Genomic DNA, 57,265 nt, shown 5'->3' with positions numbered 1-57,265 from the left:
GCTGATGCCGTCGGCCGCTTTTTCGATCTGCCAGAAAATTTCAGGTTTTTCCGGGTTTCCGAAATTCAGATTATCCGTGACCGCAAGCGGTTCGGCGCCGGAGCATACGATGTTGCGCGCCGCTTCGGCAACGGCGATTTTTCCGCCTTCTTCTGGATCAAGATATAAATAACGGGCGTTACAATCCGTCGTCATCGCCAGCGCTTTTTTCGTGCCGCGGATTCTGAGCACTCCCGCGTCAGAGCCCGGAGCGACCACCGTATTTGTGCGCACCATGTAGTCATATTGATCGTACACCCACTCTTTGCTGGCGATTGTCGGCTGCTGCAGCAGGGCAAAAAGCGTCTCTGTCGCATCTTTTACTTCAGGCGCGGGAGCTTCCGTTTCCTGAAACTCGCGGTAGTACGCGGGTTCTGCTGACGGCTTGTGGTATACAGGTGCTTCTTCCGCCAGCGCGTCGACCGGAAGCTCGCAAACAACCTCTCCGTTATGGCGGAGGCGGAGCATTTTATCATCCGTAACATGACCTACGGAAACCGCTTCAAGATCATATTTATCAAAAATATCGACAATTTCCTGTTCACGTCCGCGTTCAATGACGAGAAGCATGCGTTCCTGAGACTCGGAAAGCATCATTTCGTAAGCGGTCATACCTGTTTCCCGCTGCGGAATGAGATCAAGGTTCATTTCAATGCCTGAGCCGGCTTTGCTTGCCATTTCAGCACTCGAACTTGTCAGACCTGCCGCCCCCATATCCTGAATGCCGACTAAGGCGTCGCATTGGATGACTTCAAGGCATGCTTCCAGGAGAAGTTTTTCCATGAAAGGATCGCCGACCTGCACCGCGGAACGTTTTTCTTCAGATGAATCTGACATTTCTTCTGATGCGAAAGTAGCGCCGTGTATGCCGTCGCGGCCCGTTTTAGCGCCGACGTACATGACCGTGTTGCCGACACCTTTCGCCTGGCCTTTTTTAATATCTTTATGATCAATTAAGCCGACGCACATTGCATTGACAAGCGGATTGCCCTCATAGCTTGCGTCAAACTGCACTTCTCCGCCGACCGTCGGAATGCCGATACAGTTTCCGTATCCCGCGATTCCCGCCACTACTTCTTCAAACAAGTACTTCACACGAGGTGAAGTGAGCTCACCAAATCGAAGAGAGTTTAATACAGCTATCGGACGGGCGCCCATTGAGAAAACGTCACGGATGATGCCGCCCACTCCCGTCGCAGCACCTTGGTATGGCTCAATCGCTGACGGATGGTTATGAGATTCAATTTTGAACACGACCGCCTGATTGTCACCGATGTCAACGATTCCCGCGCCTTCTCCGGGACCCTGCAGCACGCGTTCGCCGCTAGTCGGGAATTTGCGTAAAACCGGTTTTGAGTTTTTATAGCTGCAGTGCTCTGACCACATGACGGAAAAAATCCCGATTTCCGTGTAGTTCGGCAATCTTCCGATAATAGATTCAATGAGTGCGAACTCGTCATCACTGACACCCATTTGCTGATAGAGTTTCTCTTCTTTTATTTGTTCTTTACTTGGTTCAAGCAGTAGCGACATGAGTTTCCCTCCAATTTTTCACGATAGACCGGAACAATGTAAGACCGTCTGCGCTGCCGAGCAGTTCATCGACTGCGCGCTCAGGGTGAGGCATCATGCCTAATACGTTGCCTTTCTCATTCACGACGCCGGCAATGCCGCTGACGCTTCCGTTAATATCGCCGCCGTATGTGAAGGCGATTTGATTGTTTTCTTTTAATCTTTCAAGCGTTTCGTCATCACAGTAGAAATTGCCTTCGCCGTGGGCAACCGGAATCGTAATCGATTGTCCTTTTTCATAGGAAGATGTGAATAACGTGCCGCCGTTCTGCACGATTAATTCAACCGGGCGGCAGATGAACTTTAAATCTTTGTTGCGTCTCATCGCGCCGGGCAGAAGTCCGAGCTCCTGCAGAATCTGGAATCCGTTGCAGACGCCGAGAACCGGTTTTCCTTCGGCAGCCGCTTTTTTCACAGCCGGCATGATATTTGCGAATCTGGCGATGGCGCCGCATCTCAAGTAGTCGCCGTATGAAAACCCGCCGGGGATGAGCACGCCGTCAAATCCGTCAAGGCTTGTTTCCTCGTGCCAGACATACTCGACTTCTTCGCCGAGTTCGTCTTTTACGGCGTGGAACATATCAATATCACAGTTGGAGCCGGGTAACACAATCACCGCAAATTTCACTGTGCGACAACCTCCTCAACTTCATATCGGTAGTCTTCAATGACTGTATTGGCAAGGAGCTTTTCACACATTTCTTTCACGAGCGCGTCAAGATCGCGGTCAGATTTTTCAATCGTCAGCTCCATGTATTTTCCGATGCGCACATCCTGCACTTCATTGTAGGTCATGCTGTGCAATGCATGCTGCACCGCGCTTCCTTGAGGATCGAGCACACTTTCTTTTAAGCTGACATAAACTTTCACTTTATACATTATGAAATGCCTCCCAGTCTTTTGAAAATCTCTTCATATGCGTCGGTTAAGCTTCCCAGGTTCCGTCTGAACAAATCTTTATCGAGCTTTTCGTTTGTGTCTTTGTCCCACAGACGGCACGTGTCAGGAGAAATTTCATCCGCTAAAAGCACCCGTCCCTCTGCGTCTAAGCCGAATTCCAGCTTAAAATCTATTAATCTGACGCCGCAGTCTTCAAAAATATGCTGCAGCTCTTGATTCACCTGTTTTGTAATCGATTTGATCGTTTCCACCTGCTCAGGAGCCGCCGCTTTTAAAAGCCAGATATGATCTTCTGTGATGAGCGGATCGCCGAGTGCGTCATCTTTATAGTAAAATTCGATAATCGGCTGTGGAAGCTTAGTTCCTTCCGGGATGCCGAGACGTTTCGACATGCTTCCGGCGGCAATGTTTCTGACCACGACTTCAAGCGGAATGATGCTCACTTTTTTGATAAGCTGCTCTGATTCTGAAACACGCTCCACAAAGTGGTTGTCAATTCCTTTGGCGTGCAGATGTTTGAAAATCAGGCTTGAAATTTCATTGTTCAGACGGCCCTTTCCGCTGATCTCCGCTTTTTTCTCACCGTTAAAGGCTGTTGCGGAATCCTTGTAGACCACGCGGAGAATCTGTTCGTCTTCAGTTTGATAAATTCGTTTCGCTTTTCCTTCATAAAGAAGATTATTGTTCACAATATTCACGGAAGGCCTCCTAACCCGAATGTTGGGAATATTCAATCTATGGCGGCTGAAGAAGCCGCCTCCGGCTGGCTTCTTCTATAAACCTAAACGCTCAAAGATCAAGTCGACGTTTTTCAAATGATAATTGTAGTCAAAGCAATCGGCAATCTGTTCCGGTGTGAGACGGGACGTGATTTTTTCCTCCGCTTCGACAAGCTGGCGGAACGGCACTTGTTTTTCCCATGCTTCCATCGCTTTCGGCTGAACCGTGTCATATGCTTCTTCACGAGGCAGACCCGTGTCGATTAAAGCAAGCAGCACGCGTTGAGAATAGATCAAACCGAGTGTGCGGTCCATGTTGCGTTTCATATTTTCCGGGAATACCGTTAAGTTTTTGACGATATTGCTGAATCGGTTCAGCATGTAATTTAGCGCGATTGTCGCGTCAGGAAGAATGATGCGCTCAGCTGATGAATGAGAAATATCACGCTCATGCCATAACGGTACATTTTCGTATGCCGTCAGCATATACCCGCGGATCACGCGCGCCATGCCCGTCATATTTTCCGACCCGATCGGATTCCGCTTATGAGGCATAGCCGATGAGCCTTTTTGTCCTTTAGCAAAAAACTCTTCCACTTCACGTGTTTCACTCTTTTGCAGACCGCGGATTTCCACTGCGAATTTTTCAATGCTCGTCGCGATCAAAGCCAGTGCCGCCATGTAATCCGCATGACGGTCGCGCTGTAATGTCTGAGTGGAAATCGGCGCCGCTTTCAGGCCGAGTTTTTCACAGACATACTGTTCTACGAACGGATCAATATTCGCATATGTGCCGACCGCGCCGGAAAGCTTCCCGACTTCGATCCCTTCTTTTGCCTGCTTGAAACGTTCAAGGTTGCGTTTCATTTCTTCATGCCAAAGCGCGAGTTTCAGGCCGAATGTCGTCGGTTCCGCGTGTACGCCGTGCGTGCGGCCCATCATGACCGTGTATTTATGTTCTTTCGCTTTTTCTTTTATAATGTCAACAAATCTCTCAATGTCCTTGAGCAAGATCTCATTCGCCTGTTTTAATAGATAGGAAAGAGCGGTATCCACGACATCTGTTGACGTCAGGCCGTAGTGAACCCATTTTCTTTCTTCGCCTAATGATTCTGAAACCGCGCGGGTGAATGCAACGACGTCATGGCGCGTATCCTGCTCGATTTCCAAAATGCGGTTGATGTCGAAAGACGCGTTTTCACGCATGACTTTGACGTCTTCTTTCGGAATGACGCCAAGCTCAGCCCAGGCTTCACAGGCTAAAATCTCGACTTCCAGCCATGCCTGGTATCTGTTTTCGTCCGTCCAGATCGCGGACATTTCAGGTCTTGAATAACGTTCGATCATTATGCTCGTCCTCCGTCTCTTTTCATCCATATGTTCGTGATGTCCTGAATCCATGTTTCATCAGGCTTCCGCAAAAATGTCATATGCCCCATTTTGCGGCCTTTTTTAATCTCATGTTTTCCGTACAGGTACAGTTTGGCTTCCTTTAAAAGCTCCGTATGCTCCTCCGCAAGCTTCACTTCATCACCGAGCAGATTCACCATCATTCCCGGTTTGAGAAGATCGGTTCTGCCGAGAGGAAGTCCGCAGACCGCTCTGATGTGCTGTTCGAATTGGCTCGTTTCACAAAGGTCGAGCGTATAATGCCCGGAGTTGTGAGGACGCGGCGCCAGTTCATTAATCAAAAGGTCTCCGTCTTCCGTGACGAACATTTCCACCGCAAGCGGCCCGACAAGCTCCAATTTCTCCGCGAGCTGAACGGCAAGCGCCTCTGCCCGCTTCTGAACCGTTTCCTCCGCTCTCGCGGGCACGATGCTTTGGAACAGAATATTATTTTTGTGGATATTTTCAGCAGCCGGAAAGGTTGAAATCTCACCGTGCACCGATCTCGTCACGATAACGGAAAGCTCCATCCGGAACGATACCCAGCTTTCAAGTATGCACGTGCCGTTTTCTAACAGCGCAGCCGCTTCATCTGTCTGTCCTTCTTCCTTAATGACAAATTGGCCTTTGCCGTCATATCCGCCGCGGCATGTTTTCAGCACCGCCGGGAGCCCCAGTGCCTGAACGGCTTCCTCAAGCTCCCGTCCGCTGTTTACGATCCGATACGGCGCGACTTGACAGCCTGCTGATTGGATCGCCTTTTTTTCCGTTTCCCTGTTTTGGGTGATGAGCAGCAGCTCGCTTCCCTGGGGAAGATATGCATGTTCTTTGAGCCAGTTGAGCGCCTCGTAATCGATATTTTCAAATTCGTAGGTAATGATGTCACTGACTCCGGCCAATTTTTGAATCGCTTCACGGTCATTGTACTGGGCGGTAATCTCAATATCGGCGATCTGTCCGCATGGCGAGTCTTTCACGGGATCGACGACAGCGACTTTATAGCCCATCTGTTTTGCGGCGACAGCCATCATTTTTCCGAGCTGTCCGCCTCCGATAATGCCGATGACGGCGCCGGGAAAAATCGTTTTTTTATTAGACAAGCTGATCACTGCTTTCCAGCACCGTTTGTTTTGTCGCATTTCTTCTCGCCTCTAGTTTATCCGCAATGTCATCGTCAAATGCCGACAAAATTTGCGCGGCTAACAGACCCGCGTTCACTGCGCCCGCTTTCCCGATCGCCGTCGTCGCGACCGGCACGCCGCCGGGCATCTGTACGATAGACAGAAGAGAATCAAGCCCGTTAAGCGATTTCGTCTGAACCGGTACGCCGATCACCGGCAGCGTCGTTTTGGCCGCCGTCATTCCCGGCAGATGCGCCGCTCCTCCGGCTCCGGCAATAATGACTTTTAAACCCCTGTCTCTTGCGCTTTCTGCATATTCAAACATCAAATCAGGCGTCCGGTGCGCGGATACCACCTGTTTTTCATAAGGAATGTGAAGTTCGTCAAGTATGTCGCATGCATGTTTCATTGTCTCCCAATCGGAGGTGCTTCCCATGATGATTCCTGCTAGCGGCTGCATTCTGTTCCCACCTTCTCATGCTTTGTTTTTCAGAAAAAAAAGCCCGGCTTATATTGCAACTATGAGGAAGCAATACAAACCGGGCATGGCGCGCGTATCGTCAGTCGTTCGCTTCTGCGATATCCATGTCAGCTGTTTATCACTTTCCTGCATAGTCCGGCCGTTTACGGCAGCCGGGTAGAAACTTATGGGCCATATTCCCAAGATTATATGAGGTCGTGTTTTGATTTCATGTTTATCTTAACAACGGACTTGGATAATGTCAACGACATTATCGAACGATATAAAAATTCTTTCTTTTAATGTTCGTGTTTAGATCAATTTCCCTTCAAATACGATTTTTTTCCCGCAAGGAACGACTTGAATTGATCCATTTTCTTTCTTTTCTGTAAAGATCGGCTCTTCCATCCGCCGGACGGGCATATAGCCCTCTTCCTTCATTAAAGTGAGAATGGTATCGATCGTTTCATGTTCCGTTACTTCAAACCGTTTCTTTTTTGGCTTTGTCATTCCTTAATTCTCCTCTTCTTCACTGCTTTCACCCAGAATCCGCCATGGATCGTTTTCGGCTCAAAGGCGATCATAAACGCTTTTTCATCAAGCGTTTTAATCGTATCATAAAGCTGAAGCTCATATTTGCGCGGTGTCAGTATCTGCATGGCGGTCCGGTCTCCTTCAAGTCCGCCCGCAACCCAGCTTGTAACCCCGTATCCTTTTTCCCGGAGCTGTTTCGGCAGGTCCAGATCGAGCTCCTTCGTAATGACGTTGACTGTAATATAGCCGAGCGCCAGTTTTTCTTCAATTTTCATTCCCACTATGACGCCGAGGCCGTAGCCGAGTGCATAGGCAATGACGTTTTGAATTTGATTCAGATTGCCGAGCACGAGACTCAGGCCGGTCACATACACAAGGATTTCAATCGTACTGATGCCCGCGGCGAAATAGCGCTGTCCCTTTAATGTCAGAATCATCCTGATCGTAAAGAAAGAGACATATATAATGTTAATGATGAGAATAATGAGAACCATACCTATACTGTTGGATAAAATCGTCTGCATCATTGATTCCCCCTCCTCTGATAATTTGAAAAGCCAATCTTTCAATTAAGGATAGTTTACCCTCTTTTGATCATTTTCAAAAGAAAAAAAAGCCCGCCCCGCAAGGCAGACTTTCAAGCTCTTATCAGTGAAGCTCGGCTTTTTTCAATCGTTTGACGGCTTCATATTCCTTCTCAAGCTCACTCAGCGTGTATCCGGACAGTTCCTGAACATGGTTTTGGTAAAACCCTGAGCGGATCAGCTTTGTCCTCAGATGCTGTTTTTTCCGATTAATGGCTTCTCGCAACAACGGGGCCATCTTCATCATCCCTTTCCGAATCATAAAGAGTAGTGCCGCTTTCGAATTGCTGTTGCTCTCATCATATCTCGGCCGGGTCTTCAAAACAACACGCTTTATTAGAAAAATTTGTAAACATTGTGAAAGACAAATTTCGACTTATAAAGGGATCAGCGAAGCAGTAAAGTACTCTGAAATGAGCGGCCATGTCACAGCCGTAAAAATGAGCATGATGATGACCGCCGCGGAAATACAGTACATCACGTCAGCCGCAGGCTTTTCAGCCGATTTGTATAGAATCTGCACAAACTGCACCATCGCCGAGGCGGCCAGAAACAAGGTCAGCGCCGTAAATACCACGGTGATGACCGGCAGATTCAATATCGCGAAAATCATCCACACGATAGAGCAGGCGACAGCCGGAACCAAAAGCGATCCGACCCCCGCGGCCGCATCCCGCATCGTGATTTTCTGTTTCATCATATAGCGTGATACAAGCCAGACCGCGCCCGCCGCAGCGGCAAAAAAGACGAGCGTATACACGAGAACAACGGTAAAGCCGTCAAAAAACGTATGATGCCGCTCCCCGTATCCGAGAGGCCTTTGCTGGCTTGCCCTCAGCTGAAACCAATTTCCGATTGAGAAAAAGATACTGAATACAAGCATTGAAATAAGAGCATATTTAAAGCGGGAAAAGCCGTCTTCCCCAACGACCTTCACCGGTGATGTCAAAATGCGCAGCGCGAAACGGCAATAACGTTTGACCGCGGCCCATGCAGAAGCGAGTTTTTCCGTAAAAGCCGGAGCCGGGCGCCGTTCCTTATCTTTTTTCTTTTGCTTTTGATAACGTCCCGCATTTCTGGACATTCTCGACAGCGGTTCTTCATCAGTCCCCTGATGCTGTTTTTCTTCTTCCAACGTTTCTTTTCTTTCTTCCGTCATGTCAGCAACTCCTATCAAAAAAATACGGCGGAATTTGTTAAACAAGAAAATAAAACACTTATATAAGGTACCGAAGCGTCCTTAAACAGTCAAGCGGTTTTCTTCACCCGGACACCCACATGACGTTTTATAGTATGTATTGGTTTTACGGAATAGGACAAAAACAAAAAACCGGCTGTCCTCAGCCGGTTTTTCCGTTATTTCAAGAAGATGAAATACAGGATAAAGATGACGAACAGCCCGTACATAATCGGGTGAACGCTTTTTCCTTTTCCTTTGCAGATCATTGTAATCGGGTAGAATATAAAACCGATCGCAATCCCCGTCGCAATGCTGTACGTCAGCGGCATCATAATCATCGTTAAGAATGCCGGCACAGCCACCTCGAATTTATCCCAGGCGATCTTACCGAGCGGCGCCACCATCAGCGCGCCGACAATAATTAAAGCCGGAGCCGTCACATTCGTGGTGACAACTGACAGAAGCGGCGAGAAAAACATCGCCAGCAAAAAGAGAATGCCCGTCACAACAGCCGCGAAGCCGGAGCGCGCCCCCGCCGCAACGCCTGAGCTGGATTCAACATAAGAAGTCGTTGTGGACGTACCGAGTACGGCTCCGATAACGATTGATGTTGAATCCGCCAGAAGCGCTCTTCCCGCACGCGGAAGTTTGTTTTCCTTCATCAGCCCGGCCTGTGTCGCTACAGCCACCAGCGTTCCGGCCGTATCGAAAAACCCGACGAACAGGAACGTTAAAATGACAATCAGCATTTGGACGGAGAAGATATCCGGAAGATGCATCCACGCCTGTCCGAAAGTCGGCGCAAGACTCGGCACGCTGCCGACAATGTGCGTCGGAACCGGAATCAGTCCGCAGACCATGCCGGCAACCGCCGTCAGAAGCATTCCGATAAATACGCCGCCGTTTACGCGAAGCACCATCAGAATGACCGTCACAATAACACCGAAAACCGTCAGCAGCACAGGGCCGCTGTGAATATTGCCGATAGACACCAAAGTCGATGAGTTCGCTTCAATAATGCCCGAACCCTGCAAACCGACAAATGTGATAAACAAACCGATACCCGCGCCGACCGCCAATTTCAGCTCAGGCGGAATCGCATTAATGATTTTTTCCCGCAGTCCCGTCAGCGAAAGCGCCACGAAAATAATTCCGGAAATCAAGACGCCGGAAAGCGCAGCCTGCCATGAAATCCCCATGCCAAGTACGACAGAGAAAGCAAAAAACGCATTTAATCCCATACCCGGCGCAATCGCGATCGGATACTTTGCAATGAGCCCCATTAAAATACAGCCGGCCGCAGACGCCAAGGCTGTAGCGGTGAACACCGCGCCCTGATCAATTTTTAATGCTTCGGGAAATCCCTTCACACCGTTTAAAGACAATGTCAGCGGGTTGACGAACAGAATGTACGCCATTGACAAAAAGGTCGTTAAACCGCCGATGATTTCATTACGATAGCTTGTCCCCAGCTCATCAAACTGAAAAAATTGCTTCAAGCCAATTGCCTCCTTCATTCTCTCCCATTTATTCTGCCCGTTATCCGCCAAATAAAAAACGCCCCAAATACATTTGGGACGCTTGACTACATACGTTCAGTCTGAATAAATAAGAATGGATTATTTATATCAAACGATTGAGATTGATCCGTAGTCAAGCCATTTACGGTAGCTTGGTAGAAACTTGCGGGCCATATCCCCGCCATTATACGATATCTGCATATTTGATTTCTGAGTCTATTGTATCAATTCAATTTTGAAAACTCAATAAAAAAAACGAACAATCCCGTTAAAAAAATTTGGTTTATTCGTTAATTGACCAAAAATGGAAGACGGCAAAAGCCGCCTTCCTGACATCATTTTCCGTCTGCAGGCCGGACCGGCACCGAGAATGTAATCTTGCCGTCACCTGCTAAAGTGTTCATGAACGTTCGATTGACATACAAAGCGTATGAATCGAATGAGAAATCGCGCAATGAATATTCTTTATCGGATGAATCATCTAATTCAAAAACGGATTCCATTTCACCCGTTTTAAGGTTCGTGACTTTCGCCTTATTCCCTTTCAGATAATAGCCTTTTTCATACTCATTAAGCGATGGCCAGGTTTTCATTTTTTTCGTATTGCCGAGACCGATTGACTCACCGATATTCATCAGCTGATCTTCATCCGTTTTGCTTACATCAATTCCGCTGAATTGATAATCGACGATCACCCGTCTGCCTTGCTGTTTGATCTTTTTGATGGTAATGCCGACATGATGATGTTTCGTTTCATAACTGACAGGCAGTTTTGTTTTCAGAGGCACGATTTCTCCCGGCTCTGATTCTGTTTTTATATCGCCCGTTATGAAAAGTGTTTTCGCTTTCGGGTCTATCGGTTTGCTGAATTGAGTTTGGCCGCGTATTCTTTTCCCGCCGCCGGGAAGGTTCTTCCTGTTGCCAAGTTCAATAGCCGCTAACGTCATTTCATAATGGTTTCCTGCATCATCCGTTGCTTCGTCAATCGAGATGGCATCATTTTCAGCTGCATTTTGAAAGTCGACTGAATACAGGAGAGCCGATCCCGTCGTTCCGTTTTCCGCCCGGATATCGAAAAAGCGGTATAACCCGTTTACATTCACAGCTTTCGTTCCTTCAAGAGAAACGGACTTTTGTTTTTTAATCGGGAGTGTAAAGCGCCAGTTTCCGGGGATATCCTTAATTTTTGTAATGACAAGCGGAAGCTTATCACCGTCTTTCATCTTTGCGCCGTCCGTGAACAGGCGAACCTGCCCCGCGTACCGCCCGTCTTTCATTTTTTTCATGCCCTGACTGTCATAATCCAAAGATAATATATTCCGACTGTCTTTATAATCTACTTCAAAAGGAATATCCTCCTCATCAGATTTCAAATTGTCAACGGTAAAATTGTAAACGAGCTGTCCGCTGTCGTAATACACACTTTTCACTGTAACCGTAATCCCGCGCGATTCCGCTTTCTCGTTCAGTTTTGTCACCAAATTGCTTTTAAACAGCGCAGAACCTGCCTTATCCTGAAATACCCTGTAAATCTGCCCGGCAACAGGGATGTTTCCCATAGCCGTATTAACGGAGGGCATGAATAAGCCTGAGGACAGATACAGAATAAACAAAGCAGCAGCAACCGCAAGTCCGTTTATCACTTTTCGTCCCCATCTCCGTCTGACGGCGCCTTCTTTTCCGGCACGAACAGCGGCGCTGTGTATCACGTTTTTCAATTCAGCTTTCGGCACGTCAATGTCCTGATACAATTGCTTCATTTGATGCTTTTCCATATATGTTTATCCTCCTTTTCCAGCTCCTGCTTCAATGCTTTTCTCGCCCTGTGCAGATGCGTTTTTACAGTGCCTTCCGCCATACCGGTCTGTTCAGCGATCATAGCAATCGAGAAATCTTGAAAATAATAAAGCTGAATGGTCAGCTGTATATGTTCGTCAAGGGTTTCCAGGGCATTCCGAAGATCTATGTATTCTTCAATGTTCTTATTCTCCGCGCGTGTATCGTGTTGCGGCTCAAACGGGATGACGTCTCCGTGCTTTTTCCTCATCGCAAAAATCGTATGAAGCAAAATCCGGATCAGCCACGTTTTAAAATATTTCGGCTCCTTCAGCTGCGCGATATGAAGAAAAGCCTTGTAAGCCGTTTCCTGAACAGCGTCCAGTGTATCTTCCTTGTGATGCAAATAGAGATAAGCTGTTTTATATAAAGTCTCCTGATGAGCTGTGATCAGTTTTTCAAAGGCTGCGGCATCACCTTTTTTCGCCTTTTTGATCAATCGTTCTTCCTTCACCTTATCCACCTCCTATGCTGTTAGATATGAATCAGGGCAAAACGGTTTCAAAAAGATGAAAAAAAAACGCCTCTTTTTTAAAAGAGACGTTTTTTATTGATTTATTCCCACTCAATCGTTGCAGGCGGCTTGCTCGTAATGTCATACACGACGCGGTTGATGTGTTTCACTTCATTGACGATCCGTGTCGAAATCACTTCGAGCACATCCCAAGGGATACGCGCCCAGTCAGATGTCATGCCGTCAATTGATGTTACGGCACGGATACCGATTGTGTAATCATACGTTCTCGCATCTCCCATGACGCCGACGCTGCGGATGTCAGGAAGAACCGTGAAGTACTGCCAGATGTCGCGCTCAAGGCCGTGGTTCGCCACTTCTTCACGCAGAATCGCGTCTGATTCACGAACGATCTCAAGTTTTTCTTCCGTTACTTCGCCGAGTACGCGGATGCCAAGTCCAGGGCCCGGGAACGGCTGACGCCATACGATATCATCCGGAAGGCCGAGCTCTGTGCCAAGCGCGCGCACTTCGTCTTTGAAAAGGGTGTTCAGCGGCTCGATCAGTTCAAACTGCATATCTTCAGGAAGTCCGCCGACATTGTGATGCGATTTGATCGTTTGCGCCGTTGCAGTACCGCTCTCGATAATATCCGTGTAAAGCGTTCCTTGCGCAAGGTAATCGATGCCTTTCAGCTTGTCCGCTTCATCATCAAACACGTAAATGAATTCGTTGCCGATGATTTTGCGTTTTTGCTCTGGATCAGAAACACCTTTCAGCTTGTTTAAGAATCTGTCTTTCGCATCAACTTTAATGACATTCATATTAAAGCCTTCGCTGAACGTTTTCATGACGCCTTCCGCTTCGCCTTTACGAAGCAGGCCGTGATCGACGAAAATACAAGTCAGCTGGTCGCCGATGGCTTTATGAATTAAAGCAGCCACAACAGAGGAATCAACACCGCCGCTTAGCGCGCAAAGAACCTGCTTGTCTCCGACTGTTTCGCGGATTTTTTGCATTTCGATTTCGATAAAGTTTTCCATTGACCATTTGCCTTCACAATCGCAAACGCCGAATACAAAGTTTTTCAGAAGATCATTGCCGTATTCAGAGTGGCGCACTTCCGGGTGGAACTGAACGCCGTACCAATTCTTGTCCGCTTTGCTCATCGCTGAATTTGGGCAGTGATGGCTTGTTGCGTCAACAGTGAAGCCTTCAGGAACTTCTACAACCAAATCGCCGTGGCTCATCCACACAACCTGTTCTTCCGGAAGATCTTTGAACAAGTCAGGAGTTCCTTGAATCTGAATGTTCGCTTTTCCGTATTCGCGCTGGCTTGCCGCCTCGACTTTCCCTCCGAGGTAATGAGTCATCAGCTGCATGCCGTAGCAGATGCCTAATACAGGAATATCGAGTTCAAAGATTTTTTCATCACAGCGGAAAGATCCTTCATCATATACACTGTTCGGTCCGCCTGAAAGGATAATTCCTTTTGGATTCATTTCTTTGATTTCCTCAGCTGTCAACGTATGGGGGTGCAGCTCGCTATATACGCCAAATTCACGGATCCGGCGGGTAATCAGCTGGTTATACTGACTGCCGAAATCAAGAACAAGAATCATTTCATTCACTAACTTCGTCATGGTTGTCACCTAATCTCCTCTAAGTTTTTGACACAGAAAAAACGGAGGACAAACGTTCAGCCCTCTGTCGCGCAAGACTTGTACGGAAGCCCGGCTTTTTAACGCTCCCGGGCTCCCATTTAACATTCATTTATTCTAACAACAGGACGATATGCGGTCAAGACTATCTTGTTTTAATTATATTTTCCCACAACTGTCCCGATTCATTCCAAAGCTCCGCGGCATTATCCCTGCGGTATAAGGCCCGCTCATAGCGCAGCGTCAGCTCGGACATGTCGTTTGTATGGTGCGCCTCGTCAACCCTCGCGGCAAAATCGCGGAGCGTTTCTCCGTCTCCCCTGCTGTACCCTTTTCGTTTCAGCTGGCGGAGCAGCGCGGCATATGCGTCGAAAAAGACGTCTTCATCCGTACGCCGCTTCAATCTGGCTGCTGTAACGTGCGGAATCCAGCGCGCCCGGAGCAGCCAGGCGAGTGCCGCCGCGGCTGAAATCACGATGGCGATGGCTGCATACGGCCACAGGTGTGCCGCGGTTTTGTTGCGGATTACAGGCTGGGGTGCCGCGCTGTGATCCCGCTTTTTCGGCTTTTCCTCTTTTTCCGGCTTTGTTTCCTGACGCTGCTTGTCAGACGGTTCATCCGAATTTCCCGCTGAGCCTCCGCTGTCTTTTGCCGCGGTATGATTTTGCTCTGACGTAAACTCCGTCGGATTGGTGAAGCCTTTTGTCGGCTCAAACGTCACCCAGCCCTGATCGGGAAAATACACTTCTACCCACGAATGGGCGTTGTTGTTTGTGACTTCATAAATGTGGCCGTTATGGTCGCCTGCCCCTTTATATTCGCCGGATGTATAGCCCTTCACCCAACGGGCGGGAATTCCCGCAGAGCGGAGCAGCACAGCCATTGCCGATGAAAAGTTATCACAATATCCTCTTTTCGTTTCAAACAGAAATTGATCGACATAATCCTGATTGTGCTCCGGAACCGCAACATCCTGTGTATTATACGAAAATGCGGAAGATCCGAGATAATCCTCGATCGCCTTCGCTTTATCGAACATATTATGATAATCCCGCGTCAGTCTGTCCGCAAGCTGTCTCACTCTTTTCGGAAGGCTGTCGGGGACCTGTAAATACCGGTCATTGAATTGATTCTGCTCACGGTATCGTTTCACTTTCACTTTTCTGAGATCATTCAGCTTAAAGACGGGCGCCTGAAAAGTCACCGTGTACCGTCCCATATTGCGGATGTTGCCCACTTGTTCACTGACCGGCGTAATTTGCTCGGTGTTTCCGTTCATTTCAAGCTGAATCGAGTGCTTCGGTTTAATATTGGAGACGCCGATCGGATACATGACGTGATTATAGAGATAATTCTCATCAATGGACACCTGTGCCGTATACCGTCTCGTCTGCACACTCCGGTCAAACCATATATCTTCCACGTTGCCGCCGTTCAGTTTATAGGACATGCCCTGATCGGTCTCCACCCAGCCTTTCCCCGTGTATGTATCCTTCGTTTCCACCCGGAAGTACGCCCGTTCTTTTCCCTTCCATGTGAAAACCGGCGTATCATCCTGCTGAAAAGGGCCGCCCAATGTTTCATCATGATTGCCGTAGCCGATTTTGCTTTCGGCGGCGGGCACTTCTTTGTGGTTTGTTATTTTTTTAAGAAACGGCACGGGATCCGGCCAGTTCGGGTCTGATTTCGGAGCCGCCAGACCGAACACGACGGAAGCGCAGATAAACAGCATCAGCGGCAGAAACCATTTGAGTATCAATCTTTTTTTAAACGCTATGTGTTCCGTAAGCCGGATGCGCTCCATATACAAAAGCCCCATCATCAAAAAGCCGATAAAGACGATCCGGATGACGGCGTACGCGGCATCATAAGGAGTAAACGTATCAAGCACGGTGATATACGCCACCGTCATGATAAAAAAGAATAATATTTTCCGCTGATAGATCACCCAGTAATGCAGCAAATACACGAGCAGCCATAAAAGCACAAAAAACAGCAATGTGCGGAATGACGGATTCATGTCATTCCATCTTCCGGACCCGATGTGGCGGGCATTTTGCATCACGTCCCGCAAAAAAGAAACGAACCATTCCGGCTGAAAAACCGAACCTTTATAAAACAGGATGTGAATACTGATCAACGTAAACAGAATGCAGGACGGCACGGTGACGTACCACCTCATCCGGAAGAATGACAGCAGAAATGCCAAACCGATAAAAACGATGAAAAAACCGGTATGTTTTGTATCCGTAAAATTGTGCAGCGGCCTGAGCCATTCCCATAACAATAAAAAAGCGAGAAAATAAAACAGCAGCAGACTCAGCCTGCTTCCCTGGTTCTCGTCATGCGGCATGGCGCGCCACCTCTCTTTCTAAACAACATGGGACACCCGTTTGTCCCTGATCATTTGCACCTTAATATTTTTTTGAGCGAAGATGAGAGCGAGTTTCCGTTCTTTCTCCGAAAGCGCGGCATTCGTTTCTTTCGCCAAAAACACCGTCATGTCAGCACGGCCGGGCTCAGCCTGTTTGAGAAGGTCTTCTGTAAGACTGCCCGTCACGACGGCAATGGAAGCTTTGCGGACGCGCGGATCCGCCAGCTCTTTTCCTAAACGCCCGCCTGCATCGGCTTCTTCCGATTCTGAAGCTGATGCCAGGTAACGCAGCATCTTTCTGAAATGCCGGTCTCCCTCCCGGACGGGAAATACGGTCCGGTCGCTCCCCAATGAAATAAATCCTGCGGGAGAGCCCTTCACAAGCGCCGTGTAAAGCAGGGATGCCGAAGCTGATACCGCGGCTTCAAACGATGGGGACGGCCTGCAGTCCAAAAGGAGAATCATATTCACACTCTGCAGCGGGTCAAATTCCTTCGTCATCAGCTCATTTCGCCGCGCTGATGTTTTCCAGTCAAGTGCGGAAAACCGGTCGCCCGGCTGGTAATTTCTGACGCTCGCAGCCATTGCGGAGCGGTGTACCTGAAACGGAGCGCCGGCAGCCGTACCCTCTTCTCCGGATGCGGCCTGCGGCTTATAGTGAACAGACCCGTACGCCGGGAAAACCAGAACCGTATCCGTTACGGAAAACGACGCCGTCTTGTCCAAAAGCCCGAGAACATCTCCCGTGCGCACTCTTATCGTATGTAAATGATGCTCTCCGCGCGGCACCTGCGGCAGCTCATATTGTAACGTCAGCTTCCTTTGAAACCACGGAAACACGAGCTGTTTCGCACTGCGCCTCTCGCCAAGCGTTTCCGGCATCACATCTTCAATGACCATATATGTCAGCGGAAACGGCAGGCGCCTCGTCAGCCTGATGGTGACAGACAGCCTGTCGCCTGAGGTTAACTGGGCGGAGGACACGTCACGCGCCACCTGAAACGCCCGCAGCGGGTACACAGCGACCAGCCCGGCGTAAACGGTAAATGGCAAAAACGCATAAAATAAAAACCAGCTCACAAATCCGCCCTGAAACATGGCATAAGAAAAGACAGCCGCCGTCAGTACGGCCAACATAAGCAGCTTCCAGCCATATAGAAGCCAATGCATCTTCTTTCTCATTAGCGGACCGACATCCTTTGAACGGGCACTTTTTCCGTTTGCATGATGTCTTCTATAATCGCTTCCGGCGTCACATCGTTAAATTTCGCCTCGGCGGTCAGGATCATTCTGTGCGGCAGCGTATACGGAGCCAAATACTGGACGTCATCAGGAATGACGTAATCGCGGTCATGAAGCAGCGCGTACGCCTGCGCGGCTTTCATTAATGAGATTGAACCGCGCGGACTTACGCCCAGATGTACGGACGGATGCCGGCGGGTATGCTGAGTAATGCCGACGATATACGCTTTAATTCCATCATCCACCCGCACCTGCTCCAGTTTTTGCTGAAGGCTGATAAACTGTTCTTTAGAAATGACGGGCTCGATTGTTTCAAGCGGATTGCGCCCTTCCTGCAAAGACAGAACTTGAAGCTCTTCCTCGGCAGTCGGGTAGCCCATGCGCAGCTTAAATAAAAACCGGTCAAGCTGGGCTTCGGGAAGCGGATACGTTCCTTCATATTCAACCGGGTTTTGTGTGGCCATGACGAAAAACGGCTCAGCCAGCCGCATTGTCTTTCCGTCAATCGTGACATTCCCTTCCTCCATTGCCTCAAGCAGGGAAGACTGCGTTTTCGGAGAGGTTCTGTTAATTTCATCAGCCAGCACGATATTCCCCATGATCGGTCCCGGGCGGTATTCAAATTCCATCGTTTTCGTATTATAAATAGAGACTCCCGTCACATCTGACGGCAGAAGATCCGGCGTGAACTGAATCCTCTTAAAGTCAGCTCCGATCAGCTTGGCCAAAGCGCGGACCATCATCGTTTTTCCGACTCCCGGCACGTCTTCCAGCAGCACATGCCCTTTCGCGAGAATGGCGGCCAGACTGAGTATGGCGATATCCCGTTTTCCTATGATGATGTTTTCAATATGCTCAACGGCTTTCTCCAGCAGCGGATGCAGCTCTTCTTTATAAGCCATTCTTCTCCTCCTAGTCATCTCTCAAATTTCAATTATCGTAACCTAACTTTACCACAAAATATAAACAGTATAAAAAAACGTTTCCAGCGAATTGTTTCCAGTCTGAAAAAGGAAAAAGCTCCCTTTAGAAAGGAAGCTTTATTTCAGCTGGAGAGGCTCCATATGAACGTGTGAATGGTCAATGGCATGTTCCTCTTTCATCTTGCGTTCTACCTCATTTGCGATCTCATGACTCTCTTTAATGTTCAGATCTGACGGCACTTCAATGACGACATCAATATGAACGGAGCTGCCCAGATATCTCGCTTTAATATCTTTTAAACGGCTGACGCCCGCAATCTGTTCAATCGTCTTTTTATAATCAGAAATATGTTTGACATCAAAACCGTCAGTCAGCGAATGAGAGGATTCCTTAAAAATATCCCACGCGGTTTTGCATATGATCAACCCGATGATAAACGCGGTAACCGTATCAACCCAAGCCAAATGGAACTGTGAAGCAAAAATTCCGATAAACGTGCCGATACTGACGAGCGCATCTGATTTATTATCAGCTGCCGCAGCTGAAAGGGCCTGGCTGTTTACCTTTTTGGCAAGCCCTTTCGTATAGCGGTAGACCATCAGCATCACGACGGCGCTCCCCGCGGCCGTCCAGGCGGCTATCATATCCGGTGTTTCCTCTTTAACGGAAAAAATAGATTGCGCGGCGCTGAACAGCACTTGCATTCCGACAAGCATCATAATAATGGAAGCGATGAGTGACGCGACGGTCTCTGCCCGAAAATGGCCGTAAGGATGATCTTCGTCAGGAGGTTTCTGAGAGATGCGCAAACCGATGAAAACAGCCGCAGATGCCACGATATCAGTCGTATTATTTAAACCGTCGGCCTGAAGCGCTTCTGAGTGAAACAAATAACCGATCACAAGCTTCACAACCGACAATGCCGCATATGCGCCAATACTGACAATCGCTCCGGTTTCGCCTTTTTTCAATTCATGATATCTCTCCACTGAAAATCCTCCTTCCCGTTCAATTTTTCCTTCATTATCATACAAAGCGAAGACACAGTGGGTCTATAGAAACATGATTCACTTTCCACAGAAAAATAGTAAGCATAGAACATTTATGCACTCAGGAAACTTATTTTTATTCACGAAAACCCTCTCATCCCAATCGCACCAAGGCTTCTTGCCACCTTGTTTTCATGGAATTATTTTCAAACCCATTAAAACACAAAAATAACAGAAAATTATTTCTTTTCCTTCCGGCACCTTCTGCTGTACGGACGAGAAAAAATGTCATATTTTCTTACATCATTTTCAACTGCCTGTGGCATTTATGATAGAATAATACTTGTCGGAATATTCAGCATAAACAAACCAAAAGGAGGCAAAGAATGAATCAGCCTAACTCTTTATCAAAGGGATTAAAAACCCGGCATATGACTATGATTTCAATTGCCGGCGTGATCGGCGCCGGATTATTTGTCGGAAGCGGATCAGTCATTCATTCCACCGGACCCGGAGCGATTGTCTCCTACGCTTTAGCAGGATTATTAGTGATTTTTATTATGAGAATGCTGGGGGAAATGTCCTCCGTCAACCCGACAAGCGGTTCATTTTCACAGTACGCGCATGACGCCATCGGTCCTTGGGCCGGTTTTACGATCGGATGGCTGTATTGGTTTTTCTGGGTCATCGTCATTGCCATTGAAGCCATTGCAGGCGCCGGAATCATACAGTACTGGTTCCCGGGCATTCCGTTATGGCTGACGAGTCTGCTTCTGACCGTGCTGTTAACACTGACGAATATTTATTCAGTTAAATCGTTCGGCGAATTTGAATACTGGCTTTCCTTAGTGAAGGTAGCGACGATCGTTGTCTTCTTAATCGCGGGATTTGCGTTCATTTTCGGAATCGTCCCCGGCAGCAAACCGGTCGGGCTGGAAAATCTGGCGGGCAGCGGCGGATTTTTCCCTAAAGGTCCAAGTTCCGTTCTGCTCGGCATTGTCGTTGTCATTTTTTCTTTCATGGGATCTGAAATCGTCGCAATCGCAGCGGGAGAAACGTCAAATCCGGTCGAATCCGTCACAAAGGCGACCCGCTCAGTCGTTTGGCGGATCATTATTTTTTACGTCGGCTCCATTGCGGTTGTGGTCACACTGCTGCCGTGGGATTCAGCCAATATTTTGGAAAGCCCCTTCGTTGCCGTTTTGAGCCATATCGGGGTTCCCGCAGCCGCTCAAATCATGAATTTCATCGTCCTGACAGCCGTTCTGTCCTGCCTGAACTCCGGGCTTTATACGACGTCACGGATGCTGTATTCACTGGCAGAGCGAAATGAAGCGCCGCGGCGTTTTATGAAACTGAGTAAAAGAGGCGTACCGGTTCAAGCCATTATCGCCGGCACCTTTTTCTCCTATATTGCCGTTGTTATGAACTACTTTTCTCCCGACTCCGTATTTTTGTTCCTGGTCAATTCATCAGGGGCGATCGCACTGCTCGTCTATCTCGTCATCGCCGTCTCACATCTGAGAATGAGAAAGAAAATCGAACGGACAAACCCTGAATCTCTTAAAATCAAAATGTGGTTCTATCCGTACTTAACCTACCTGACGATCATCGCCATTTGCGCCATCTTGTTATCTATGCTGTTTATCAGTTCAATGCGGTCTGAATTTCTGCTGACAGGATTTATTACTCTGCTGGTACTTGCCTCATATGTATTCCGCAAAAAACAAAAACCGAAAGAGAGCGCTTCCGAAAGCCGGGTTGCGCAATAACCGTAAACACCCCCCTCAAAAAGGGCGGGTGTTTTTTTAACCAACCTGTTCCAGGCAGCATTAACTGTAGTACAGGATTTCAATAAATGATAAGGACAGGATGAAAAATGGCACTGGAAAAATTTGCAGATGAACTGCCGATTATCGAAACACTCCAGCCGCAGAAGAAATCAGACGGCAGCACGTATTATGAAGTCACCATGAAGGAATGCTTTCACAAGCTGCACCGCGATCTCCCGCCGACCCGGCTGTGGGGGTATAACGGTTTATTTCCCGGCCCGACGATCGACGTGAACAAAGATGAAAACGTCTATATTAAATGGATGAATGACCTGCCGGATAAGCATTTTCTGCCCGTAGATCATACCATTCACCATTCAGAAAGCGGCCATCAGGAACCCGATGTCAAAACCGTCGTCCATTTACACGGAGGAGCAACGCCGCCGGACAGCGACGGCTACCCGGAAGCATGGTTCACAAAGGATTTTAAGGAAACGGGTCCTTATTTTGAGAGAGAGGTATACCATTATCCAAACAAACAGCGCGGGGCTCTGTTATGGTATCACGATCACGCCATGGCGATTACGAGGCTCAATGTGTACGCCGGGCTTGCCGGGATGTATATCATTCGCGAGCGAAAAGAAAAGCAGCTGAAGCTTCCCTCCGGAGAGTATGACGTACCGCTTATGATTTTGGACCGCACATTAAATGACGACGGTTCCTTGTCTTATCCGAGCGGACCTGCTAACCCTTCCGAAACGCTGCCCGACCCTTCCATCGTCCCGTTTTTTTGCGGAAATACCATTCTCGTCAATGGTAAAGCGTGGCCGTATATGGAAGTTGAACCTCGGACATATCGTTTCCGCATCCTTAATGCCTCCAATACGAGAACATTTTCTCTCTCGCTCAATAACGGCGGGAAGTTTATCCAAATCGGTTCTGACGGCGGACTGCTTCCCCGCTCTGTCAAAACACAATCTATCAGCTTAGCCCCGGCAGAGCGGTATGATGTGCTCATCGATTTCTCCGCCTTTGACGGAGAACATATCATTTTAACGAACGGCACCGGCTGCGGGGGCGACGCCGATCCGGATACAGACGCCAATGTGATGCAATTCCGCGTCACAAAACCGCTGAAGGGAGCAGACACAAGCCGGAAGCCTAAATATCTTTCAACAATGCCTAATGTGACATCAAAGAGAATACACAATATCAGGATGCTTAAACTCACAAATACGCAAGACAAATACGGCCGGCCCGTTTTGACGCTGAATAACAAGCGATGGCATGATCCTGTGACAGAAGCGCCGAAGCTCGGCACAACGGAAATCTGGTCGATTATCAATCCGATGGGGGGAACCCATCCGATACACCTGCACCTTGTTTCCTTCCAAATCCTTGACCGGCGCCCTTTTGACTTAGAGCGTTATAACAAATTCGGCGACATTGTGTATACAGGCCCCGCCGTCCCGCCTCCTCCAAGTGAGAAAGGCTGGAAAGATACCGTGCAGGCGCACTCGGGAGAGGTCATCAGAATCGCGGCGACCTTCGCTCCTTACAGCGGACGCTACGTATGGCACTGTCATATTTTAGAACATGAAGATTACGACATGATGAGACCGATGGACGTCACGGATAAGCAGTAAACAAATATCACCCCTTTTAAAGAAGGGGATTTTTTATTTATCCAAAAAGAAAAAATAAGAAGACACTTATTTGCATATACTGTAATAACAGGAAGACGATGCACCCTCATTGGAAATCTGGATAGAAAAAGGAATTAGGAGATTAGGGAAAAGTATGAGACAATGAAGGAGTGCACGAAAATTCATAAGGGAAGAAGTGACTTTATGTCTTACTACAACAAACGTAATCAGGAACCGCTGCCTAAAGAAGATGTCAGTACGTGGGAATGCACAAAAGAGGACTGTATCGGCTGGAGCAGAAAGAATTTTGCCGGCAGTGATACCCCGACTTGCCCCCTTTGCGGCAGTAAAATGATCGACGGCGTCCGTTCGTTGGTAAATCTCCAAAACAATAATCAAACGGCATCAAGTTAGACCTCCCTTTTACGAGTCTCAACATAGAGAAGGCCTCCATGTCTCATGAGAGGCCTTTGCGTTATTATGTCCTTTTATGATGCAAAAGAGCAATGAACATGAAAAACGATCGGCAGCAGAACGATCTGAAGGAAATGGCAAAACGGCGGAAAATGAACCTTGCCGCACAGTCATTCATCGAAACGCTTCATTTTGCCGTTCCGATTCTCCGTTTTTTCAAATGGCTCGCCTCAGCCGCAGCCAGCTTTGTTCATTAAAAAACACCCAGCGGGCGCTGAGTGTTTTTTTCATGATTGGATGACGGAAAAACTGTTAATAATGCCGTTGTCATTTTCCCAGACTTTTTCGCATTTTTTCGTATCCAAATGATAAGCATAAATGGTCCGGACCTTCGCATTCCGCCCCGTTTCATCCTTCAGACGCTTAGCGCCTTTTGCTTCCGCCATGAAATAAATGATGCTGCCGTCTTTAGAAAACTGAGGCTGGGCATCAATCAGCGGAGCGAAGTCCTTCCCGTTTGAGATAATCGTTTCATCTTTTTTCGTTTTGACATTCATCAGACGGATGGACGCTTTTTGTTCCGTCCCTTTTTGTGTATAAGATGTAAAGACAAGGTTCTTTCCGTCCGGTGACACCGCCACGTCGCTGATAAACTGCTCAAGGTTTGTCAAATCCTGAAGGTGTTCGCCCGCTCCTGCTGCAAACCGGATATTCGTCGGTTCAGGGTCAATCCCCTTCTCATTTGCCTCATCCGTTTTTTGATAATCCTCTTTTACGGAATAATGCAGAAGCGCAAAATCGTTTTGGCTCCGGTTATAAAAGAAGCTGCTCACACTGTCGTCTTTCTCATCGGCGGCGGGATACAGATTTTCATAACGTTTCGTTTTCAAATCAAAAGATGCGAGACGGAAAATATCTTCATCCGCTTTTCCGAGACGGAAATAAATGTGCGTCAGATCCTTTGATAAAAACAGACTGTCAGCGCTTGCCGTTCCTTTATAAAGCACCGTCTTCTTTTTCGTCTTCAGATCAAGCTTATAGAGACGCATCTCATTTTGGTCATTATTCCCGACAAAATAGAGCACCTGATGGGCGTCATCGAGCGCAAACGCCGGATATGCCGAAAGCTTTTCCTCATACAGCACGCGGCCGTCCTCGTAATATTTCGTCATCAGATCTTTGTCTGTAATGGAAACAAGCAGCTTGTCATGGCCGCCGGAGACAACGGCTTTCCCGCCGCCGTCGCTTTTTCCTTTAATCAGTAAAACGGCCGCGATGACCGCCGCCGCCAAAACGGCGGCCAGCAACATCCAGATCCATCGTTTCTTCTTCATTATCAATCTCTCCGTCAATCAGAAAAAGCAAGAATCAGTGTCCTTGCTTTTTAAGATGGTCTATTTTAATAGCTGTAGTGTCCGGATACTCTTCCTTTGCTTAATGGATATCCGAGCGCTTTAAACGCTTTCGGGCTGACATCCAATACGGCATTCGGCAGACGGCCTACATCATTTTTGTATACGGTGATAACCTTTTTCGGTTTTGATTTCGCATAAGCTCTGATTTTCGTTCCGTTTCTCGGAACGTCAAATCCTAATTTTGTCGCGCAATCCCAGTGCCCCAGTTTTTTACCGGAAGATCCTTTTTTACCGACTCCATTATACCATGTAATATTTCCGTTCACTTTTTTAGCACTTGCATCAGAAGAGTAACTGATCGCTCCCAGCGTGCTTCCTGCTAAAATCAATAAGGCTAAGAATAACTTCTTCAAGCTTTCGTCCTCCTGATTCTTTATTCTAGGCAAAATTATACACCAAGAAGACGATTATAATATTTCAATCACTTTACATGTTCATTACAACGTGATGAGAAATGCACATAACGACGGCACAATTTCCCGTTCTATATAATTCCATGGTAAATTATACTACAAAATTTAATTCATTAGCGTTATAATATTCATAGAGTATTTCTGCATTCAATATGGACTTTTTATAAGGCCTATTGATAGTTGCATAATATGATATATTTTGAGAAATCAGGCTTTAGGAAGCAGGCACTTTATTCCTTTTAACCGTGGTTCATATTGATCATGTACCTATACTCGTTTCAATCAGACTAGGAGTGATAATCAATGAAAGCGGCAAGATGGCACAATCAAAAAGACATTCGAATCGAAAACATTGATGAACCTAAAGCAGAACCGGGTAAAGTCAAAATTAAAGTCAAATGGTGCGGGATTTGCGGAAGCGACCTTCATGAATATTTGGGAGGCCCGATCTTTATTCCGGTCGGCAAACCTCATCCGTTAACAAACGAAATGGCGCCCGTCACGATGGGTCACGAATTCTCAGGAGAAGTCGTTGAAGTGGGCGAAGGCGTCAAAAATTACAGCGTCGGCGACCGTGTCGTCGTGGAACCGATTTTTGCCACACACGGACATCAGGGAGCCTATAACCTTGATGAACAAATGGGATTCTTAGGCTTAGCTGGAGGCGGCGGCGGATTTTCTGAATATGTATCCGTTGACGAAGAATTGCTGTTTAAGCTTCCTGAAGAGCTTTCTTACGAACAGGGCGCGCTTGTTGAGCCGTCAGCGGTAGCGCTTTACGCCGTCCGCCAAAGCAAATTAAAAGCGGGCGACACGGCGGCAGTTTTTGGCTGCGGACCGATCGGGCTGCTTGTGATTGAAGCCCTGAAAGCGGCCGGCGCCACAGATATTTACGCGGTTGAACTTTCACCGGAACGTCAGGAAAAAGCGAAAGAACTCGGCGCTATCATCATTGATCCGTCAAAAACGGACGATGTCGTTGAAGAAATCGCTAAACGCACAAACGGCGGCGTTGATGTTTCTTATGAAGTAACAGGCGTTCCTGTCGTTCTCCGCCAGGCGATCCAGTCAACAAACATTGCCGGTGAAACGGTTATCGTCAGCATTTGGGAAAAAGGAGCGGAAATTCATCCGAACGATATCGTTATCAAAGAACGGACCGTAAAAGGCATTATCGGATACCGTGACATCTTCCCTTCCGTTCTTGCACTGATGAAAGAGGGCTACTTCTCAGCAGATAAGCTCGTCACGAAAAAAATCGTGCTCGACGATCTGATTGAAGAAGGCTTCGGCGCTTTAATCAAAGAGAAAAACCAAGTGAAAATCTTAGTCAAACCGAACTAAATCGTTTAGCTGAATAACAGACACATCCGAAAAAGAGCCGTTCCGGCTCTTTTTTTCATCTCATCGTCTTTCCTTCCTTTTCCTTTTAAAAATGATCCCCTCTGCGCAAACTATTTTTCACCCTGTCCCGTCTATCCTTAGGCAGCAGCCTATGATACGTATTTTTAAAAAAGGAGCCCTTTGAAGCAATGAAGAACGAAACAGCCAAAGCGTCGCTTGTGACGTGCATAACTGAGCGCAAGGAAGACTTTTACCGGCTGGCGTACAGTTACGTAAAGAACAAGGATGACGCGTTAGATATTGTTCAGGAATCAATTCAAAAAGCGCTGACATCGGTCGAATCCGTCAAAAACCCCGATGTGATCAAAAGCTGGTTTTATAAAATTTTAGTGCGCACAGCCATTGATTTTCTCCGCAAACAGAAAAAACTGAAAGTGATGGACGATGAAACGATCGAGTTTTTAAGCCGCGGAAAGGAAGATCACTACAAAGACACAGATCTTCACGAAGCGCTTGATGACCTGCCGCATCAATATAAAACCATTATCATTCTGCGTTTCTTTGAAGACCTGAAATTAGAAGAAATCGCAGACATCACGGGGGAAAACATCAACACCGTCAAAACACGCCTTTACAGGGGGCTGAAGCTCATGCGCATTCAGCTGACGAAGGAGGATCTTTCTTAATGGAAAAGAGATTAGAACAATTAAGAGAAGAGTATAAAAGTGTGCCCATTCCTAAGGAACTGGACAGCATTGTCGAAAAAGCCCTTCAGCAGAAACCGAAGAAAAAACGAATCGTGATGTGGCCGACATCCGCGGCAGTCGCTGCGGCCGTCTTATTTACCGCCGTTGTCAATATCAATCCGGATGCCGCACAAGCCATGTCTAAAATCCCCGTCATCGGCAAAGTCGTCCAAGCCATCACATTCACGGAGATGAAGGAAGAAAAGAACCAATCAAGCATTGATGTGAAAACGCCCGCTCTGTCCGGACTTTCCGATCATAAACTCGAAGACAGCATCAATCGGCATTATATGAAAGAAAGCAAAGAGCTGTATCAGGAATTTATGAAGGCGACCTCAAAAAGCAAAAAAGGCCACCTCAGTATTTACAGCGATTATGAAACCGTTACTGACACAGCGGATTTGATCTCAATCCGCCGTGATATCGAAAAAACACAAGCTTCATCTTATACGCAAAGCCGTTACATCACGATTGATAAAAAGAATGAGGCCGTGCTTACGTTAAAGAGTTTATTTAAAGATGACCGTTATATTAAAGTCATCAGCGAAAATATTAAAGAACAAATGAAAAAACAGATGAAAGAAGATCCGAATAAAATATACTGGGTCGAAGATGATGATATGACGGAGCCTTTTAAAGCCATCCGCGCCGACCAGAATTTTTATATTACAGATAAGCACAAACTTGTTATTTCATTTGACGAATATGAAGCGGCACCCGGATATATGGGCGTTACAGAGTTCACAATACCGACCTCCGTCATCTCCAAGCTGCTTGTCGGAGACCGCTACATCAGATAAAGAAAGAAAAAAATCCATGATATCCGCAGATCATGGATTTTTTCTTTCGTCCCGCAACAGCCAAGATGCATAAGGAACCCTTTTCATATAACAGACGCCGGACGGGGGCTGAAAAGTTTAAGAAAATCACAGCATTTCATTCATTTTTTCTGAAACAAAATCCCCTTCCGAATGCGTCTAATTAACGGAACAAATGGAAGACTGTACAGAAATCTGCCATAGCCATCCGCAAAACAGCGAGAATTTCCGCACACATTATTGGAGGAATACCATGTCAGACAAGTCACTGCATCACCGCTATATTCCCGGACTGGATGGACTTCGCGCCTTTGCCGTCCTCGCAGTTATCGCATATCATCTGAATTTTAACTGGGCCGACGGCGGTTTCATTGGTGTTGATATCTTTTTTGTTTTATCGGGGTATTTAATTACATCTATTATATTGCCTGCCCAAGGCAATGCCATCACCCTTGATTTGCGTGATTTTTGGGTGCGCCGGATCAGGCGGCTTCTGCCGGCGGCTTATCTCATGATTATCACGACGGTCATTTGGGTCGTATTGTTTAACAGCGAGCTCCTGCATACCGTACGCGGGGATGCGGTCTCCTCACTTTTTTACATAAGCAATTGGTGGTTTATCTTTCATCAGCTTTCTTATTTCGACAGCTTCGGCTCCCCTTCGCCATTAAAAAACCTTTGGTCGCTGGCGATTGAAGAACAGTTTTATATCATATGGCCCTTCCTGCTTCTTGCGGGAATGTACATATGTAAAACACGGGCCCGGCTTGCGGCCGCGGTCATGTTTCTCGCGTTATGTTCGGCAGTCGTAATGAGTATGATGTATGTGCCCGGCGGAGATCCGAGCCGCGTTTATTACGGGACGGATACCCGCTCATTTGAATTGCTTCTCGGCTGCGCTTTAGCTTTAGTGTGGCCGATGAAACGATTATCTTCCAAACGGCTGCCGAGCAGCATGAAACACCTGCTTCACGGGACGGAGCTTGCCGCTTTTGCCGCGCTGCTGCTTTGCGTCTTTTACACGGATGAATATGAACCCTTCCTGTACAAGGGCGGCATGCTTTTGATCAGCATCACCGCAGCTGTTCTTGTCGCATGTTTATGCCATCCGAGCAGCTTTTTGGGACATGTTCTTTCATGGAAGCCGCTTCGGTGGATCGGAACGAGATCATACGGAATCTACCTTTGGCATTACCCGGTTTTCGTACTGAGCACACCCGTGCAGGAAATCGGAAATCCGGTTTATTGGCACTGCGCCGTCAGAATCGGCGCCACTTTCATTCTTGCCGAGCTGTCTTACCATTTCATTGAACAGCCGATCCGCACTGCGGGCTTCCGGCCATTTTTACGCCGCGTGTTTCTGAACCGCTTTCTGGAATGGAAGACATCCTCTGTCATCAGCAGAATGTCGCTCGGCCTTATTCTTGCCGCCATTCTCGTATTTGCGGGCGGGCTGTCAGGAATAGCCGAGGAAAAAAAACAGCCGCAATGGACGTACGCGCAAAATGATCAGCAAGAAACCGCCGCCTCTTCGCACAAGACGGCCGATCACGATCAACCGGCAAAAGAAGATGACATTAAGAAAAAACACAGCGGCGAAAAAACAGACACCGCGTCAGACAAAAACAAGAAAGAACCAACAGACAAATCAAATACAAAGAAAAACGAAGAGAAAAAGGAACGGTCATCTCAAAAAACGGCTGATCCAAAACAAACACAGCCTCAGCAAGACGTGCTGGCCATCGGTGATTCGGTGATGCTGGACATTGCGTCATACCTGCGGCAGTCCCTCCCTCATGTCACCATCGACGGAAAGGTAGGAAGACAAGTCTCTCAAGCACTCCAGCTCACTTCGGAATATGCGTCATTTAATCAGCCGAACAAAGCGGTCATCATCGAGTTAGGGACGAACGGCTATTTCACAAACAGCCAAATTGAATCACTGATCAGCTCCTTTTCAAAAGCCGATATCTATCTTGTCAACACGCGTGTGCCGCGGCAGTGGGAAAGCAAAGTAAACGAATCATTGCGCCGGCAGGCCGAGTCTCGCAAAAATGTGACGCTTGTCGATTGGCACGCAAAAGCATTGCAGCACCCTGAATACTTCACACCGGACGGCGTCCATCTCATACCTGAGGGGTCTAAAGCGCTGACATCCCTCATCGTTCAAACAATGAAATCATGACAAAAAAAGAGGCCCCAAAAAGGCCTCTTTTTCGCATATCGTCACGCAAGCTTCTGTCCGCAATTCGGACAAAAATTCGCGCCTTCCGTTTTCGTTCCGCAGTTCGGACAGAATTTCGGCTTAGCCGCTCCTTCCGCGCCGTTTGCCGGTGCCGTCCCCTGATTCTGCTGACTTTGATCTTGCTGCGGCTGGTTCTGCTGATTTTGGTTCATTTGGTTCATCATTTGATTTGCCGCATTCATTCCCATCATCATGCCCGCCATGTCTGAGGCGGCGCCGCTTCCGTTCATTTTGCCGGATGACATTCCGTCCGTCATGGAAATCTGCTGATAGCGGTTCACATCGCCCACCATGCCGTAAGAAGCGTTTTTCGTAATCATATCCTGAACTTCCTGCGGATAGTTAAAGCTCATAATATTGAAGCCCGTAATCGACATGCCGTCTCCGATCAGCTGCATATCAAGATCTTCTTGAATCCCTTTTCCGATTTCAAAGGAATTCGACTGCAGATTGAACATGTCTTTTCCTTCTCTGGTGATCCATTTCATCAAAAGCTGATCGAGAATAGACGTAATCCGGATTTTAATGTCCTCCACTAAATAGCTGTCTTTGACACCCGCAATCTTATCAATCAATCCGATGTAGTCAATGACCTTGAAGTTAAATGTGCCGTTTGCGCGGATCGGCATACCGCCCGGCATACCTGCCGCCGGAATGTTGATGGCGTTTTTTGTGCCCCATTTCACGGTGAACTCCTTCGTATTCACAAACAGCACTTCAGCCCGCATGCCGCTGTTAAAGCCAAACTTAAACCCTTTTAGTGTAGATAGAAACGGAATGATTTCTGATTCGATATCATAATCGCCGTCATCACGGAAAATCCCTTCAATTTTCCCGTTGTATAAAAAGATGGCATCCTGCCCCGGCCGGATGATCAGACGGCTGCCTTTTTTAATTTCACGGTTGTTCCATTTATAGAAAACCATGTCGTCTCTGAATTCTTCCCATTCCACCACATTTGCTAACTGATTTCTGAAAAAACCCATGTATGCTCAAATCCTTTACATATAATTTAAAAACTACCCTTGCTTCCGCTGTAACTCGTGCCGCCCCTCGTGACTCCGCCGTCATTGTCATTATCTTTATCAGGCTTTTTTTCTCTTGTAACGTCGGTTCGGATATATGTGTCGTGCTGGCTCAGCACTTCAGACGTATCGTGATCCATATACGTGCTGCCGGTGACGGTGACCTTGCCGCCGGAATTGTACACCATCACAGTGACGGCGATTCCGGCCGCGGCTGCGGCAATAATGAGCTGAAACCACCATGTGAGCAGCAGATTGTCAGACTTGTCGTCCGGGCTTTTCCCCATATCTTTATAAGCCAACTTGATGTAGGTCTGAAACGCCTTTTCATAATGGCCTGCGGAAATATCTGACGAGATCGTATTTCTGATCGTATTCAGCCGGCTGTTATTCAAATACGTCTCCGCCTTTTTATATCCGGAGATAAATACTTCCCGCTTTTTCATATCAATGGTCAAAATCGCCGTGCTTCCGCTAAAATGACTGTCATAAAAATCACCGGCGTACTGCTCGATGTCCTTACCGCCCGTTCCGTTTGCGGTAAGAATGATAAAATCGGTATGGCGCTTTGCCCCGAGCTTCCCGGCCAATTCCTCAAGTTTCTTCGTTTCATCCTTCGTTAATAAATGAGCATTGTCATAAACATATTGCTTCTGTTCCGCGGCAGACGCCGATGTATGTAAACCAAAAGACAGCATCAGAAAAAGGACGAAGCAGAAGAGACACGCTTTTTTTATCGATACTTTCATCAAAAACCGCCTCCTATCATAAGTGAGACGAGTCTTAATGCTAAAAACGCACCGGCGGTTATGCCGCCGAACCACGCGGCCACTTTTCCGGCACTGATCGGCGGTTTGCCGACAACCTTGCCCGTCTGCCCGTTCATCGCAAAAATGTGTTCAGCCCGCTCATAGTCGTAGCTGACCATCCAGACCGGAAGCAGTACGTAAAAGCTGCTGATTTTATCGGTCTGAATCTGCTCATCCGTAATGTCAGCCGTCGTATATCCGGAGAAGGTGGATCTGATATAAGAATCAATATAATGGCTGATTTTATCCTTCGCCCGCGGAAAGAGATCGTCATCGGTATAATTGTACTTTTCCGCTATATATCCCGCTAAATAGGCCGTATTAAACTCCTTCAGCTCACTGTATGAGTAAGGCTCCAATTTGTCCATTAATTCATCATTCATTTTTTCTGAAGCGTCGACCGGAATTTTGAGATAATCAAGATTGATATCGCGGTACGCGTTGTAATACTCGGTCTCCGTCACCCGGTATTCTCCATCTTCATAGTGATGCACTCTCGTACAAACGGCATTGACCTGAACCTTGCTGTTTAAGTCAAACATCCAAAACGGCACGTACATGCCGGTTATGCTCTTCACCCGATCGGCAGTCATAAATCCTTTCGGTGTCAGACGGCCGTTTCGGCACCACTTTTTAAAAGCGCTCATGGCCTCTTCTTTACTGATCGTAAAAGGAATCACCATCGAAGGCGCGAGATTTCCCGACAATCGGTCGGCGAGAACGGCGGCTCCTCCGCAAAACCCGCACGTCGTGGCCGTCGTTTCCGCCTCAGTCATTAATACCGCGCCGCAATTCTCACACCGGTACTCGTTCGCCTCATTTTCGGAAAATCTCGTCGTAATATACTCCTTTGGCAGGCTTTCAATCTGATCCTGCCGCCCGCAGCTGTGACATGTCAGCATGCCGGATGAACTGTCAAAGACCATATCATCGCCGCAGTTCGGGCATTTATAAGAAATGATCATTCTGTTTCTCTCACTTTCTCTTTATATCGGACAAAGCTGCAGCCCGCTGTCTATTGATCTTTACTGAAAAGCATTTTCTGCTTAAGCGCCGCCAATTCATCATCGACACTGCTTTGATTGCTGTCATATTTAGCCGTCAGATCGTCAATATCGTCTTTCGGAGACGCGTTCAGCTCAGCCATCGCATTGGCATGATCAAGCGCTTGGTTGACCTTGTCTTCCATTCTGCCGAAAGCTGTCATCGATTGGCCCGCATTTGACACAGAGGACCCCAATTTGTTCATTCTCTCCTGCGTTTTTGCCACAGACCACTTCGCTTTGATGGCATTTCGGCGCGACTCAAGCTCTCCGATATCAGCGACAAGCTTGTCATGCATTTTGCGCATTTGAGAGGCGTTGGAAGAAGCGAGCTGATAAGCCGTCTGCAGCTCAGTCAGTCTTGATTCAACAGCCGCTTTCCTTTCCAAAAATGTCCGCGCATCGGCTTCATTGCCGGCCTGCAACGCTTTCATCGCATAACTTTCCATCTTTTCGGCATCAGCCTGGCATTCTGTTAACGTTCTTTTCGCCCGCTGTTCCTCAGCCATGACAGAAGCCGTCTCCGCTTTCACTTTTCCTAAATCACTGTTCAGATTCCGCAAATATTGATCAACCATTTTTTCAGGGTTTTCAGCTTTATCCAGCAGCGCATTGATATTGCTTGACATGATGTCTTTAAATCTTCCTAAAATACTCATTTTTCATTTTCCTCCCAAAATTAAATAGTAACAAGTTCATAGTTATCTATACTGTTTTTTTCGAAAAAAGTTTCATTTTCTCATGAATTTATGTATTTTATATGAAAATAGTCTCATTCAGCCCATTTGTGCCGGCGGAAATTTTTCACGACCAGATACAGTGAGAACAAAAAATAAATAAAAAGCCCGATCATCAACCCGCTCACTAACGGATAATGTTTCGCAGCATACACAAAGAAATCAAGCTGCGAAATCTGTTCAGGACTTGTAATCGTATCCGTCCCATTCAAAAGCTTTGAAAATTTCGCCGTATCATTCCAATCAAACGAATCAGAAACAAGCTCACTCCCCTGATACCAATTGACAGCGGCAAGACAAAGAAAACAAAAAACAGAAAACGCGCATTGCACAATAAGAAAAACATGTTTCATGAAAAACATTCCTCCGCGGTTCAATATCACAGGCCGACACACTATACATGACGGCAGCAGCAGAAACTTGGTTTTACTCAGAACTGATAAAAACGTGATTGTATGTACTTCACATCGGTTCAATTTACTGGATGCCTTTCTAAAGTATACCTTATATCGAAAAGGGTTTCAGGCCTAAATAAAAGAGGATGCTTCCCGAAGTCCGATGACTTTCAAGAAGCATCCTCGATATTTTACAGTGATACTTCAACCTCTTTTAAACTCGGCAAAGCATCGATCGCACCGATTTTGGTGCACACGAGCGCCCCCACCTTATTGGCAAATGAGACAATATCACGCAGCTTCGCAAAATCATCGGCTGCCGTCTGAATCTCATCCGTGCGCGCCAGCTGATACAGCGCCGCGCCGACAAACGCATCTCCCGCTCCCGTTGAGTCTATTGATGTCACCGGAATGCTCGGAATGATGTCAATATCCTTCCCATTTGAAAGAAGGGTACCGTTTTTCCCGATTGTCACCGCCACAATGCCGGCTCCAAGCTCATGAAGAACCGCAACACCTTCTTTATGATCCTTCGCACCGCTGATGATCTCAAGCTCTTCGTCACTGACTTTCACAAAATCACTTACGGCAACGGCTTTTTTTGCGGTGTTTATAAACTCTGAAACTCTTCCTTTCCATAAATCCTCACGGTAGTTAGGATCGAAGGAAATAAACTGTCCATTGTCTTTCGCAATCGACATCAGCCGTAAATAGGCTGAGCAAAACGGATCAGATAACAATGCTGTCGCTGATCCGAAATGAACGATTTTCGCACCGTTTACCTTTTCCAGATCAATATCATCCAGCGTAAACAAAGCGTCCGCTCCTCTGTTAAACACAAAGTCGCGCTCCCCGTTTTGTTTTAATGAAACAAACGCAAGCGTTGTAGGCGCTTTCTCATCCATGACAAGCATAGAGGTATCGACATGTGCGGCGTCCAATGTCTGCTTCAGAAAATACCCGAACGGATCTTTGCCTGTTTTCCCGCTGAAAGCCGCGTCTCCGCCCAGCTTAGCAATGGCAGCCGACACATTCGCCGGTGCGCCGCCGGCACTTTTTAAGAAATTGCGTCCTTCTGTCAAATCAACATCCACATCGGTACAAAAGAAATCAATTAACAATTCTCCAATACAAATAACAGATTGGCTTCCCACATTATCACACTCATTTATCAATTCTCGATTATAGTTTCAGTATAGAGCTTTCTGTCATAAATACAACCGTATACATAGAATATTTTAAATTTTACGTATACTTATCTGGCAGCCCTTTGCTCCAGATCAGACATCATCTGCTGATATTTTTTTTCAGTTAAAGGATAAAAAGAAATAAGAATAATAGACAGCAGAATGAACAATCCCGGAATGAGCGCATTCATATTTTTAATCGCATTCAATGACGAGGTCGTCTGATCGGTATTCGCGGCATATCCGGCGATTCCGAGATAAACGGCCGAAAATGACCCGGCTAACGCAACTCCGAGCTTATTGATGAAACTCATGCTCGAGATCACCACGCCATCAGCCCGGACTCCGGTTTTCCATTCCGCATAATCGACACAATCGGCAACCATTCCCCAAGCAAGCGTATTTAAAGGCGTCGTGAAAAATCCCGAAACGAAAAGCCAAAAGAAAATAAGCGGCAGCGAAGAATACGATGTAAACTGAAGGCCCGCATAAGAAATCAGCGATAACGCCGCCGTGATGATCATAACCTGCTTCCGGCCCCGCTTCTCAGAAAAGAAAGGAATAAACAGATTGCTGATCAGCGCTGCGCCGAAAAACAACACGGTTCCTAAAAACACAAATTCCTTATGGCTGACGTTATACGTAAAATAGTACACCATCGTACTGAGCTTAATGTTAAACCCAATCGCAAACGCCAAAAATGCAGAAACCAAAATGAGCAAAGGCTTGTTTCGGAACAAAACAGACAACGTCTTTTTCATTCCTTGTTTTTTTCTTTTTTCAGGCTGAATCCGTTCCCGCACAGTAAAGAAACTGAACAGATTCAATGCGATGCTCACCGCCGCATAGATAAGCGCCGTCATTTGGAATCCAAACGCCTGATCTTTCCCGCCGATGGCGTCCGCAAGCGGTGTCGCACAGGAAATCGATAACAGAATTCCGATATAAACCAAAATCATCCGGGTCGTCGTCAGAACCGTCCGTTCCTCCACGGAATTCGTCATCCGCCCCGTTAAGCTGTTGACCGGAATCGTCTGCATGCTGAAGGACATCCCAAGCAGAATATAAGTGATGTACGCATAAACCATATTCCCCGTCTCGCCGAAATGAGGGGTCGTGAAGCATAAGAACGTAAATAGCGCAAAAGGAAACGCCACCCACAAAAGATACGGCCTTGCCTTTCCCCATCTTGTATTCGTCTTGTCTAAAATCACGCCCATAATCGGGTCAAAAATAGCGTCCAGCACCCTTACGATAAGAAACAAAGCTGCGATGACCGCAGGCTTAATGCCGCCGACGTCTGTATAGTAGAATAATAAGTATGCGTTTACAAACTGAAAGATAATATTGTACGACATATCGCCGAATCCGTAGCCGACCCGTTCCATCCAGGACAGGCCGCGATATTTCGTCTTTACTGCCGCTGCTTTTTCTGTTTCAATCATTATTTCCCACCCCAAGAATCCGTTTTCATTTTTGATATGCAAGAGGGAGAATGCAAAGATCCTCCCCGTTCACTCAGCGATTTGGATACACCATCACTTTTAAGCATTCATTTTTGTATTGAAAGGCCCGTTCCATCGCCTCTTGCGTCTTCTCCAGCGGGTATTGGTCCGTTACAAGATGCTTCGTGTCCACTATGCCGGAAGCGAGAAATTCAATTCCCCTCGGATACGTATTCGCATAACGGAAGATTCCGTATATATCAATCTCGTTATCTGCAATAAACGGCACATTGAGCGGAATCTCGTTCTGAGAAGGCAAACCGACAATCGCCAGTTTTCCGCCCCGGCGCACGGAAGCCAGTGCGGATTGCAATGCCGCCGGATTCCCCGCTGTTTCCCAGGCAGCATCAACGCCTCTGCCATTCGTGATCGTTTTGATTTCTTCACCGGCATCCTGTTCCCGGACATTGATGACATGCGTCGCACCCATTTTTTTCGCGGCATCTAGCCGCAGCGGCTCCAAGTCGGTCACAATAATTGTGCCTGCCCCGTATGCTTTCGCCGCCGCAACGGCCATCAGCCCCACAGGGCCCATTCCCATGATCGCAACCGTTGAACCGGGCTGAAGCTTCGTTCTCGAGGCCGCATGAATGCCGACAGAAAACGGTTCAATCAAAGCCGCATCTTCATAGGATAGTGAATCCGGAATCGAAAAAACAAAGTCCTGGCGCATTTTGATATATTGGACAAACGCGCCGTCAACCGGCGGTGTCGCCAAAAACTGTACATCCGGGCAAAGGTTATAACGCCCTTCCTTACACGCCTCACAGCGTCCGCATGTGACACCGGGTTCGACGGCGACACGGTCTCCCACCTTGAATTGATCGACAGACGATCCGACGGCGGCAATTTCTCCCGCACATTCATGACCGAGGATAAATGGTTTTTCCACTACATAATTGCCTATTCTGCCATTTGTATAGTAATGCAGATCAGATCCGCAAATTCCGACAGCCATCACCTTAATCAACACTTCATCATGATTGATCTCAGGCACGGGCAATGTTTCGATTTTGATTTCTCTCGTGTTGTGCATAACCGCCGCTTTCATGTTTTGAGGCACTGTGTGAGTCATTTGGCAAAATCCTTTCTCTGCTTTGAAATGTAAGTGCATACATTTTTGTTTTCTCTGTTACTGCCCCTATTTTATCTGCTTTTCCATACGTTCAACAGCCTTTCCTGCTGTATAAAAGGACAGCCGCACTGTACTTTTTATTTTTTCATATACAAAAAACACTGAATTGATAAAATAGTACTAATAGGAGGTGCAGGCTAATGGCTGAACTTGAGAACCGGACACAATTTGCAGAACTGCTGGCACCTGCCGTCAAATCGCTGAAACATCATCCTGATTATAAAGTCAGAAGGAAAAAGAACGAAAAAACAGGACAGTCTTATATAGATCAAATCGCACTCCGATTAGGCGTTTCCTCTAACACGATCAAAAGCTGGATCGGACAGATGGGCGCAAACTACATTCCCGGACGAATTGACGACGGAAAGCTGTTCGGCATGATCTGGATCATTATAGAAAAGACCGACATGGATCCTGAATGGCTGACCGGCCTTCTGGAAAACACCACGATTCCCGTTATCAAGCCCGCACTGCCCGTTTGGACGGCGTCTTGTCTAAAAAAAGCAAAAATACTCCGGAAAGACAGATCATTCGGAGCGCCGAGTGATGACGATGTTGAAAAAGCAGTAAAGCGGCTGTTTCATGACAGACCAAGCTACGAAACGAATGCGCTTACAAGAAACTCCGTCACGCATAACTTACCGTCACGCCGGACCGGAAACTTTATCGGACGCAACTTTGATATGGAAGCAATCCGGCAATGGATGCTGTCCCAGTCACCGGTCTGTTTAATCACAGGCTGGGCCGGCATGGGGAAAACAACGATCGCTCTTGAAGCAGCCTACCTTTGTGCCGGCGGTTCACCAGATTGGCCGGCATTCAACAGCATCATCTGGATCAGCGCGGACTGGAAAGGATTGAGCTTCAGCGATTTTTTAAACACGATCGCCTATCAGCTCGGACGCGCAGAACAAATCGACAAATCCATCAACGAAAAACGGTTTGTCGTCCGCAATGCATTAGCCGCTCATTCAAATGAAACACCAGTATTGCTGATCGTTGACGGCATTGATACAGCGGAACGTAACATTCACGAATTTATCATCGGCCTTCCGCAAGGCGTAAAAGTCCTCCTTACGGCACGGGAAAACGTAAAACAGACATACCGGGACGGCCTCGGGGAACTGGCGGCCATCCAGCTGGGCGGCCTTGAACAAACAGATGCCCTTGAATTTTTCCATCAAGAAGTGCACCGCTGTCTGCAAACATGCAACCTCCCGCAAAAACGGGAAAAGCTGGAGCAGCTGTTGGAGCTATCACCTGACCTTAAGAATGAATTCGTCTCGGCAGCCGCCGGCAACCCGAAGGCCATGGCACTGAGCATCGCTTACATGTCAGACGACGATATCCCCGCTCCCCAGCTCATTCAAGAACTTAAACAAGCAGGCTACTCATTATTGGAATTGTTTGAGGTTCTCTTTGGCCGCACATGGGACAGATGTCATGAAGACACACGAAAACTATGGCAGACGCTTTGCTTTTTCGCTAAGCCCCCTGATGAAAAAAGCTTGGCTCAAGCGGCCGGATTAGACGCCCGGCGGTTTCATTACGCGATTGAGCAAATGCGGTCATATGCTTTAATACAGCCGGAACGAAGCGCAGGTAGTATTCAATATGCAGCCCATCAAACCGTTGTCGCTTACGGAGAACAGCACTTATCCGAAAATCACGAATTAGCAAAAGAAGCCCGCAGCCGCTGGGCGCATTATTATATTGATTATGCGGAAACCCATTTAAAACGGGAACGGCCCAATTCTGTCTATTGGAGCTACTTGCTGGGACGGAATTTAGAGCAAATGAAAAAGGAATGGCCGAACATCCTAAAAGTCATCGAATGGTCGGGCGAAACCGGACAACATGACATCCTGATTAAACTCATCATCCGCATCAGCCATTTTCTAAGCAGAATCAACCTGCCCCTGCGAATCGAATACGGATTAAAAGCCGCCGATGCCGCCCGTCAATCAGGCGAACACACGCGGGAAGCTTACTTTCGGATCGACACGGCAGGCTGGGCGCTGATGGAAGTCAACGATTCAGACGGAGCTCTCAGGCAAATAGAAGCCGGCCTGAAGATACTCGAACAATCAGGCGCGCCGGATCACGACGACTTGAAAGTATGGGGAACCGCCCTGCAATCGAGGCTGCTGTTAAAAATCGGAGAACCGGAAAAAGCGGCAGCAATGCTGGACGGAATCAAAGATCAGCCCGTCTCCCCCATTATCCGGCACAGGGTTCTTCTGGTCCGCGGCGACCTGAGTTTCGCCCGCTCTCACTACGAAGAAGCCATCACATTATACGAAGCGGCAAACACAACCAGCGCCGCATACGGCGGCGAAAAAACGATAGAAGCCTATTTCAACCTCGGCATGGCTTACGTGAAGTGTGATCAACTCGAAAAAGCGGAAAAAGCCTTTGAACAAATGCTCTATGACAAACATAACGCCAATCAAGTTGAGTTGATCTATTACTATTACGGAATGGCACAGCTCTTGTATCGTAAAGGAGAGAAAACGAAAGCGATGGAATCGAATCAGAAAGCGATGCGTTTGATTGATTCGTGGGAGCCTGGGATTGGGATTCGGGGTGAGGTGGAGCAAATGGATATTCTCATTTAAAAGACAACTACATTTCGGCTAGCGATACGAGCTTTGAAAAACACTCATGACCTTGTTGTTTTTAAAGATAAAAAGGTATCTTTATCAGTACAGTAAATTGATTAAGATACCTTTATTGAAAAATTAATATTTCACAGAAAACAAATTTCTAAAGTTAAACTTTTTAACAACAAGAGGTTAATACTTATACAGCCGTATTAATGCTGTACTGTAATATAATGTTTTAGTTCACCTGACCAATATCTTCCTCCCCATTCCTGTCCAACTTGCACATCATACTTACCTGCAGGAAGATTTTTCGTTGAAAAACTCACACGAAAATTACGTGAACCAATACGATGCAAAATATCTTTTCTGGCAATTACTTTACCTTTTTTATTTAATATAATTACTGAAAAGCCATTATCTAAATCCCTAGCCAAAGTACCAGTAACCACAATGGAAGTAGCGCTTTTCGTATATGTATTAGCATCTGTTTTAAATTTAATTGTACCTTTCGAATCCATAGCTAATGCTTCTGACCCGCCTGCGAAAATGGCAACTCCCAAAAGTGCTGCTGTAAACAGGATCATTACTAACTTTTTCATCTTTAGAATTCCTCTTTTCTTTTTAATATTTTAAATCCACAGTTATAATAACATATTCTCCTAAAAAAACAGAGGTTTTCCCATATATTTCCCCTGAAAAACGAATACGTTTGATAGAAATTTATTAATATTAATGCAAATTTAAGATTCTTTTGAAAAAATCTTGTTTATTTTATAGCTTTGAAATGTATGGTACTCAAACTTTTCTATTCACTTGCTACAAGGTCTAATATTTTATCAGCAAAAGCATTTGCAATAATTTCTCCCTTTTCTTCCGTATAATAAGGGACTTCCATTTGCATTGAACTCCTTAGGGCTACCCTTGCCGCTGTAATATCAGGATTATCTCCAATCATAATATTACTCGCATGCAGTCTCGAATTATTTCATTACTATTAAATTTATTTTTATAAAATAGCTTATATCCTGAAAAAACAAGACTATTATAATACTCTTGAACTGCATTTAAAATTGACTTAGTTTTATTATTTAATAAGATCTGTGCGATGAAAACTCTTTTTGTCCGAGATAACCTTAAGTATTTACAAAATGATCTAATGTTCCCTGTGTCAGTACAATTACCACACTAAAACTAAGGGTATGCGATTTTTGGTAGAGTACTCAACTCTTCCCTTTACAAATTTTAATTACGCACAAACCCCTTAATTATTTCTAATCAACATTCTATGGCTGGTGAGTTCAAATATTTTTTAATTCAAACTCTAGTTCTTCTTCCCTTTTTCAAGATCCAAACAAGTAATGCAATAAAAACGATGTTAATTATAAACGCAGAAATAACATAAGTTTCATCTGAAACGCCAATATACTTCCCTTTCGATTCTAAGAGATTCCTTACTTGCTTACTCCATAAAGAACCATTCAGCGAGCCATCGTCCGCTCCAAATGTAATTTGTGCTGTTTCCTTATTGCTGCTTGTAATATTAACACCATAAAATACTGTATACCTATTGTTATAAAAGATAGGCATATAAGAATAGTCAGAAACTAAAGGCTTTACCTTTTTGGCAGGTAATGATACGTACAAAATCGCAGAATAATTACCTATCCCTGTTTCAAATTGCTCAGCTTTAATAAACTTCGTGTTTGAAGGTAGATCAATATTATAAAAATGCTCAAAAATTTGAATATCTTCTTCCGAAAAATCTGTTAATTGGTAGTAATGCGGATCAATAATACATTTATGAAAATACCATCCATTAAACAATAAAAAACAGGCACTTATTAAAATTACTACTACTGCCTTATATAAATTCTTTAACTGTATCACAATGATATGCGCCCCCTCATAATGCATTATAACGCTTTTCCCAAAAGTAAATCAAAACAGCGATTTACTTTTGGGAAGAATTAATTATTCAGATTTTATTTTTTGTTTAAGGCAATCTGCAAATGCTTGTGCAATTGCTTGACCATCCTCTTGGGTATAATTCTTAACATTAAAATGATGTTTAAATTCCAAACAGACAGGATTGTTGGTGTTTAAATAGTACTCTGCATCCTTAATAACTGCTTCAAATGAATTATTAAATCTATTTTTAAAAAATTGAGAGTATCTTCTACTATAGCCGGTATTATAGTATTCTTCAAATACCTTGTAAACTGGTTGTGAGGTAATCCCTGTTCTTGTATTCATAGCAAGGTTAACAGCGTCTACATCTCCTAATAAATCTTGAATTCCAAATGTACCAATTTGACCTCCTATTAAATCTATTGCAGCATCATAAGTTGTTTTATAATTAGCATTATAGCGGACAGTGTCTCCCCCTACTGTAATTAAATCACCTGCCCATCCTGCAAGATCTTGTATCATTCCTACAGAACTATGAATTATTGCATTAAAAGTGGCCATCATATGTGCGACATCTAGTGTCAGTTTAGAAAATGGATCTATCAGGATTCTCTTTTCTTGTCCCTTCAATACGTTATCAGCTATTTTAACAAAATCTGAGTCAATAAAATCCGCTGTTAAAATCCACAATAAACCATCATATTCATCTTTTCTTAGATACTGGGCAACTAATTCATTTGCCTGTTGAGTAATATTGCCGACCGGATTAGGTTTATTTCCTTCCTTTTCAGTAACATAATCTACTGCTGTATTATATAAAACTTTTAATTGATCGAAGAACTTATTATTTGTAGTCGAGACAAAATTGTTACTATTTTCTTTATTATAAACTATAGAATTAACGCCTTTATCCTTGCCCGATGAGATATTATTATCAATCTCTATTTTCCCAGGCCCATCACCTATACTCCTTGTCTTTATTTGGTCAAATGCCCAATCAGTGGGAAGTGAATAGCCACGGTTACCGCTAAATCCTGAAGACATATCACATACAAAACTACTGACCGAGTAACCGGCTGCGGCCACGCGACTACAAACATTTCTCGCGCCATAAATACCAATTTGATAACCACTATTGAGTTGGGCAAATGTCCTTTTAATTGCTTTAAAATAAGGGAGTATGCGACTGGTAACCTCACCGTCAACAGCGTCGTAATCTACTGTAAAATAAATAATAGTATTTTCTTTAAAACCAAATCCCTTAGCCGCACCAATAGCTGCTCTGGCATCGAATACCCCTTGAGTTTCTGTAAAATAAGAAGCTTGAATTGAATTTCTCTCGTAAATTGGAAATACGCTAAGCCCTGCAGCAAATATAGTCTCTAATTCAGGCAACGTCATCTGATACGATCCAGTAAGGTATCTCCCAACCGTTGTATACCCGTTGGATTTCAAAGTTGCTGCTCTGGCAGCATTAATTGGTGTGGCACAATCACAAGCTGTTCCTTTCCTATCTTCGTCACCTTTGCTTACTAAAAGAGATGCCCAGGTCTGCATTCCTGCTACTCCATCGGCAGGTAATGCTGAAAACTTTTGAAAATTAATAAGTGCTGTTCTCATATTTTCATCGAAGATACCATCAAATCTTCCTGGATTACGATTATTACAGTACAAAGCATATTGTAAGAGCTTTACAAAATTAGCTTTTGTGCTACCCATTGAGATTGTCGGGCATTTTGATTTTGTAGCAGGTCCAAATGTTCCAGTTGGTTCTGCTATTCCTTCTTCGACCTGGAGTGCATAAATTAAAGCCTCATTAGTTTGTCGGGAGTATCTACCGTCACATGGATTAAGGCCAGTGACCTTATAATATTTCCGATTCAACTCTTGTTGAATATTACGAATTTTGGCATCTCCTACATTTACAAAAGCGTCCATATTTAATAACGCTTTAAAGATTATAGGAGTTGCAATTCCATCTTGATTAGACAACCCTGCATCAGTTTGAAATTTTTTTATAGCAGCCTTTGTACCATCACCATAGGTTCCTGTAAAACCAGTTGGATTATATCCCTTGCAATACAATGCACCTTGAAGAATCATAATTTGATTTCTTGTTTTTTCATTCGAAGAATTAGATTTAGTTGATAATGTAGGACATTTTGCCATAGTAGCTGGTCCAAATGTTCCAGTAGTTGACGTAATTCCTTCTTCAATTTGTAATCCTGTAATCAAAGCCTCAATCACAGGCCACCCTGTTTTTCCATTTTCATCGATTTTTACATAACCTGGCTTGTTTAAGTAAACAAGATTTACCCATTGTTGAACTTTTCGTACCATTTCATCCATTGTTTCCACTCCTTATTTTTTGTTAGTAAAGTACTTTCATTTAAAGGTGGCAAACGTATGACAAAATAAGAATATCTGCTCTTACTTCAAAAGATGCAAAGAATAAAAATCAGCAAATCGCCTATGAACATAAATCCTTTTAAAAGATTTGTAACAAAGTCATATGCCTTGATGCTAACTTGAATAAATTAGAATAATTTATTCGTAATTTGAGATGATTGATAGAAATAAAAAAAAGCCCCTCACAAATTCATTGAACTTGTGAGAGACTTCGATATGGCGTTACTCTGGAAAACCCTTATGTTAAACAGGGATCATAATTTTTTACATCATTCCACCCATACCGCCCATGCCGCCCATGTCAGGCATTCCTGCGCCGCCGGCGTTTTCTTCCGGTTTGTCAGCGACAACCGCTTCAGTTGTTAAGAGCATTGCTGCTACAGAAGCTGCGTTTTGCAGGGCTGAACGTGTAACTTTTGTCGGGTCAACGATACCTTTTTCGATCATGTTTACCCATTCGCCAGTTGCAGCGTTGAAGCCTACGCCGATTTTTTCGTTTTTCAGGCGCTCAACGATGACAGATCCTTCAAGACCTGCATTGTGCGCGATTTGACGGATCGGCTCTTCAAGCGCGCGAAGCACGATGTTGATACCTGTTTGCGCATCGCCTTCAGCTTCCACTGCAGCGACTTTGTTGTATACGTTGACAAGCGCTGTACCACCGCCGGATACGATACCTTCTTCAACAGCTGCGCGAGTTGAGTTGAGGGCGTCTTCGATGCGAAGTTTGCGCTCTTTCAGCTCAGTTTCAGTCGCAGCGCCGACTTTGATGACAGCTACGCCGCCGGCAAGTTTCGCAAGACGCTCTTGTAATTTTTCTCTGTCGAATTCAGAAGTTGTTTCTTCCACTTGAGCGCGGATTTGGTTGACGCGTGCAGCGATTTTTTCAGTGTCGCCGGCGCCTTCTACGATTGTTGTGTTTTCTTTCGTTACCACAACTTTAGAAGCGCGTCCCAATTGTCCGATTTCAGTAGATTTCAGGTCAAGGCCTAAGTCTTCTGTGATTACTTCTCCGCCTGTAAGAACAGAGATGTCTTCAAGCATTGCTTTACGGCGGTCACCGAAGCCAGGAGCTTTAACGGCAACAGCGTTGAATGTGCCGCGAAGTTTGTTGACAACGAGTGTAGCAAGCGCTTCACCTTCAACATCTTCAGCGATCAGAAGCAATGGTTTGCCTTGCTGTACAACTTGCTCAAGCACAGGAAGGATTTCTTGAATGTTTGTGATTTTTTTGTCTGTGATTAAGATGTAAGGATTGTCAAGAACCGCTTCCATCTTATCAGAGTCAGTCACCATGTAAGGAGACGCATATCCGCGGTCGAATTGCATACCTTCAACAACTTCAAGCTCAGTTGTGAATCCTTTAGACTCTTCGATTGTGATGACGCCGTCGTTTCCTACGCGCTCCATTGCTTCAGCGATAAGGCTTCCGACTTCCTCATCAGCAGCAGAGATCGCAGCAACCTGAGCGATAGACTCTTTGCCTTCGATCGGCTTAGAAATTTCTTTTAAGTTTTCGATTGCTACAGTCACGGCTTGTTCCATACCTTTACGCACGCCGACAGGGTTAGCCCCCGCAGTTACGTTTTTCAAGCCTTCGCGGATCATAGCCTGCGCAAGTACAGTCGCAGTCGTCGTACCGTCACCGGCAACGTCGTTTGTTTTGCTGGCTACTTCAGCTACAAGCTTCGCACCCATGTTTTCAAACGCATCTTCAAGTTCAATTTCTTTTGCGATTGTCACACCGTCATTTGTGATTAACGGAGAACCGAATTTTTTCTCCAGAACCACGTTGCGTCCTTTTGGCCCTAAAGTTACTTTTACAGCGTCAGCAAGCGCATCGACACCGCGAAGCATAGCGCGGCGTGCTTCTTCACTAAACTTAATATCTTTTGCCATGTTAACGAAACCTCCTCGAATTTTTAAAAATATTTATTTGCTTAGCCGATAACAGCTAAAATGTCGCTTTCACGTAAGATTAAGTATTCAGTACCTTCGTATTTCACTTCAGTACCGGCGTATTTTGAGAAGATAATGCGGTCGCCCTCTTTTACTTCTAAAGCAACGCGCTCTCCGCTTTCCAACACGCGACCTGAACCGGCTGCCACGATTTTGCCTTCTTGCGGCTTTTCTTTTGCAGAATCCGGTAATACGATTCCGCTGGCAGTTTTTTCTTCAGATTCTACGAGTTCAATGACAACGCGATCACCTAATGGCTTTAACAATGTAATAACCTCCTCAATAGTATGAATATGTAATTTTAGCACTCAGCTCTAAAGAGTGCTAACACAGTTATTATAATAAAGAATCTCACTTCCAATTTCAAGTCATAAGAATAAAAAATTTTCACGCTTACATGATTCTCTCTCACACTGATTTTCTCCTTTTTTCACGTCAAGTTCACTTGTGTTACAATAAGAACAAATAAGTTGATTTTATAGGATAAAGGAGTACATATCATTTGAGAAAACAGTATTGGTATATCATTTTGACATATGTTATCATGCAGCTTTCCGCATTGATCGGCATTCCTTTAATGTACAAATTCGGCTATGCGGGCGGGCACCCTACGAATGCGAATCTCACCATGGCTCAGGGGATTTATTCCGTCGTAAGCTTTTTTATCTGCCTGATTATCGTTCTCTTGATTTTGAGAACCGCGCCGAAGCAGACATTAAGAAACGGGAAGAAAGCATCCGCCGGCATGTCCGTTCTCTGGGCGGTCGCGGGAATATGGCTCGCTTTATTTTCTCAGGGAATCGCCGGGATGATTGAGCAGTATGTCTTTCATGTGGGCAGCGGTTCCGAAAACACGAAAGCCATTCTCAGCATTATTAAAGCCATGCCGCTCATGATTATCGTTTCTTCTATCGTCGGGCCGATTCTTGAAGAAATCATTTTCCGGAAGATCATTTTCGGTGTATTATATGAAAAAACGAATTTCTTTATCGCCGGACTGATCAGTTCCGTCATTTTCGGCATTGTGCATCAAGACCTCACGCACCTGCTGCTGTATACGGCCATGGGCTTTACCTTTGCGTTCTTGTATGTGCAGACGAAACGGATTATTGTGCCGATATTCGCCCATGTCATGATGAATACCATTGTCGTGGTCATGCAGCTCGGCCCCGCCCAAAAATATATTGAACAGCATAGTGAGCAAATGCAATTAATTATTGGAGGATTGTTTGTATGAGGAACCCAATGACTTGGGGCTTGATTTATTTCGCAGTCGGCTGTATCTTTACGTATTTGGCCGCAAGCTCTCCGGGAAGCATGTGGTCTTTTTATTCCATACTGCTGATGGTTTTCGCCGCTTATAATATCAGCATCTCGTTTAAAATGTTCGCTTTCTCATTTAAAGTGAAAAAAAATCAAAAATAAAAGAAAAGCCATTTCTCATCATTGAGAAATGGCTTTTTTATGCTGATACGTCCTGATCGGATTCACTGCTGGTCTGCCTTTTCCGATACGCCGCTTTTGAAATCAGGATACTGACCTCGTATAAAATGCAAAGCGGAATGGTAATCATCAAGTGAGACAGCAGCTCAGGCGGCGCAATCATCGCGGCGATCACAAGCAGCACAAAATACGCGTACTTCCTGATCTTTGATAAAAACATCGGCGTGATCACACCGAGTCTCGTTAAAAACATGATCAGCACCGGCATCTGAAACAGCAGCCCAAACGGAATCGTCAGCTGCAGCAGAAAATGAAAGTATTCGGTAATCCCGATCACCTGGTTGACATCGAGGTCATTCGAAACCCGCTTCATAAAATCAACGACCAGCGGAAATAAAATATAATAAGAAAACGACACACCGCCGACAAACAGCACGATCGAAATCGGAATATAGCTGAGTGTTACTTTGCGCTCCTTCTCATACAGACCCGGGCTGACAAACGCCCAAATCTGATAGAGAATAATCGGCGAAGTCAAAATGATGCCGATGATAAACGCGAACTGCAAAAAGATAAACAGCGGATCCGTCAGGTTAAAAGCATTAAGGGTGAGCTCTTTTACTTCATCGGCTTTTTGAAGATACACAATGATAGGTTTTGCCAGAAAAAAGCCGGCAATAAAGAAAACCGTAAAGGATAACGCCACAATCAGCAATCGTTTCCGAAGTTCGGCAATATGCTCCACAAGCGTCATTTGATTCACTCTCATACGCGTCATCCTATCTTACTGTTCTTCTTTCTTTTTTTCCTCTTCTTCACCGGCTAATCCCTTAGTAGCGTTCTTAAATTCACGAAGCGTGTCCCCCGCCGCTTTTCCTAATTCGGGAAGCTTCTTCGGACCGAAAATAATCACCGCTACCACACCGATAACCGCCAGGCTTCCAGGACCGATCATGTGCAGCTCCTCCTTTCGCTATTCAATTTCTTCCAAAACAGAATAATGCTTCAAGAAATAAACCAATGATTGAAGCTCTACAGCTAAATCTATATGATGAATTCGAATGTGATCCGGCACATTCAAACGGGCCGGCGTAAAGTTAAGGATTCCCTTGATTCCGAGCGACACGAGCCGGTCGGTAATTGACTGGGCGGCAACCGCGGGAACGGTAAGAATCGCCACGGGTTCATCCTTAATGTGAAGCTCTAAATCATTAAGATCAAAGACAGGCACACCGCCTACCTCAGTTCCTATTTTACTCTGATTCACATCAAAAGCCATAGATATTTTTGTGTTATTATTTTTTGTGAAATTATAGTGAAGAAACGCCGTCCCTAAATTCCCGACACCGATCAAAATGACGTTCGTCGTTTCATCCTGATCCAGTGTTTTTCTGAAAAATGACAGCAGGTAATCCACATTATAGCCGTATCCTTTTTTGCCGAGCGCCCCGAAATAGGAAAAATCCCGGCGGATCGTGGCCGAATCGACTTTTACCGCGTCGCTCAGTTCAGCTGATGAAACGCGCTGTTTTCCTGACGCGTGTAAATTCTTTAAAAAGCGATAATAAAGCGGCAGCCGTTTTGCCGTCGCCTGTGGAATTTTTGATTGATCCTTGTTCATGATTGGTCCTCCACTTTATACTCAGATGCATCTCTTTTAAAATCACCGTTTTTGCCTCCTGTCTTTTCCATGAGGCAGGTCGGGCCGATGACCATTCCTTTATCCAGCGCCTTGCACATGTCATAAACGGTCAAAGCGCAGACTGAAGCGGAAGTTAGCGCTTCCATTTCCACACCTGTACTCCCTTTCGTTTTTACGCTTGCCTGTATATGAAGAACGGCTTCGGAATCCTTTTCCTCCCAGCCGAATGAAATGTCAACGCTGCTTAAAGAAAGCGGGTGGCACATCGGGATAATCGCTGACGTCTGCTTTGCGGCCATAATTCCGGCCACCTGTGCGACAGCCAGCACGTCTCCTTTTCCGATCTCGCGGTTTTTGATTCTGCTGTACACGTCATGCTTCATGTGTACGCTGGATATCGCAGCGGCAGTACGGACTGTTGAAGATTTATCGCTTATATCCACCATGCGGGCACGGCCTTCTTCATTAAAATGAGAAAATCCATTCATATTTAAACTCTCCTTACTTCTGATCATACACTATTTTCTCCCTGATGTCTTATCCTATAATGTTCCAATTCTGATGTATTGTTTGCTGACAGCAGGTTGATAAGCTACACTTAACTTATTATAACAGAGGTGAAATAATATGATGATCTTACAAATTAATCAGCTATCCAAATCTTTTGGCGCTGATCCTATTTTAAACAATATAAAGCTTGAAGTCAGATCTCGGGATCGCATCGCCATAGTAGGCAGAAACGGAGCCGGCAAATCAACTCTCCTTAAAATTATCGCAGGTCACCTTTCATATGAAAAGGGTGAATTAATCAAACCGAAAGAATTAACGATGGGATATCTTGCCCAGCACACAGGCTTGGAATCCCAGCTTACCATAAAAGAAGAACTGCTGAGCGTTTTTGATTACCTGAAAGCAATGGAAAAAGAAATGCGCTCTATTGAAGAAAAGATGGCCACGGCCGCCCCCGCGGAGCTTGAGACGCTGATGAAAACCTATGACAGGCTTCAGCAGGATTTCAAGGATAAAGGCGGCTATCAATATGAAGCGGATGTCCGATCTATCCTTCACGGCCTCGGCTTCGGAAAATTTGACGATTCCGTGAAAGTGCAAAGCCTGAGCGGCGGTCAGAAAACAAGGCTTGCGCTCGGAAAGCTGCTGCTGACCCAGCCTGATCTGCTTATTCTGGATGAACCGACGAACCATCTCGACATCGATACGCTTACATGGCTTGAGCATTATTTACAGGGATATTCAGGCGCCATTCTGATCGTCTCCCACGACAGATACTTTCTTGATAAAGTCGTCAGCCAAGTGTACGAGGTCTCACGGACAGAAAGTAAAAAATATCTCGGCAACTACAGCGCCTATTTAGAACAAAAAGCTGAGCAGTATGAGAAAGACCTGAAGCTGTATGAAAAACAGCAGGACGAAATCGCCAAGCTTCAAGATTTTGTCGACCGCAATCTGGCCAGAGCTTCTACAACGAAAAGAGCCCAAAGCAGAAGAAAACAGCTTGAACGGATGGACGTCATGGCAAAGCCGCTCGGGGATGAAAAATCAGCCGCCTTCCGTTTTGACATTACAAAACAGAGCGGAAACGACGTCCTGCGCGTACAGGATGTTTCTATCAGCTATGACGGCCAGCCTCCGCTCTTGAAAAACCTGACCTTCGGCATTACAAGAGGCGAAAGCGCCGCCCTCGTCGGACCGAACGGAATCGGCAAATCAACCTTGCTGAAAACGATTATGAATACAATCAGTCCGGAATCCGGATCGATCACGTACGGTTCCAATGTCACAATCGGCTATTACGATCAGGAGCAGGCTGAACTGACCTCGTCCAAACGCGTGCTGGACGAGCTGTGGGATGAATATCCGGACATGCCGGAAAAAGAGATCAGGACATGCCTCGGCAACTTCCTGTTCAGCGGAGACGATGTCCTGAAACCTGTCCGTTCTCTAAGCGGCGGTGAGAAAGCAAGAGTCGCGCTTGCCAAGCTGATGCTGCAAAAAGCAAACTTTCTCATCCTTGATGAACCGACAAACCACCTTGATCTGGACAGTAAAGAAGTGCTGGAAAACGCCCTGATCGACTACCCGGGAACACTGTTATTTGTATCGCATGACCGCTACTTTATTAACAGGATCGCCACAAGGGTGCTGGAGCTGTCTCCGGATCATGCAGAAGAATATTTGGGTGACTATGACTATTACACCGAGAAAAAAGCCCAGCAGCTGGAACTTGAAGAAATGAAGCGGCAGGAAAAAGAGCAGGCTCAGCCCGCCGGCAAGGTCAAACAGGATACGAAAAGAACTTACGAGGAAGAAAAAGAATGGAAGAAGAAAGAACGGCAGCGCCTGAGACGCATTGAAGAAATTGAAACGGCCGTCTCATCCGCCGAAGAGAAAATCAGCGCCAATGAGGAGCTGCTGTGCGACCCTGACGTGTATCAGGATCATGAAAAGGTACAGACCATTCACGCGGAGAATGAAGCTCTGAATCAAGAGCTCGAGAACTTATTAGCAGAATGGGAGGAACTCTCCTTAGAAGAATAGAAAACGTCAAGCACCTCTTTAAGGGGTGCTTTTTTATCCACAGCTATCCTCCTTGTCAGCCATGTAAGTAAGCGTTTTATACACACTATCCACAAAATTTTCTGACTTTATCCACTTTACTAACAACTTATAGCCCCTTATCCAGCCTGGATTTCTGAACGTATTCACAATCCTGTGGATATGTTCGAATTATCTGTTAATAAGTAAAAAAAAGCCTCACGTTTTACAACGTGAGACGATCAAAAGATGTTAATTCCAAACCGGGCTGTCCGTTCATATCATATGAGCCCCGAATCCCCTTTTCAAAAGCAACGGTTCCGGCAGCCGCAATCATCGCTGCATTGTCCGTACATAAGGAAAGCGGCGGGATGACAAGCTCGGGATCTCCCGAATGGCTGAATTCCTGCTGCAGTGCGGCTCTCAGCCCTTTGTTAGCGGCTACGCCCCCTGCCAGCAGCACTTGTTTAACCCCGTATTCTTTCGCGGCCTTAGAGGTTTTTGCCGTCAGTACATCAATGACACTCTGCTGAAAGCTTGCGGCAAGATCCTCCGGAGGAATCACCTCATTTTTTTGCGAGGCGTTATGAAGCGTGTTAATCACAGCTGACTTCAGGCCGCTGAAGCTGAAATTGTAAGACCCTTCTTCCAGCCACGCACGCGGAAGCGGAATGGAATCCGTTCCCACAGCAGCCAGCTTATCAATCTGCGGCCCTCCCGGATAAGGAAGCCCCATCGTTCTTGCCACTTTGTCGTAAGCTTCGCCTGCGGCATCATCCAGCGTTTCACCGATAACCTCGAATGAACCATGCTCTTTCATATAAACCAATTCCGTATGTCCGCCTGACACAACCAAAGCAAGCGCCGGGAATTGAAGCTCTCCTATCAGCCTGTTTGCATAAATATGACCCGCAATGTGATGGACACCGACTAGCGGTATTTGATGGGCAAAGCTTAACGCCTTTGCCGCATTGACTCCGATTAACAGGGCTCCGACAAGTCCGGGTCCTTCCGTTACGGCAATCGCATCAAGTTCATCAAAGCCCATCTCCGCTTTTAAAAGAGCTTCCTCAATCACAAGGGTAATCTGCTCCACATGATGTCTGGACGCTATTTCAGGCACGACCCCGCCGAAACGTTTATGGCTTTCAATTTGAGAAGCGACAACGTTTGAAATAATTTCATTCCCGTTTTTTACGACCGAGGCCGCTGTTTCATCACAGCTTGTTTCGATTCCTAATACATAAATATCTTGTTTTTCACTCATGTAATGTCACCCACATTAATAACGCATCTTCTCCGTTATCTGTATAGTATTGTTTTCTGATTCCTCCGGCCTGAAGACCGAATTTTTTATATAAGGATTGGGCGGGATGATTTGAGACCCTGACTTCGAGAGAGAGCCTTCTTGCCTTTTTTTCTCTGCACAATTCTATCGCAGAGCGAAACAGCGCTTCTCCCAATGATTGGCCCCGATATTCCGGCTTAATGGCTATGTTCGTAATCTGCGCGTCATCTATAATAATCCAGATTCCGCAATACCCCGCCAGACAGCCGTCCTTTTCAATGACAAGGTAGTGGGCATACGGATTTTCCAAAAGCTCATGATAAAATGAATCCTTCGTCCACGGAGAAGTAAAGGATGCTGTTTCAATTTCATAAATTTGATCAATATCTTCCGGACGCATGCTTCGAATCGCCGTTTTCGTTTTCATCCCTATCACCCTATTTTTGAGATTCCATCCATTTCGCTTCAGCCTCTGCCAGACGCAAATAATCCGGAACAAGGCTGTGGACATCCGCTTCTTCTTTTTCCAAGCCTAAAAACGCCAGCTCTGACGGCCGCGGATTATGCTGTGCAGCCGTTCCAATCACTGCTTGAGATGTCAATTCATGCAGAATGGTTTCTTCATGAATGGCTGTATCGTGTCCTAAAAATAAAACCGGAGACGCTTTTTCTTTCAGCATGCCGAGCCAATCAGTCAAAAGGACATTCTGATCTGGAAGAACGGATTGTAATCGGCCGTCCTGATATTCATAAAGTCCCGTATATACCTGTCCGCGCCGGGCATCAAATAACGGGCAGATCAGTCCTTGAAAGTGCCGTCCGTTAGCCGCCAGCACCTCCAGGCTCGAGACAGCTGAAACCGGAAGCTTCAGCGACCATGCCAATGTTTTTGCCAGCGTCACACCGATTCTGACACCTGTGTACGATCCCGGTCCTTTCGCCACCGCTATTTTCGTAAGGTCCTGCGGTGTTAGGCCGCAATCCTTCAGCAATGAATTGACAGCAGGCATGGCCCGCACGGAATGATTCTTTTTTAAATATGTAATATACTCCGCCATCACCGTTTTGTCACGAACGAGCGCGGCACCCAACGTGTAATTTGACGTATCAATTGCCAGTATTGTCATGTTTATTTATCTCCTCACAAAGCGTTTCATACCGTGTTCCGCAAGCCGTAAAGGTAATGTCCCTTGCCTCATCACCGGCTCTTGTGATGACGATCTGCAGCCGTTCAGCAGGCAGCTGATCCTGAATTAAATGAGCCCATTCAATTAAGCAGACGCCTTGTCCCTCAAAATATTCTTCAAGCCCTAAGTCTTCGCTTTCATCCTCCATACGATACACATCCATATGATATAGAGGAAGCGAACCGTCATGGTATTCTTTTATAATTGTAAAAGTCGGGCTGTTTACCACCCTCGTGATTCCCAGTCCTTCGGCAAAACCCTTTGTAAAAGTCGTTTTTCCCGCGCCTAAGTCGCCTTCCAGTGTCAAAATGTCTCCCGGCTTTGCCAAAGAAGCGGCAAGCTTGGCTACGGCTTTCGTTTCTTCGGGGTTTTTCGTTCTCCATTGTAATGTCTTCAAAGTGAGTCACCCGTCTTATTTAAAATGATTGTATCCTTTTTTCTCAAGGACGATTTGTCTCTGATCATTGGCTGTCAAAAGAACACATGCTTCCTTCCGTTCAGATACCGCTCCTATCTTCGCAATCGGAATGCCCGATTGAGTGCAGTAATCTAGCAAAGAAATCCACTCTTGCTGAGAAACCGTTCCAACCAATTCAAAATCTTCACCGCCGAATAACACCCATTTTTTCCACTCAGAATTTGCCTCAGGCAAATCCGGATGCACCGGCAGAAGTTGTTCTTCAATTTCTATCGTAACTGAACTTGCCCCAGCTATTTCATGCAGCTCACTAGCCAATCCGTCACTGATATCATTAAGAGCCGCGCGCTGAAGCTGAGAGCAGAAGCGGCCGACCTGAACTCTCGGAACGGGCCGTTTATGTTTTCGGATAAAATAATCAGTCGTATGAAAAGCAGAAGGGAGTGTTTCTCCCAATAAAAGAGACAGTCCTGCTGCGGACGAACCGATATCCCCCGTAACAAACACAACATCTCCGGGTCTTGCCGAGCTTCGCAGACAAGCGCAATCCTTCTCAACTTCTCCGATGACAGTAACGGTAATTACGGCTTGACCGGAAGCGGAGACGGTATCTCCCCCGATCAAATCCATTTGATATAGTTTCGCCAGTTCCGCCATTCCTTCATACATTGCCTGGACGTCCGCTTTCTGCCAGCAAGAAGGAACCGCTAGAGACACCAAATAAAACTTCGGAATGCCTCCCATCGCCGCCACGTCACTAATGTTAACAGCAAGCGCCTTATAACCGATATCATGAGGAGAGGAATACTCTAATTTAAAATGGACATTCTCCACCATTGTATCAAGGCAGACAATTTGCTGCATATGGGGTGATGCTGTATAAACCGCACCATCATCACCGATCCCTACATCGACGGAAGGATGATAATGCGAATGCGGCGTAATACTGTGAATCAAATCAAACTCATCCATATATCTCCCGTCTCCCTTTCTGACGCTCTTGTGAAATACAGCTCTTTCTAGTGTATCGGATTATGTTTCAATATCCAAGACTTTAACGATATAAAAGAAAGCTTGGTTAGATACCAAGCTGCCAGCATTTAAAAGAAAACACAAAAAAAACGAAAACATGATCGTTTCGTTTACAATAAAAATGGCGGTCCGGACGGGACTCGAACCCGCGACCTCCTGCGTGACAGGCAGGCATTCTAACCAACTGAACTACCGGACCATTTATTTTTTGGTTGCGGGGGCAGGATTTGAACCTGCGACCTTCGGGTTATGAGCCCGACGAGCTACCGAACTGCTCCACCCCGCGATGATAAAATTTTAGAAAAGCTTGGCGGCGTCCTACTCTCACAGGGGGAAACCCCCGACTACCATCGGCGCTGAAGAGCTTAACTTCCGTGTTCGGCATGGGAACGGGTGTGACCTCTTCGCTATCGCCACCAAACCATTGAGAGTGTTCTCTCAAAACTAGATAACAGTAAGCATACATTCAAATTGGTTAAGTCCTCGATCGATTAGTATCTGTCAGCTCCATGTGTCGCCACACTTCCACCTCAGACCTATCAACCTGATCATCTTTCAGGGATCTTACTTCCTTGCGGAATGGGAAATCTCATCTTGAGGGGGGCTTCATGCTTAGATGCTTTCAGCACTTATCCCGTCCGCACATAGCTACCCAGCGATGCCCTTGGCAGAA

At 46.0% G+C, this 57,265-nt stretch carries 56 protein-coding genes, 2 tRNA genes, 2 rRNA genes and 2 riboswitches (2 of these 62 only partly in view); of the genes, 12 read left to right on the top strand and 48 right to left on the bottom strand.

Features of this window, described 5'->3' with window-relative positions; translation table 11 throughout:
• The 19 genes from purL to ACKTRM_RS03390 form a co-directional block, all read right to left on the bottom strand.
• Nucleotides 1-1,572 carry the 5' portion of a phosphoribosylformylglycinamidine synthase subunit PurL gene (purL, locus tag ACKTRM_RS03480; protein ID WP_012116997.1) on the bottom strand. 657 nt of this gene lie to the left of the window's left edge, so 1,572 of the gene's 2,229 nt are visible here — the first part of the coding sequence; its start codon is at nucleotides 1,570-1,572; its stop codon lies off the left edge, out of view.
• Complete coding sequence (gene purQ, locus ACKTRM_RS03475; RefSeq protein WP_007408898.1) at nucleotides 1,556-2,239, bottom strand: phosphoribosylformylglycinamidine synthase subunit PurQ; 684 nt, start codon at nucleotides 2,237-2,239, stop codon at nucleotides 1,556-1,558. Before purQ ends, purL begins: the two co-directional genes overlap by 17 nt.
• Entirely contained in the window at nucleotides 2,236-2,490 is a 255-nt protein-coding gene (purS, locus tag ACKTRM_RS03470) for a phosphoribosylformylglycinamidine synthase subunit PurS (protein WP_003155758.1), read from the bottom strand. The genes purQ and purS overlap by 4 nt, the downstream gene beginning before the upstream one ends.
• Entirely contained in the window at nucleotides 2,490-3,209 is a 720-nt protein-coding gene (gene purC, locus ACKTRM_RS03465) for a phosphoribosylaminoimidazolesuccinocarboxamide synthase (protein WP_012116996.1), read from the bottom strand. Before purC ends, purS begins: the two co-directional genes overlap by 1 nt.
• Nucleotides 3,210-3,284: 75 nt before the next feature.
• A complete protein-coding gene (gene purB, locus ACKTRM_RS03460; RefSeq protein WP_007408896.1) occupies nucleotides 3,285-4,577 on the bottom strand; it encodes an adenylosuccinate lyase in 1,293 nt (430 codons plus the stop codon).
• A complete protein-coding gene (purK, locus tag ACKTRM_RS03455) occupies nucleotides 4,577-5,758 on the bottom strand; it encodes a 5-(carboxyamino)imidazole ribonucleotide synthase (RefSeq protein ID WP_012116995.1) in 1,182 nt (393 codons plus the stop codon). The genes purB and purK overlap by 1 nt, the downstream gene beginning before the upstream one ends.
• Nucleotides 5,712-6,200, bottom strand: coding sequence for a 5-(carboxyamino)imidazole ribonucleotide mutase (gene purE, locus ACKTRM_RS03450; RefSeq protein ID WP_007609846.1), 489 nt, complete (start codon nucleotides 6,198-6,200; stop codon nucleotides 5,712-5,714). The genes purK and purE overlap by 47 nt, the downstream gene beginning before the upstream one ends.
• A 132-nt stretch (nucleotides 6,201-6,332) precedes the next feature.
• Nucleotides 6,333-6,434: riboswitch (purine riboswitch) on the bottom strand.
• A 78-nt stretch (nucleotides 6,435-6,512) separates the two neighbouring features.
• The gene (locus ACKTRM_RS03445) at nucleotides 6,513-6,710 is read right to left on the bottom strand and encodes an NETI motif-containing protein (protein ID WP_003155772.1); all 198 of its coding nucleotides are present in this window, start codon (nucleotides 6,708-6,710) and stop codon (nucleotides 6,513-6,515) included.
• Complete coding sequence (locus ACKTRM_RS03440) at nucleotides 6,707-7,261, bottom strand: DUF2179 domain-containing protein (protein ID WP_007609840.1); 555 nt, start codon at nucleotides 7,259-7,261, stop codon at nucleotides 6,707-6,709. The genes ACKTRM_RS03445 and ACKTRM_RS03440 overlap by 4 nt, the downstream gene beginning before the upstream one ends.
• Before the next feature lie 121 nt (nucleotides 7,262-7,382).
• The gene (locus tag ACKTRM_RS03435) at nucleotides 7,383-7,556 is read right to left on the bottom strand and encodes a Fur-regulated basic protein FbpA (RefSeq protein ID WP_012116994.1); all 174 of its coding nucleotides are present in this window, start codon (nucleotides 7,554-7,556) and stop codon (nucleotides 7,383-7,385) included.
• A gap of 138 nt (nucleotides 7,557-7,694) precedes the next feature.
• Complete coding sequence (locus ACKTRM_RS03430; protein ID WP_012116993.1) at nucleotides 7,695-8,477, bottom strand: hypothetical protein; 783 nt, start codon at nucleotides 8,475-8,477, stop codon at nucleotides 7,695-7,697.
• Nucleotides 8,478-8,674: 197 nt separating this feature from the next.
• The gene (locus tag ACKTRM_RS03425; protein ID WP_007408891.1) at nucleotides 8,675-9,997 is read right to left on the bottom strand and encodes an NCS2 family permease; all 1,323 of its coding nucleotides are present in this window, start codon (nucleotides 9,995-9,997) and stop codon (nucleotides 8,675-8,677) included.
• Nucleotides 9,998-10,128: 131 nt separating this feature from the next.
• A riboswitch (purine riboswitch) is annotated at nucleotides 10,129-10,230 on the bottom strand.
• A 123-nt stretch (nucleotides 10,231-10,353) separates the two neighbouring features.
• Complete coding sequence (locus ACKTRM_RS03420) at nucleotides 10,354-11,793, bottom strand: DUF4179 domain-containing protein (protein ID WP_012116992.1); 1,440 nt, start codon at nucleotides 11,791-11,793, stop codon at nucleotides 10,354-10,356.
• Nucleotides 11,775-12,308, bottom strand: a complete 534-nt coding sequence (locus ACKTRM_RS03415; protein ID WP_007408889.1) for a sigma-70 family RNA polymerase sigma factor — start codon at nucleotides 12,306-12,308, stop codon at nucleotides 11,775-11,777. Before ACKTRM_RS03415 ends, ACKTRM_RS03420 begins: the two co-directional genes overlap by 19 nt.
• 101 nt (nucleotides 12,309-12,409) lie before the next feature.
• Nucleotides 12,410-13,951: a glutamine-hydrolyzing GMP synthase gene (gene guaA / locus ACKTRM_RS03410; protein ID WP_007408887.1), complete on the bottom strand. Its 1,542-nt coding sequence runs from the start codon at nucleotides 13,949-13,951 to the stop codon at nucleotides 12,410-12,412.
• A gap of 163 nt (nucleotides 13,952-14,114) precedes the next feature.
• Nucleotides 14,115-16,322, bottom strand: a complete 2,208-nt coding sequence (locus ACKTRM_RS03405) for a DUF4129 domain-containing transglutaminase family protein (protein WP_012116991.1) — start codon at nucleotides 16,320-16,322, stop codon at nucleotides 14,115-14,117.
• An 18-nt stretch (nucleotides 16,323-16,340) separates the two neighbouring features.
• Nucleotides 16,341-17,525, bottom strand: a complete 1,185-nt coding sequence (locus tag ACKTRM_RS03400; protein ID WP_012116990.1) for a DUF58 domain-containing protein — start codon at nucleotides 17,523-17,525, stop codon at nucleotides 16,341-16,343.
• Entirely contained in the window at nucleotides 17,525-18,487 is a 963-nt protein-coding gene (locus ACKTRM_RS03395) for an AAA family ATPase (RefSeq protein ID WP_012116989.1), read from the bottom strand. The genes ACKTRM_RS03400 and ACKTRM_RS03395 overlap by 1 nt, the downstream gene beginning before the upstream one ends.
• Nucleotides 18,488-18,625: 138 nt before the next feature.
• The gene (locus ACKTRM_RS03390; RefSeq protein ID WP_012116988.1) at nucleotides 18,626-19,498 is read right to left on the bottom strand and encodes a cation diffusion facilitator family transporter; all 873 of its coding nucleotides are present in this window, start codon (nucleotides 19,496-19,498) and stop codon (nucleotides 18,626-18,628) included.
• A gap of 386 nt (nucleotides 19,499-19,884) precedes the next feature.
• On the opposite strand from ACKTRM_RS03390, the gene gabP reads away from it, so the two are divergent.
• From gabP to ACKTRM_RS03370, 4 genes are all read left to right on the top strand, one after another.
• Nucleotides 19,885-21,270: a GABA permease gene (gene gabP / locus ACKTRM_RS03385; protein ID WP_012116987.1), complete on the top strand. Its 1,386-nt coding sequence runs from the start codon at nucleotides 19,885-19,887 to the stop codon at nucleotides 21,268-21,270.
• Nucleotides 21,271-21,377: 107 nt separating this feature from the next.
• Nucleotides 21,378-22,916, top strand: a complete 1,539-nt coding sequence (gene cotA, locus ACKTRM_RS03380) for an outer spore coat copper-dependent laccase CotA (RefSeq protein ID WP_012116986.1) — start codon at nucleotides 21,378-21,380, stop codon at nucleotides 22,914-22,916.
• Nucleotides 22,917-23,120: 204 nt separating this feature from the next.
• Nucleotides 23,121-23,330, top strand: a complete 210-nt coding sequence (locus tag ACKTRM_RS03375) for a cold-shock protein (RefSeq protein WP_007408879.1) — start codon at nucleotides 23,121-23,123, stop codon at nucleotides 23,328-23,330.
• Nucleotides 23,331-23,428: 98 nt separating this feature from the next.
• A complete protein-coding gene (locus tag ACKTRM_RS03370) occupies nucleotides 23,429-23,587 on the top strand; it encodes a hypothetical protein (protein WP_012116985.1) in 159 nt (52 codons plus the stop codon).
• A gap of 30 nt (nucleotides 23,588-23,617) precedes the next feature.
• On the opposite strand, the gene ACKTRM_RS03365 is transcribed toward ACKTRM_RS03370, so the two are convergent.
• Together ACKTRM_RS03365 and ACKTRM_RS03360 are read right to left on the bottom strand one after the other, a co-directional pair.
• Nucleotides 23,618-24,664 (bottom strand): TolB family protein, encoded by a 1,047-nt coding sequence (locus tag ACKTRM_RS03365; RefSeq protein ID WP_012116984.1) that lies wholly within the window; start codon nucleotides 24,662-24,664, stop codon nucleotides 23,618-23,620.
• 65 nt (nucleotides 24,665-24,729) lie between these two features.
• Nucleotides 24,730-25,098: an RlpA-like double-psi beta-barrel domain-containing protein gene (locus tag ACKTRM_RS03360; RefSeq protein ID WP_012116983.1), complete on the bottom strand. Its 369-nt coding sequence runs from the start codon at nucleotides 25,096-25,098 to the stop codon at nucleotides 24,730-24,732.
• Between the two features lie 363 nt (nucleotides 25,099-25,461).
• On the opposite strand from ACKTRM_RS03360, the gene ACKTRM_RS03355 reads away from it, so the two are divergent.
• From ACKTRM_RS03355 to ACKTRM_RS03340, 4 genes are all read left to right on the top strand, one after another.
• Nucleotides 25,462-26,502, top strand: coding sequence for a 2,3-butanediol dehydrogenase (locus ACKTRM_RS03355; RefSeq protein WP_012116982.1), 1,041 nt, complete (start codon nucleotides 25,462-25,464; stop codon nucleotides 26,500-26,502).
• A gap of 188 nt (nucleotides 26,503-26,690) precedes the next feature.
• On the top strand, nucleotides 26,691-27,188 hold the full coding sequence (locus tag ACKTRM_RS03350) for an RNA polymerase sigma factor (RefSeq protein WP_003155802.1): 498 nt from the start codon (nucleotides 26,691-26,693) through the stop codon (nucleotides 27,186-27,188).
• A complete protein-coding gene (gene rsiV, locus ACKTRM_RS03345; protein ID WP_012116981.1) occupies nucleotides 27,188-28,048 on the top strand; it encodes an anti-sigma-V factor RsiV in 861 nt (286 codons plus the stop codon). The genes ACKTRM_RS03350 and rsiV overlap by 1 nt, the downstream gene beginning before the upstream one ends.
• A 271-nt stretch (nucleotides 28,049-28,319) precedes the next feature.
• A complete protein-coding gene (locus tag ACKTRM_RS03340) occupies nucleotides 28,320-30,251 on the top strand; it encodes an acyltransferase family protein (RefSeq protein WP_012116980.1) in 1,932 nt (643 codons plus the stop codon).
• 41 nt (nucleotides 30,252-30,292) lie between these two features.
• Here ACKTRM_RS03340 and ACKTRM_RS03335 read toward each other — a convergent pair whose 3' ends face one another.
• From ACKTRM_RS03335 to gutB, 8 genes are all read right to left on the bottom strand, one after another.
• Nucleotides 30,293-31,297 carry an SPFH domain-containing protein gene (locus ACKTRM_RS03335; RefSeq protein ID WP_012116979.1) on the bottom strand — a complete coding sequence of 335 codons (1,005 nt, stop codon included), beginning with the start codon at nucleotides 31,295-31,297 and terminating at the stop codon, nucleotides 30,293-30,295.
• A gap of 26 nt (nucleotides 31,298-31,323) precedes the next feature.
• Nucleotides 31,324-32,085 carry a TPM domain-containing protein gene (locus ACKTRM_RS03330; protein ID WP_012116978.1) on the bottom strand — a complete coding sequence of 254 codons (762 nt, stop codon included), beginning with the start codon at nucleotides 32,083-32,085 and terminating at the stop codon, nucleotides 31,324-31,326.
• The gene (locus ACKTRM_RS03325) at nucleotides 32,085-33,110 is read right to left on the bottom strand and encodes a TFIIB-type zinc ribbon-containing protein (protein WP_007408871.1); all 1,026 of its coding nucleotides are present in this window, start codon (nucleotides 33,108-33,110) and stop codon (nucleotides 32,085-32,087) included. Before ACKTRM_RS03325 ends, ACKTRM_RS03330 begins: the two co-directional genes overlap by 1 nt.
• Nucleotides 33,111-33,160: 50 nt before the next feature.
• On the bottom strand, nucleotides 33,161-33,847 hold the full coding sequence (locus ACKTRM_RS03320; protein ID WP_012116977.1) for a PspA/IM30 family protein: 687 nt from the start codon (nucleotides 33,845-33,847) through the stop codon (nucleotides 33,161-33,163).
• A 113-nt stretch (nucleotides 33,848-33,960) separates the two neighbouring features.
• Entirely contained in the window at nucleotides 33,961-34,278 is a 318-nt protein-coding gene (locus ACKTRM_RS03315) for a YjdJ family protein (RefSeq protein WP_012116976.1), read from the bottom strand.
• Between the two features lie 233 nt (nucleotides 34,279-34,511).
• Nucleotides 34,512-35,474: a carbohydrate kinase family protein gene (locus ACKTRM_RS03310; RefSeq protein ID WP_012116975.1), complete on the bottom strand. Its 963-nt coding sequence runs from the start codon at nucleotides 35,472-35,474 to the stop codon at nucleotides 34,512-34,514.
• Between the two features lie 101 nt (nucleotides 35,475-35,575).
• Entirely contained in the window at nucleotides 35,576-36,952 is a 1,377-nt protein-coding gene (locus ACKTRM_RS03305; protein ID WP_012116974.1) for an MFS transporter, read from the bottom strand.
• A 73-nt stretch (nucleotides 36,953-37,025) separates the two neighbouring features.
• Entirely contained in the window at nucleotides 37,026-38,087 is a 1,062-nt protein-coding gene (gene gutB, locus ACKTRM_RS03300) for a sorbitol dehydrogenase (RefSeq protein WP_012116973.1), read from the bottom strand.
• Nucleotides 38,088-38,287: 200 nt separating this feature from the next.
• Here gutB and ACKTRM_RS03295 point away from each other — a divergent pair, with 200 nt between their 5' ends.
• Nucleotides 38,288-40,765, top strand: a complete 2,478-nt coding sequence (locus ACKTRM_RS03295; RefSeq protein WP_012116972.1) for a tetratricopeptide repeat protein — start codon at nucleotides 38,288-38,290, stop codon at nucleotides 40,763-40,765.
• A 197-nt stretch (nucleotides 40,766-40,962) separates the two neighbouring features.
• Here the strand turns inward: ACKTRM_RS03295 and ACKTRM_RS03290 are convergent, their stop codons facing one another.
• The 6 genes from ACKTRM_RS03290 to groES form a co-directional block, all read right to left on the bottom strand.
• Nucleotides 40,963-41,352, bottom strand: coding sequence for a hypothetical protein (locus ACKTRM_RS03290; RefSeq protein WP_012116971.1), 390 nt, complete (start codon nucleotides 41,350-41,352; stop codon nucleotides 40,963-40,965).
• Nucleotides 41,353-41,558: 206 nt separating this feature from the next.
• A complete protein-coding gene (locus tag ACKTRM_RS03285) occupies nucleotides 41,559-41,708 on the bottom strand; it encodes a hypothetical protein (RefSeq protein WP_012116970.1) in 150 nt (49 codons plus the stop codon).
• A gap of 359 nt (nucleotides 41,709-42,067) precedes the next feature.
• The gene (locus ACKTRM_RS03280) at nucleotides 42,068-42,667 is read right to left on the bottom strand and encodes a hypothetical protein (protein ID WP_023356751.1); all 600 of its coding nucleotides are present in this window, start codon (nucleotides 42,665-42,667) and stop codon (nucleotides 42,068-42,070) included.
• Between the two features lie 57 nt (nucleotides 42,668-42,724).
• Nucleotides 42,725-45,010 carry a glycoside hydrolase domain-containing protein gene (locus ACKTRM_RS03275; protein ID WP_012116968.1) on the bottom strand — a complete coding sequence of 762 codons (2,286 nt, stop codon included), beginning with the start codon at nucleotides 45,008-45,010 and terminating at the stop codon, nucleotides 42,725-42,727.
• Between the two features lie 324 nt (nucleotides 45,011-45,334).
• Nucleotides 45,335-46,969 (bottom strand): chaperonin GroEL, encoded by a 1,635-nt coding sequence (gene groL, locus ACKTRM_RS03270; RefSeq protein WP_003155941.1) that lies wholly within the window; start codon nucleotides 46,967-46,969, stop codon nucleotides 45,335-45,337.
• A gap of 41 nt (nucleotides 46,970-47,010) precedes the next feature.
• Nucleotides 47,011-47,295, bottom strand: a complete 285-nt coding sequence (groES, locus tag ACKTRM_RS03265) for a co-chaperone GroES (protein ID WP_003155970.1) — start codon at nucleotides 47,293-47,295, stop codon at nucleotides 47,011-47,013.
• A 236-nt stretch (nucleotides 47,296-47,531) separates the two neighbouring features.
• Between groES and ACKTRM_RS03260 the strand changes: the two genes are divergently transcribed.
• Together ACKTRM_RS03260 and ACKTRM_RS03255 are read left to right on the top strand one after the other, a co-directional pair.
• The gene (locus tag ACKTRM_RS03260) at nucleotides 47,532-48,266 is read left to right on the top strand and encodes a CPBP family intramembrane glutamic endopeptidase (RefSeq protein WP_007408860.1); all 735 of its coding nucleotides are present in this window, start codon (nucleotides 47,532-47,534) and stop codon (nucleotides 48,264-48,266) included.
• Nucleotides 48,263-48,454: a YdiK family protein gene (locus ACKTRM_RS03255; RefSeq protein WP_003155975.1), complete on the top strand. Its 192-nt coding sequence runs from the start codon at nucleotides 48,263-48,265 to the stop codon at nucleotides 48,452-48,454. Before ACKTRM_RS03260 ends, ACKTRM_RS03255 begins: the two co-directional genes overlap by 4 nt.
• A gap of 37 nt (nucleotides 48,455-48,491) precedes the next feature.
• Here ACKTRM_RS03255 and tatC read toward each other — a convergent pair whose 3' ends face one another.
• The 4 genes from tatC to moaC are packed head-to-tail and all read right to left on the bottom strand — an operon-like array spanning nucleotide 48,492 to nucleotide 50,602.
• Nucleotides 48,492-49,250 carry a twin-arginine translocase subunit TatC gene (gene tatC / locus ACKTRM_RS03250; RefSeq protein ID WP_095352346.1) on the bottom strand — a complete coding sequence of 253 codons (759 nt, stop codon included), beginning with the start codon at nucleotides 49,248-49,250 and terminating at the stop codon, nucleotides 48,492-48,494.
• 6 nt (nucleotides 49,251-49,256) lie between these two features.
• The gene (locus tag ACKTRM_RS03245) at nucleotides 49,257-49,427 is read right to left on the bottom strand and encodes a twin-arginine translocase TatA/TatE family subunit (RefSeq protein WP_003155981.1); all 171 of its coding nucleotides are present in this window, start codon (nucleotides 49,425-49,427) and stop codon (nucleotides 49,257-49,259) included.
• 18 nt (nucleotides 49,428-49,445) lie between these two features.
• Nucleotides 49,446-50,093 (bottom strand): redox-sensing transcriptional repressor Rex, encoded by a 648-nt coding sequence (locus ACKTRM_RS03240; RefSeq protein ID WP_003155984.1) that lies wholly within the window; start codon nucleotides 50,091-50,093, stop codon nucleotides 49,446-49,448.
• Entirely contained in the window at nucleotides 50,090-50,602 is a 513-nt protein-coding gene (gene moaC, locus ACKTRM_RS03235; RefSeq protein WP_003155986.1) for a cyclic pyranopterin monophosphate synthase MoaC, read from the bottom strand. Before moaC ends, ACKTRM_RS03240 begins: the two co-directional genes overlap by 4 nt.
• A gap of 139 nt (nucleotides 50,603-50,741) precedes the next feature.
• Here moaC and ACKTRM_RS03230 point away from each other — a divergent pair, with 139 nt between their 5' ends.
• Nucleotides 50,742-52,670 carry an ABC-F family ATP-binding cassette domain-containing protein gene (locus ACKTRM_RS03230; RefSeq protein ID WP_012116966.1) on the top strand — a complete coding sequence of 643 codons (1,929 nt, stop codon included), beginning with the start codon at nucleotides 50,742-50,744 and terminating at the stop codon, nucleotides 52,668-52,670.
• Between the two features lie 223 nt (nucleotides 52,671-52,893).
• Here ACKTRM_RS03230 and tsaD read toward each other — a convergent pair whose 3' ends face one another.
• From tsaD to ACKTRM_RS03185, 9 genes are all read right to left on the bottom strand, one after another.
• Nucleotides 52,894-53,934: a tRNA (adenosine(37)-N6)-threonylcarbamoyltransferase complex transferase subunit TsaD gene (gene tsaD / locus ACKTRM_RS03225; RefSeq protein ID WP_012116965.1), complete on the bottom strand. Its 1,041-nt coding sequence runs from the start codon at nucleotides 53,932-53,934 to the stop codon at nucleotides 52,894-52,896.
• On the bottom strand, nucleotides 53,927-54,382 hold the full coding sequence (gene rimI / locus ACKTRM_RS03220; protein ID WP_003155993.1) for a ribosomal protein S18-alanine N-acetyltransferase: 456 nt from the start codon (nucleotides 54,380-54,382) through the stop codon (nucleotides 53,927-53,929). The genes tsaD and rimI overlap by 8 nt, the downstream gene beginning before the upstream one ends.
• A 10-nt stretch (nucleotides 54,383-54,392) precedes the next feature.
• Nucleotides 54,393-55,082 (bottom strand): tRNA (adenosine(37)-N6)-threonylcarbamoyltransferase complex dimerization subunit type 1 TsaB, encoded by a 690-nt coding sequence (gene tsaB / locus ACKTRM_RS03215; protein ID WP_007408854.1) that lies wholly within the window; start codon nucleotides 55,080-55,082, stop codon nucleotides 54,393-54,395.
• Complete coding sequence (gene tsaE / locus ACKTRM_RS03210; RefSeq protein WP_007408853.1) at nucleotides 55,063-55,539, bottom strand: tRNA (adenosine(37)-N6)-threonylcarbamoyltransferase complex ATPase subunit type 1 TsaE; 477 nt, start codon at nucleotides 55,537-55,539, stop codon at nucleotides 55,063-55,065. Before tsaE ends, tsaB begins: the two co-directional genes overlap by 20 nt.
• 15 nt (nucleotides 55,540-55,554) lie before the next feature.
• Entirely contained in the window at nucleotides 55,555-56,532 is a 978-nt protein-coding gene (gene thiL / locus ACKTRM_RS03205) for a thiamine-phosphate kinase (protein WP_012116964.1), read from the bottom strand.
• Between the two features lie 182 nt (nucleotides 56,533-56,714).
• Nucleotides 56,715-56,791, bottom strand: a tRNA-Asp gene (locus tag ACKTRM_RS03200).
• Between the two features lie 10 nt (nucleotides 56,792-56,801).
• A tRNA-Met gene (locus tag ACKTRM_RS03195) sits at nucleotides 56,802-56,878 on the bottom strand.
• 19 nt (nucleotides 56,879-56,897) lie between these two features.
• A 5S ribosomal RNA gene (gene rrf, locus ACKTRM_RS03190) occupies nucleotides 56,898-57,013 on the bottom strand.
• Nucleotides 57,014-57,063: 50 nt separating this feature from the next.
• Nucleotides 57,064-57,265, bottom strand: a 23S ribosomal RNA gene (locus ACKTRM_RS03185); it runs 2,728 nt beyond the window's last position.

This window comes from Bacillus sp. D7-8 (genome assembly GCF_052055895.1).
Lineage (GTDB): Bacteria > Bacillota > Bacilli > Bacillales > Bacillaceae > Bacillus > Bacillus velezensis.
Note: the sequence above shows the minus strand (reverse complement) of the source record. Positions and strands in the feature narration are given on the sequence as shown.

Excerpts from the sequence above, each read along its gene's own strand:
- purS (WP_003155758.1), bottom strand. The coding sequence starts at position 2,490 with ATGTATAAAGTGAAAGTTTATGTCAGCTTAAAAGAAAGTGTGCTCGAT.
- purB (WP_007408896.1), bottom strand. The coding sequence starts at position 4,577 with ATGATCGAACGTTATTCAAGACCTGAAATGTCCGCGATCTGGACGGAC.
- purK (WP_012116995.1), bottom strand. The coding sequence starts at position 5,758 with ATGCGACAAAACAAACGGTGCTGGAAAGCAGTGATCAGCTTGTCTAAT.
- purE (WP_007609846.1), bottom strand. The coding sequence starts at position 6,200 with ATGCAGCCGCTAGCAGGAATCATCATGGGAAGCACCTCCGATTGGGAG.
- ACKTRM_RS03445 (WP_003155772.1), bottom strand. The coding sequence starts at position 6,710 with ATGACAAAGCCAAAAAAGAAACGGTTTGAAGTAACGGAACATGAAACG.
- ACKTRM_RS03440 (WP_007609840.1), bottom strand. The coding sequence starts at position 7,261 with ATGATGCAGACGATTTTATCCAACAGTATAGGTATGGTTCTCATTATT.
- ACKTRM_RS03435 (WP_012116994.1), bottom strand. The coding sequence starts at position 7,556 with ATGGCCCCGTTGTTGCGAGAAGCCATTAATCGGAAAAAACAGCATCTG.
- ACKTRM_RS03430 (WP_012116993.1), bottom strand. The coding sequence starts at position 8,477 with ATGACGGAAGAAAGAAAAGAAACGTTGGAAGAAGAAAAACAGCATCAG.
- ACKTRM_RS03420 (WP_012116992.1), bottom strand. The coding sequence starts at position 11,793 with ATGGAAAAGCATCAAATGAAGCAATTGTATCAGGACATTGACGTGCCG.
- guaA (WP_007408887.1), bottom strand. The coding sequence starts at position 13,951 with ATGACGAAGTTAGTGAATGAAATGATTCTTGTTCTTGATTTCGGCAGT.
- ACKTRM_RS03405 (WP_012116991.1), bottom strand. The coding sequence starts at position 16,322 with ATGCCGCATGACGAGAACCAGGGAAGCAGGCTGAGTCTGCTGCTGTTT.
- ACKTRM_RS03400 (WP_012116990.1), bottom strand. The coding sequence starts at position 17,525 with ATGAGAAAGAAGATGCATTGGCTTCTATATGGCTGGAAGCTGCTTATG.
- ACKTRM_RS03395 (WP_012116989.1), bottom strand. The coding sequence starts at position 18,487 with ATGGCTTATAAAGAAGAGCTGCATCCGCTGCTGGAGAAAGCCGTTGAG.
- gabP (WP_012116987.1), top strand. The coding sequence starts at position 19,885 with ATGAATCAGCCTAACTCTTTATCAAAGGGATTAAAAACCCGGCATATG.
- cotA (WP_012116986.1), top strand. The coding sequence starts at position 21,378 with ATGGCACTGGAAAAATTTGCAGATGAACTGCCGATTATCGAAACACTC.
- ACKTRM_RS03375 (WP_007408879.1), top strand. The coding sequence starts at position 23,121 with ATGTCTTACTACAACAAACGTAATCAGGAACCGCTGCCTAAAGAAGAT.
- ACKTRM_RS03370 (WP_012116985.1), top strand. The coding sequence starts at position 23,429 with ATGAAAAACGATCGGCAGCAGAACGATCTGAAGGAAATGGCAAAACGG.
- ACKTRM_RS03365 (WP_012116984.1), bottom strand. The coding sequence starts at position 24,664 with ATGAAGAAGAAACGATGGATCTGGATGTTGCTGGCCGCCGTTTTGGCG.
- ACKTRM_RS03355 (WP_012116982.1), top strand. The coding sequence starts at position 25,462 with ATGAAAGCGGCAAGATGGCACAATCAAAAAGACATTCGAATCGAAAAC.
- ACKTRM_RS03350 (WP_003155802.1), top strand. The coding sequence starts at position 26,691 with ATGAAGAACGAAACAGCCAAAGCGTCGCTTGTGACGTGCATAACTGAG.
- rsiV (WP_012116981.1), top strand. The coding sequence starts at position 27,188 with ATGGAAAAGAGATTAGAACAATTAAGAGAAGAGTATAAAAGTGTGCCC.
- ACKTRM_RS03340 (WP_012116980.1), top strand. The coding sequence starts at position 28,320 with ATGTCAGACAAGTCACTGCATCACCGCTATATTCCCGGACTGGATGGA.
- ACKTRM_RS03335 (WP_012116979.1), bottom strand. The coding sequence starts at position 31,297 with ATGGGTTTTTTCAGAAATCAGTTAGCAAATGTGGTGGAATGGGAAGAA.
- ACKTRM_RS03330 (WP_012116978.1), bottom strand. The coding sequence starts at position 32,085 with ATGAAAGTATCGATAAAAAAAGCGTGTCTCTTCTGCTTCGTCCTTTTT.
- ACKTRM_RS03325 (WP_007408871.1), bottom strand. The coding sequence starts at position 33,110 with ATGATCATTTCTTATAAATGCCCGAACTGCGGCGATGATATGGTCTTT.
- ACKTRM_RS03320 (WP_012116977.1), bottom strand. The coding sequence starts at position 33,847 with ATGAGTATTTTAGGAAGATTTAAAGACATCATGTCAAGCAATATCAAT.
- ACKTRM_RS03315 (WP_012116976.1), bottom strand. The coding sequence starts at position 34,278 with ATGAAACATGTTTTTCTTATTGTGCAATGCGCGTTTTCTGTTTTTTGT.
- ACKTRM_RS03305 (WP_012116974.1), bottom strand. The coding sequence starts at position 36,952 with ATGATTGAAACAGAAAAAGCAGCGGCAGTAAAGACGAAATATCGCGGC.
- gutB (WP_012116973.1), bottom strand. The coding sequence starts at position 38,087 with ATGACTCACACAGTGCCTCAAAACATGAAAGCGGCGGTTATGCACAAC.
- ACKTRM_RS03295 (WP_012116972.1), top strand. The coding sequence starts at position 38,288 with ATGGCTGAACTTGAGAACCGGACACAATTTGCAGAACTGCTGGCACCT.
- ACKTRM_RS03290 (WP_012116971.1), bottom strand. The coding sequence starts at position 41,352 with ATGAAAAAGTTAGTAATGATCCTGTTTACAGCAGCACTTTTGGGAGTT.
- ACKTRM_RS03285 (WP_012116970.1), bottom strand. The coding sequence starts at position 41,708 with ATGATTGGAGATAATCCTGATATTACAGCGGCAAGGGTAGCCCTAAGG.
- ACKTRM_RS03280 (WP_023356751.1), bottom strand. The coding sequence starts at position 42,667 with ATGCATTATGAGGGGGCGCATATCATTGTGATACAGTTAAAGAATTTA.
- ACKTRM_RS03275 (WP_012116968.1), bottom strand. The coding sequence starts at position 45,010 with ATGGATGAAATGGTACGAAAAGTTCAACAATGGGTAAATCTTGTTTAC.
- groL (WP_003155941.1), bottom strand. The coding sequence starts at position 46,969 with ATGGCAAAAGATATTAAGTTTAGTGAAGAAGCACGCCGCGCTATGCTT.
- ACKTRM_RS03255 (WP_003155975.1), top strand. The coding sequence starts at position 48,263 with ATGAGGAACCCAATGACTTGGGGCTTGATTTATTTCGCAGTCGGCTGT.
- tatC (WP_095352346.1), bottom strand. The coding sequence starts at position 49,250 with ATGACGCGTATGAGAGTGAATCAAATGACGCTTGTGGAGCATATTGCC.
- ACKTRM_RS03245 (WP_003155981.1), bottom strand. The coding sequence starts at position 49,427 with ATGATCGGTCCTGGAAGCCTGGCGGTTATCGGTGTGGTAGCGGTGATT.
- ACKTRM_RS03240 (WP_003155984.1), bottom strand. The coding sequence starts at position 50,093 with ATGAACAAGGATCAATCAAAAATTCCACAGGCGACGGCAAAACGGCTG.
- moaC (WP_003155986.1), bottom strand. The coding sequence starts at position 50,602 with ATGAATGGATTTTCTCATTTTAATGAAGAAGGCCGTGCCCGCATGGTG.
- ACKTRM_RS03230 (WP_012116966.1), top strand. The coding sequence starts at position 50,742 with ATGATGATCTTACAAATTAATCAGCTATCCAAATCTTTTGGCGCTGAT.
- tsaD (WP_012116965.1), bottom strand. The coding sequence starts at position 53,934 with ATGAGTGAAAAACAAGATATTTATGTATTAGGAATCGAAACAAGCTGT.
- rimI (WP_003155993.1), bottom strand. The coding sequence starts at position 54,382 with ATGAAAACGAAAACGGCGATTCGAAGCATGCGTCCGGAAGATATTGAT.
- tsaB (WP_007408854.1), bottom strand. The coding sequence starts at position 55,082 with ATGACAATACTGGCAATTGATACGTCAAATTACACGTTGGGTGCCGCG.
- thiL (WP_012116964.1), bottom strand. The coding sequence starts at position 56,532 with ATGGATGAGTTTGATTTGATTCACAGTATTACGCCGCATTCGCATTAT.